Origin of the sequence: Streptococcus lactarius (genome assembly GCF_016642265.1) — a bacterium.
GTDB lineage: Bacteria > Bacillota > Bacilli > Lactobacillales > Streptococcaceae > Streptococcus > Streptococcus lactarius.
Genome location: NZ_MRXX01000008.1, coordinates 44,592 through 101,102 on the forward strand (window position 1 = coordinate 44,592; position 56,511 = coordinate 101,102).

The 56,511-nt window shown below is 42.3% G+C and carries 58 protein-coding genes and 1 tRNA gene (1 of these 59 cut by a window edge); 44 read left to right on the top strand and 15 right to left on the bottom strand.

Going from position 1 to position 56,511, the window contains the following annotated elements:
• Positions 1-241: 241 nt before the first annotated feature.
• Positions 242-523, top strand: coding sequence for a co-chaperone GroES (groES, locus tag BTU61_RS06695; RefSeq protein ID WP_200772876.1), 282 nt, complete (start codon positions 242-244; stop codon positions 521-523).
• 21 nt (positions 524-544) lie between these two features.
• Positions 545-2,170 (top strand): chaperonin GroEL, encoded by a 1,626-nt coding sequence (groL, locus tag BTU61_RS06700; RefSeq protein ID WP_200772877.1) that lies wholly within the window; start codon positions 545-547, stop codon positions 2,168-2,170.
• A 728-nt stretch (positions 2,171-2,898) separates the two neighbouring features.
• On the opposite strand, the gene BTU61_RS06705 is transcribed toward groL, so the two are convergent.
• Complete coding sequence (locus BTU61_RS06705) at positions 2,899-3,432, bottom strand: hypothetical protein (protein WP_200772878.1); 534 nt, start codon at positions 3,430-3,432, stop codon at positions 2,899-2,901.
• A gap of 488 nt (positions 3,433-3,920) precedes the next feature.
• On the opposite strand from BTU61_RS06705, the gene BTU61_RS06710 reads away from it, so the two are divergent.
• Positions 3,921-4,427 (top strand): hypothetical protein, encoded by a 507-nt coding sequence (locus tag BTU61_RS06710; RefSeq protein WP_234700105.1) that lies wholly within the window; start codon positions 3,921-3,923, stop codon positions 4,425-4,427.
• 284 nt (positions 4,428-4,711) lie between these two features.
• On the opposite strand, the gene BTU61_RS06715 is transcribed toward BTU61_RS06710, so the two are convergent.
• Positions 4,712-4,784, bottom strand: a tRNA-Lys gene (locus tag BTU61_RS06715).
• Positions 4,785-5,048: 264 nt separating this feature from the next.
• Positions 5,049-6,320 carry a replication-associated recombination protein A gene (locus tag BTU61_RS06720; RefSeq protein ID WP_200772879.1) on the bottom strand — a complete coding sequence of 424 codons (1,272 nt, stop codon included), beginning with the start codon at positions 6,318-6,320 and terminating at the stop codon, positions 5,049-5,051.
• A gap of 114 nt (positions 6,321-6,434) precedes the next feature.
• Here BTU61_RS06720 and BTU61_RS06725 point away from each other — a divergent pair, with 114 nt between their 5' ends.
• The 11 genes from BTU61_RS06725 to dtd all read left to right on the top strand — a co-directional run bounded on the left by BTU61_RS06725 (position 6,435) and on the right by dtd (position 15,254).
• On the top strand, positions 6,435-6,905 hold the full coding sequence (locus BTU61_RS06725) for a DUF3013 family protein (RefSeq protein WP_200772880.1): 471 nt from the start codon (positions 6,435-6,437) through the stop codon (positions 6,903-6,905).
• Between the two features lie 12 nt (positions 6,906-6,917).
• On the top strand, positions 6,918-7,358 hold the full coding sequence (locus BTU61_RS06730; protein WP_200772881.1) for an NUDIX hydrolase: 441 nt from the start codon (positions 6,918-6,920) through the stop codon (positions 7,356-7,358).
• On the top strand, positions 7,355-7,828 hold the full coding sequence (locus BTU61_RS06735; protein WP_200772882.1) for a GNAT family N-acetyltransferase: 474 nt from the start codon (positions 7,355-7,357) through the stop codon (positions 7,826-7,828). Before BTU61_RS06730 ends, BTU61_RS06735 begins: the two co-directional genes overlap by 4 nt.
• A 137-nt stretch (positions 7,829-7,965) precedes the next feature.
• Positions 7,966-8,916, top strand: coding sequence for a 50S ribosomal protein L11 methyltransferase (prmA, locus tag BTU61_RS06740; protein ID WP_200772883.1), 951 nt, complete (start codon positions 7,966-7,968; stop codon positions 8,914-8,916).
• Position 8,917: 1 nt separating this feature from the next.
• Positions 8,918-9,661: a 16S rRNA (uracil(1498)-N(3))-methyltransferase gene (locus tag BTU61_RS06745; RefSeq protein ID WP_200772884.1), complete on the top strand. Its 744-nt coding sequence runs from the start codon at positions 8,918-8,920 to the stop codon at positions 9,659-9,661.
• 142 nt (positions 9,662-9,803) lie between these two features.
• Complete coding sequence (locus BTU61_RS06750; protein WP_200772885.1) at positions 9,804-10,196, top strand: DUF1310 family protein; 393 nt, start codon at positions 9,804-9,806, stop codon at positions 10,194-10,196.
• Positions 10,197-10,201: 5 nt separating this feature from the next.
• Positions 10,202-11,521 carry an alpha/beta hydrolase family protein gene (locus BTU61_RS06755; protein ID WP_200772886.1) on the top strand — a complete coding sequence of 440 codons (1,320 nt, stop codon included), beginning with the start codon at positions 10,202-10,204 and terminating at the stop codon, positions 11,519-11,521.
• Between the two features lie 111 nt (positions 11,522-11,632).
• Positions 11,633-11,914 (top strand): hypothetical protein, encoded by a 282-nt coding sequence (locus tag BTU61_RS06760; RefSeq protein ID WP_234700106.1) that lies wholly within the window; start codon positions 11,633-11,635, stop codon positions 11,912-11,914.
• Positions 11,901-12,194, top strand: coding sequence for a hypothetical protein (locus BTU61_RS06765; RefSeq protein ID WP_200772888.1), 294 nt, complete (start codon positions 11,901-11,903; stop codon positions 12,192-12,194). The genes BTU61_RS06760 and BTU61_RS06765 overlap by 14 nt, the downstream gene beginning before the upstream one ends.
• 83 nt (positions 12,195-12,277) lie before the next feature.
• The gene (locus BTU61_RS06770) at positions 12,278-14,497 is read left to right on the top strand and encodes a RelA/SpoT family protein (RefSeq protein WP_187539751.1); all 2,220 of its coding nucleotides are present in this window, start codon (positions 12,278-12,280) and stop codon (positions 14,495-14,497) included.
• A gap of 313 nt (positions 14,498-14,810) precedes the next feature.
• A complete protein-coding gene (dtd, locus tag BTU61_RS06775) occupies positions 14,811-15,254 on the top strand; it encodes a D-aminoacyl-tRNA deacylase (protein WP_187539753.1) in 444 nt (147 codons plus the stop codon).
• 116 nt (positions 15,255-15,370) lie between these two features.
• On the opposite strand, the gene BTU61_RS06780 is transcribed toward dtd, so the two are convergent.
• Together BTU61_RS06780 and BTU61_RS06785 are read right to left on the bottom strand one after the other, a co-directional pair.
• Positions 15,371-16,072 carry a nicotinamide mononucleotide transporter gene (locus BTU61_RS06780; RefSeq protein ID WP_187539755.1) on the bottom strand — a complete coding sequence of 234 codons (702 nt, stop codon included), beginning with the start codon at positions 16,070-16,072 and terminating at the stop codon, positions 15,371-15,373.
• A gap of 123 nt (positions 16,073-16,195) precedes the next feature.
• Positions 16,196-16,846, bottom strand: a complete 651-nt coding sequence (locus tag BTU61_RS06785) for a metal-dependent transcriptional regulator (protein WP_200772889.1) — start codon at positions 16,844-16,846, stop codon at positions 16,196-16,198.
• A gap of 124 nt (positions 16,847-16,970) precedes the next feature.
• Between BTU61_RS06785 and BTU61_RS06790 the strand changes: the two genes are divergently transcribed.
• Complete coding sequence (locus tag BTU61_RS06790) at positions 16,971-17,996, top strand: DUF3114 domain-containing protein (RefSeq protein ID WP_200772890.1); 1,026 nt, start codon at positions 16,971-16,973, stop codon at positions 17,994-17,996.
• A gap of 298 nt (positions 17,997-18,294) precedes the next feature.
• On the opposite strand, the gene tpx is transcribed toward BTU61_RS06790, so the two are convergent.
• From tpx to BTU61_RS06810, 4 genes are all read right to left on the bottom strand, one after another.
• The gene (tpx, locus tag BTU61_RS06795; RefSeq protein ID WP_200772891.1) at positions 18,295-18,789 is read right to left on the bottom strand and encodes a thiol peroxidase; all 495 of its coding nucleotides are present in this window, start codon (positions 18,787-18,789) and stop codon (positions 18,295-18,297) included.
• Between the two features lie 80 nt (positions 18,790-18,869).
• Positions 18,870-19,799 (bottom strand): metal ABC transporter substrate-binding lipoprotein/fibrin-binding adhesin FimA, encoded by a 930-nt coding sequence (fimA, locus tag BTU61_RS06800; RefSeq protein WP_200772892.1) that lies wholly within the window; start codon positions 19,797-19,799, stop codon positions 18,870-18,872.
• Positions 19,796-20,653, bottom strand: coding sequence for a metal ABC transporter permease (locus BTU61_RS06805; protein ID WP_200772893.1), 858 nt, complete (start codon positions 20,651-20,653; stop codon positions 19,796-19,798). The genes fimA and BTU61_RS06805 overlap by 4 nt, the downstream gene beginning before the upstream one ends.
• The gene (locus BTU61_RS06810; protein WP_200772894.1) at positions 20,650-21,372 is read right to left on the bottom strand and encodes a metal ABC transporter ATP-binding protein; all 723 of its coding nucleotides are present in this window, start codon (positions 21,370-21,372) and stop codon (positions 20,650-20,652) included. Before BTU61_RS06810 ends, BTU61_RS06805 begins: the two co-directional genes overlap by 4 nt.
• Positions 21,373-21,520: 148 nt before the next feature.
• Here BTU61_RS06810 and BTU61_RS06815 point away from each other — a divergent pair, with 148 nt between their 5' ends.
• Positions 21,521-23,416 (top strand): M13 family metallopeptidase, encoded by a 1,896-nt coding sequence (locus BTU61_RS06815; RefSeq protein WP_200772895.1) that lies wholly within the window; start codon positions 21,521-21,523, stop codon positions 23,414-23,416.
• Between the two features lie 267 nt (positions 23,417-23,683).
• Here the strand turns inward: BTU61_RS06815 and BTU61_RS06820 are convergent, their stop codons facing one another.
• A complete protein-coding gene (locus BTU61_RS06820) occupies positions 23,684-24,460 on the bottom strand; it encodes a glycyl-radical enzyme activating protein (RefSeq protein WP_187539772.1) in 777 nt (258 codons plus the stop codon).
• Positions 24,461-24,588: 128 nt separating this feature from the next.
• On the opposite strand from BTU61_RS06820, the gene BTU61_RS06825 reads away from it, so the two are divergent.
• From BTU61_RS06825 to BTU61_RS06860, 8 genes are all read left to right on the top strand, one after another.
• On the top strand, positions 24,589-25,332 hold the full coding sequence (locus tag BTU61_RS06825) for a DeoR/GlpR family DNA-binding transcription regulator (RefSeq protein ID WP_200772896.1): 744 nt from the start codon (positions 24,589-24,591) through the stop codon (positions 25,330-25,332).
• 14 nt (positions 25,333-25,346) lie between these two features.
• Positions 25,347-26,315, top strand: coding sequence for a sugar-binding transcriptional regulator (locus BTU61_RS06830; RefSeq protein WP_200772897.1), 969 nt, complete (start codon positions 25,347-25,349; stop codon positions 26,313-26,315).
• 173 nt (positions 26,316-26,488) lie between these two features.
• A complete protein-coding gene (locus BTU61_RS06835) occupies positions 26,489-26,809 on the top strand; it encodes a PTS lactose/cellobiose transporter subunit IIA (protein ID WP_187539778.1) in 321 nt (106 codons plus the stop codon).
• 16 nt (positions 26,810-26,825) lie between these two features.
• Complete coding sequence (locus BTU61_RS06840) at positions 26,826-27,134, top strand: PTS sugar transporter subunit IIB (RefSeq protein WP_187539781.1); 309 nt, start codon at positions 26,826-26,828, stop codon at positions 27,132-27,134.
• Positions 27,135-27,143: 9 nt separating this feature from the next.
• Positions 27,144-28,445, top strand: a complete 1,302-nt coding sequence (locus tag BTU61_RS06845) for a PTS sugar transporter subunit IIC (protein WP_200772898.1) — start codon at positions 27,144-27,146, stop codon at positions 28,443-28,445.
• A 142-nt stretch (positions 28,446-28,587) separates the two neighbouring features.
• Positions 28,588-31,029 carry a glycyl radical protein gene (locus BTU61_RS06850; RefSeq protein ID WP_200772899.1) on the top strand — a complete coding sequence of 814 codons (2,442 nt, stop codon included), beginning with the start codon at positions 28,588-28,590 and terminating at the stop codon, positions 31,027-31,029.
• A 15-nt stretch (positions 31,030-31,044) separates the two neighbouring features.
• Entirely contained in the window at positions 31,045-31,713 is a 669-nt protein-coding gene (locus tag BTU61_RS06855; RefSeq protein ID WP_187539787.1) for a fructose-6-phosphate aldolase, read from the top strand.
• A 14-nt stretch (positions 31,714-31,727) separates the two neighbouring features.
• Positions 31,728-32,819, top strand: a complete 1,092-nt coding sequence (locus tag BTU61_RS06860) for a glycerol dehydrogenase (protein ID WP_200772900.1) — start codon at positions 31,728-31,730, stop codon at positions 32,817-32,819.
• 81 nt (positions 32,820-32,900) lie between these two features.
• Here BTU61_RS06860 and BTU61_RS06865 read toward each other — a convergent pair whose 3' ends face one another.
• The gene (locus tag BTU61_RS06865) at positions 32,901-34,214 is read right to left on the bottom strand and encodes a DUF1958 domain-containing protein (RefSeq protein ID WP_200772901.1); all 1,314 of its coding nucleotides are present in this window, start codon (positions 34,212-34,214) and stop codon (positions 32,901-32,903) included.
• Positions 34,215-34,416: 202 nt separating this feature from the next.
• Between BTU61_RS06865 and leuS the strand changes: the two genes are divergently transcribed.
• Together leuS and BTU61_RS06875 are read left to right on the top strand one after the other, a co-directional pair.
• A complete protein-coding gene (gene leuS, locus BTU61_RS06870) occupies positions 34,417-36,918 on the top strand; it encodes a leucine--tRNA ligase (protein ID WP_200772902.1) in 2,502 nt (833 codons plus the stop codon).
• 175 nt (positions 36,919-37,093) lie between these two features.
• Positions 37,094-37,507, top strand: a complete 414-nt coding sequence (locus BTU61_RS06875; RefSeq protein ID WP_200772903.1) for a YjdF family protein — start codon at positions 37,094-37,096, stop codon at positions 37,505-37,507.
• A 53-nt stretch (positions 37,508-37,560) separates the two neighbouring features.
• Here BTU61_RS06875 and BTU61_RS06880 read toward each other — a convergent pair whose 3' ends face one another.
• From BTU61_RS06880 to cbiM, 3 genes are read right to left on the bottom strand one after another with little or no spacing between them, the layout of a single operon-like run.
• Positions 37,561-38,286, bottom strand: a complete 726-nt coding sequence (locus BTU61_RS06880; protein WP_200772904.1) for an energy-coupling factor ABC transporter ATP-binding protein — start codon at positions 38,284-38,286, stop codon at positions 37,561-37,563.
• A 12-nt stretch (positions 38,287-38,298) separates the two neighbouring features.
• A complete protein-coding gene (locus BTU61_RS06885) occupies positions 38,299-39,087 on the bottom strand; it encodes an energy-coupling factor transporter transmembrane component T (RefSeq protein WP_200772905.1) in 789 nt (262 codons plus the stop codon).
• Positions 39,080-40,063, bottom strand: a complete 984-nt coding sequence (cbiM, locus tag BTU61_RS06890) for a cobalt transporter CbiM (protein WP_200772906.1) — start codon at positions 40,061-40,063, stop codon at positions 39,080-39,082. Before cbiM ends, BTU61_RS06885 begins: the two co-directional genes overlap by 8 nt.
• Before the next feature lie 289 nt (positions 40,064-40,352).
• Between cbiM and BTU61_RS06895 the strand changes: the two genes are divergently transcribed.
• The 6 genes from BTU61_RS06895 to glmS all read left to right on the top strand — a co-directional run bounded on the left by BTU61_RS06895 (position 40,353) and on the right by glmS (position 46,449).
• Positions 40,353-40,802, top strand: a complete 450-nt coding sequence (locus BTU61_RS06895) for a MarR family winged helix-turn-helix transcriptional regulator (protein ID WP_200772907.1) — start codon at positions 40,353-40,355, stop codon at positions 40,800-40,802.
• 17 nt (positions 40,803-40,819) lie between these two features.
• The gene (locus BTU61_RS06900; protein ID WP_200772908.1) at positions 40,820-41,149 is read left to right on the top strand and encodes a Rossmann-fold NAD(P)-binding domain-containing protein; all 330 of its coding nucleotides are present in this window, start codon (positions 40,820-40,822) and stop codon (positions 41,147-41,149) included.
• Positions 41,146-41,874, top strand: coding sequence for an ATP-binding cassette domain-containing protein (locus BTU61_RS06905; protein WP_200772909.1), 729 nt, complete (start codon positions 41,146-41,148; stop codon positions 41,872-41,874). Before BTU61_RS06900 ends, BTU61_RS06905 begins: the two co-directional genes overlap by 4 nt.
• Positions 41,867-43,387, top strand: coding sequence for an ABC transporter permease/substrate-binding protein (locus BTU61_RS06910; RefSeq protein ID WP_200772910.1), 1,521 nt, complete (start codon positions 41,867-41,869; stop codon positions 43,385-43,387). The genes BTU61_RS06905 and BTU61_RS06910 overlap by 8 nt, the downstream gene beginning before the upstream one ends.
• A gap of 274 nt (positions 43,388-43,661) precedes the next feature.
• Positions 43,662-44,357 carry a gamma-glutamyl-gamma-aminobutyrate hydrolase family protein gene (locus BTU61_RS06915; protein ID WP_200772911.1) on the top strand — a complete coding sequence of 232 codons (696 nt, stop codon included), beginning with the start codon at positions 43,662-43,664 and terminating at the stop codon, positions 44,355-44,357.
• Between the two features lie 283 nt (positions 44,358-44,640).
• A complete protein-coding gene (gene glmS / locus BTU61_RS06920) occupies positions 44,641-46,449 on the top strand; it encodes a glutamine--fructose-6-phosphate transaminase (isomerizing) (RefSeq protein ID WP_200772912.1) in 1,809 nt (602 codons plus the stop codon).
• Positions 46,450-46,506: 57 nt separating this feature from the next.
• Here the strand turns inward: glmS and BTU61_RS06925 are convergent, their stop codons facing one another.
• On the bottom strand, positions 46,507-47,364 hold the full coding sequence (locus BTU61_RS06925; RefSeq protein WP_200772913.1) for a 5'-nucleotidase, lipoprotein e(P4) family: 858 nt from the start codon (positions 47,362-47,364) through the stop codon (positions 46,507-46,509).
• A 442-nt stretch (positions 47,365-47,806) separates the two neighbouring features.
• Here BTU61_RS06925 and BTU61_RS06930 point away from each other — a divergent pair, with 442 nt between their 5' ends.
• The 12 genes from BTU61_RS06930 to BTU61_RS06985 all read left to right on the top strand — a co-directional run.
• Positions 47,807-48,808: a uroporphyrinogen decarboxylase family protein gene (locus BTU61_RS06930; protein WP_200772914.1), complete on the top strand. Its 1,002-nt coding sequence runs from the start codon at positions 47,807-47,809 to the stop codon at positions 48,806-48,808.
• 17 nt (positions 48,809-48,825) lie between these two features.
• Entirely contained in the window at positions 48,826-49,026 is a 201-nt protein-coding gene (locus BTU61_RS06935) for a hypothetical protein (protein ID WP_200772915.1), read from the top strand.
• A 98-nt stretch (positions 49,027-49,124) separates the two neighbouring features.
• Positions 49,125-50,126: a uroporphyrinogen decarboxylase family protein gene (locus BTU61_RS06940; protein WP_200772916.1), complete on the top strand. Its 1,002-nt coding sequence runs from the start codon at positions 49,125-49,127 to the stop codon at positions 50,124-50,126.
• 27 nt (positions 50,127-50,153) lie between these two features.
• Positions 50,154-51,032, top strand: coding sequence for a transporter substrate-binding domain-containing protein (locus tag BTU61_RS06945; RefSeq protein WP_200772917.1), 879 nt, complete (start codon positions 50,154-50,156; stop codon positions 51,030-51,032).
• 66 nt (positions 51,033-51,098) lie between these two features.
• Positions 51,099-51,791, top strand: coding sequence for an amino acid ABC transporter permease (locus BTU61_RS06950; RefSeq protein ID WP_200772918.1), 693 nt, complete (start codon positions 51,099-51,101; stop codon positions 51,789-51,791).
• Positions 51,792-51,794: 3 nt separating this feature from the next.
• Positions 51,795-52,481, top strand: a complete 687-nt coding sequence (locus BTU61_RS06955) for an amino acid ABC transporter permease (RefSeq protein ID WP_200772919.1) — start codon at positions 51,795-51,797, stop codon at positions 52,479-52,481.
• A 19-nt stretch (positions 52,482-52,500) separates the two neighbouring features.
• A complete protein-coding gene (locus BTU61_RS06960) occupies positions 52,501-53,265 on the top strand; it encodes an amino acid ABC transporter ATP-binding protein (RefSeq protein ID WP_200772920.1) in 765 nt (254 codons plus the stop codon).
• Positions 53,266-53,372: 107 nt separating this feature from the next.
• Positions 53,373-53,777 (top strand): DUF1310 family protein, encoded by a 405-nt coding sequence (locus BTU61_RS06965; RefSeq protein WP_200772921.1) that lies wholly within the window; start codon positions 53,373-53,375, stop codon positions 53,775-53,777.
• Entirely contained in the window at positions 53,770-54,156 is a 387-nt protein-coding gene (locus BTU61_RS06970; protein WP_200772922.1) for a DUF1310 family protein, read from the top strand. The genes BTU61_RS06965 and BTU61_RS06970 overlap by 8 nt, the downstream gene beginning before the upstream one ends.
• Positions 54,157-54,337: 181 nt before the next feature.
• Positions 54,338-54,733 carry a DUF1310 family protein gene (locus BTU61_RS06975; protein ID WP_200772923.1) on the top strand — a complete coding sequence of 132 codons (396 nt, stop codon included), beginning with the start codon at positions 54,338-54,340 and terminating at the stop codon, positions 54,731-54,733.
• On the top strand, positions 54,723-56,318 hold the full coding sequence (locus tag BTU61_RS06980) for an alpha/beta hydrolase family protein (RefSeq protein WP_200772924.1): 1,596 nt from the start codon (positions 54,723-54,725) through the stop codon (positions 56,316-56,318). The genes BTU61_RS06975 and BTU61_RS06980 overlap by 11 nt, the downstream gene beginning before the upstream one ends.
• Positions 56,297-56,511, top strand: the 5' portion of a protein-coding gene (locus BTU61_RS06985) for a type III secretion protein (protein ID WP_200772925.1). Its footprint extends 166 nt past the window's final position; the window shows 215 of its 381 coding nt (coding positions 1-215); the start codon lies at positions 56,297-56,299; its stop codon lies off the right edge, out of view. The genes BTU61_RS06980 and BTU61_RS06985 overlap by 22 nt, the downstream gene beginning before the upstream one ends.

A 56,511-nucleotide genomic window follows, 5' to 3' on the forward strand; every position in this document is an offset into this window, starting at 1 on the left:
AATCGAATTCTAACGAATGACCGATTTTTGTCTCCCTCTCTCTTTTTTAGTCTTAGAGAAAGCTTGGTAAATCTCCAAAGATAGGGGAAATGGAATCGTTTTTGCCCTTTTCGAACTTGAAGATTCTCTGCTTTATTTGAGGTGTTTTTTTCTTGACTATTTCTGACCAAGTGATACAATAGAAACATAGGTTAGCACTTGGGTGATTAGAGTGCTAAAATACAAGTATGGAGGAACGACAATGTTAAAACCATTAGGAGACCGCGTGGTCTTAAAAGTAGAAGAAAAAGAACAGACTGTTGGAGGTTTTGTTCTCGCTGGTGCGAGCAAGGCCGATACAAAAACAGCTGAAGTAGTAGCTGTTGGTGAAGGAGCTCGTACCTTTACGGGTGAGTTGATCGCACCAAGTGTAAAAGCAGGAGATCAGGTCTTGATCGAAAGCCATGCAGGCATTGAAGTCAAAGATGGGGATGAAACCTACACCATCGTTGGAACATCAAATATTCTTGCAATTGTAGAGTAAGAGAAGAAAGAGGTAAGAAAAATGGCAAAAGATATTCAATTTTCATCAGACGCACGTTCTGCCATGGTCCGTGGTGTCGATATTTTAGCAGATACAGTCAAAGTCACCTTAGGCCCTAAAGGGCGCAATGTAGTCCTTGAAAAATCCTTTGGTTCACCATTGATCACAAACGATGGGGTGACCATCGCAAAAGAAATCGAATTGGAAGACCATTTTGAAAATATGGGTGCCAAATTGGTGTCAGAAGTGGCTTCTAAGACAAATGATATCGCAGGTGACGGTACAACAACCGCAACGGTCTTGACCCAAGCCATCGTCCGTGAAGGGATCAAAAACGTCACAGCAGGGGCTAACCCAATTGGCATCCGCCGTGGGATTGAGACCGCTGTTGCAACAGCAGTAGAAGCTTTGAAAAATAATGCGATCCCAGTATCGAGCAAAGAAGCGATTGCTCAAGTAGCTGCCGTGTCTTCACGTTCTGAAAAAGTCGGTGAATATATCTCCGAAGCCATGGAAAAAGTTGGCAAAGATGGGGTCATCACCATTGAAGAATCCCGTGGGATGGAAACAGAACTAGAAGTCGTAGAAGGTATGCAGTTTGACCGTGGTTACCTTTCTCAATATATGGTCACTGACAATGAAAAAATGGTGGCTGATCTTGAAAATCCATACATTTTGATTACGGACAAGAAGATTTCAAATATCCAAGAAATCTTGCCATTGTTGGAAAGTATTCTTAAAAGTAGCCGTCCACTCTTAATTATCGCAGATGATGTAGATGGAGAAGCTCTCCCAACGCTTGTCTTGAACAAGATTCGCGGTACCTTTAATGTCGTCGCTGTCAAGGCACCAGGCTTTGGAGATCGTCGCAAGGCCATGCTAGAAGACATTGCGATCCTTACAGGTGGTACGGTGATCACAGAAGACCTCGGCTTGGAATTGAAGGATGCAACGATCGAAGCCCTTGGTCAAGCAGCGAAAGTCACTGTTGACAAGGACAGCACGGTGATTGTCGAAGGGTCTGGTAACCCAGAAGCGATTGCTAACCGTGTCGCTGTCATTAAGTCTCAAATCGAAACCACTACATCTGAATTTGACCGTGAAAAACTTCAAGAACGCCTAGCCAAATTATCTGGTGGCGTTGCTGTGATCAAGGTCGGTGCTGCGACAGAAACAGAATTAAAAGAAATGAAACTTCGTATCGAAGATGCATTGAACGCTACTCGCGCAGCCGTCGAAGAAGGGATCGTTGCCGGAGGTGGTACAGCCCTTGTCAATGTCATCTCTGCAGTTGCAGCTCTTGAATTGGAAGGGGATGAAGCAACAGGACGCAATATCGTCCTTCGTGCTTTGGAAGAACCTGTTCGTCAAATTGCTCACAATGCTGGCTATGAAGGTTCCATCATTATTGACCGTTTGAAAAATGCAGAAGCTGGAACTGGCTTCAATGCAGCAACCGGTGAATGGGTGAATATGATTGATGCTGGTATCATCGACCCAGTCAAAGTAAGCCGTTCAGCCCTTCAAAACGCAGCTTCCGTTGCCAGCCTCATTTTGACAACCGAAGCAGTCGTAGCCAACAAACCAGAACCAGCTGCCCCAGCAGGACCAGCAATGGATCCAAGCATGATGGGTGGGATGATGTAACACGTTACAAATGATTGAGGCTTTGCCTCTAATCATTTGACGCCAACCGCTATCAGGCGGTTTGGCTAATCGTCTTACTAGCTCAAAGGGAGGAAAGTAACGTTCCTCCCTTTTCACGTCGTAATCTATGTAAAACAAAGAAGGCATTATCGGCCCTCTTTATTTTCTGTCGTAACCTGCGTGTTTGATCGAGGCTATGCCTCTAATCATTTGATGCCAGCTCTATTAGGTGGCTAGCTGTATCTTCTGGCATTATAGGATAATATTTTTATTTTAAATTTGTAACAAAAATGATAAATACTAGTTAAAGAGGAGTTAGTGAAACCCTTTATTTTCTAGTGTTTTCGGCGTTTTTGAATCAGGATAAAAATGCTAACAAATTGCAATATAAATTAACTGAATTTGTAACATTGTTAGTGTAAACTAATAAGGGTAGATCTTAGATCTGCATTGTTGCAAGGGGAGAACTTCCCACATACATGTCTATTGACAATAAAACTTGATCGTACTATCGCTGTCAGTAAAATGAGAGTTTGAACGTGGCGTAGATTATATCGACCTTTTTCATATTAAAAATATTTTTCAAATTCCCCTTGCGCAAGCTCTTCCGGATTCCTCCGGGAGAGTTTTTTTCTTTGCAATAAAATGGTTCTTCTGTACTCGTCCTTCAAGTATTTGGATAGTTCTTGCTATTCTAAAGATCTAATGGAGGACTTTTTTATTACATGCTAATAGAAGAAATCAATGCCGTAGTTTTCTTTTAGATAGGTCGCTAACTCGGCTTTTTCTTCCTCTCTAAATCGACAGAGGCTAAGGGCGAGACGCAATTTCAAGGTGCTTGTATTGATGATGATGTTTGACTTAGAAATATCTGCTAGCTGGGTGACTTCTCTGAGGTTAAAATCTAAATAGCAAGCCTTGCTGTTTACATGATCAGGGTCGCTAACATCCACTTCAACATAAGATGCTCGCAACAATTCTTCTTTGGGGATGAAGATTCCTTTTGAGAAGAAAAGCCCAGGATAGACATATATACCTTCAAAGGTGAATTCAAAGGAGACTCTGTGGTTAGTCAGTCTTTTGATGCCTGCAATCGTTGCGTAGATAGCAGCGAAAAAGAGGACGGTTGGAATCACAGTGAGAAGATTTAGTTGAGAAAAGTCGATCAATCCATGTATGAGAAGAAAGAAAATTTGAATGAATATAGCCGATGCAAAGAGTAGATAACCGACACCAACAAATTTTGAATAATAGATTTTCATAGGAAGCTCCTTGTATATAATAGAACTCGCCAACGCTTTTTCAAGTAGAAGACGTTTAGGTCGTGCAGAGTTAAAATTTTAGGTATCCCCATCATATCCTATGGAGCGAAGTTCTGTCAACCTTTTAGCAAGCTGCGGCTCTTAGCTATTCTATGACGTAGCAAGTTGGTTTGTGTTGTACTTGGATAAAAGCATTCCAAACTTTGAGAACTTATTTTCACAAATAGAAAGAGGTCAATATGTTTTTTTTAGACGACGTCGCTTTTATATCGGACATCAAGATCGTTCATTGAGAACGATTTTTTTATCTAATCCCTTATTTATTTTGTGTTATAATGAGGGCTAAATGTATGGTGACGGATGCTGAAATTAGGAGAAGCAAATGAAAAATAAACACAAATTTATCTTTTGTTCACTCGTTTTTCTTGTTCACTTTGAAGCCGATCTACCAATATATTTCATTTTCTAAGATGGATGTGAATAGTAGTATGGTTCAATGGATTCAAGATAAAAATGATCAGGATTGGCAAGCTCTTGATAAGCATATTCATCTAGTGCCCTCAAAAGAAAATGGAAAGAACATCGGCCTTATCTATATGGTGGATGACTATAATCAAATTGAAAGTAAGATTTCTTCTGAGAATCAAGCGGTATCCATCAGTTACAATAATCGATTACAAGGAGACGAGAGTGTTGAAATTAGTTGGTTAAATGGGGAAAAGCGGTTGTATCATGCTGGGAGATATTTGAAATTAGCAGGTGAAAATCAAGCTGTGATTGAAAGTAGCACAGGTTCTTCAGTGACCGTTTGGGAACAACGTTCGGAGAAAGCTAAAAAGCGATTATATGCAGTTGTAGAACTAATGAAACAAACTGTTTTAGAGCATCTGTTCCAGCAAATAGTGCTTAGTTCGTTAGCTGTTATTTTCTTTCTTTTAGGGTGGAGAATTTACGGTGCTTTCAGAAAACGTGGAGATTCACCATCATTAATGTAGATGATAACACGGGCCACTTTGAAGCGCGAGTGGTGAATCGGTAAACTTGAGAGATCTGTAATTAGCCCAAAGAACTGGGGCGATGTGACCGTCAAGGATATTTGGAGAGATGATTTATCTAAAAACTAGAAAATAAGTTCTTTCTTTCATAACAGAAAAAGCGAGCTTTGTCATGAAGCGCGCTTATTTGTATTCATTAAAAATGTGGGGCAAATGATGGGGCAAATCAGTTATAGACAAGCAAAAAAGCCTTGGTTATCAAGACTTTTTCCTGTTGATTTAGATGCCCCCTACAGGGCTCGAACCTGTGACCCATAGATTAAGAGTCTACTGCTCTACCAACTGAGCTAAGGAGGCAAATATAAAAAGCTGTATTGGTGCCGAAACTTCACGATTTGTATTGAACCCGCGCAATTAAGCAGGTGGGCAACTCGCTCTAACTGAAGCTGCTTCCGCGTGAAACGGCCTGCATGCTGTTAGAAGTCTTTTGTTTCCCTAATAATACAAAAATAGTCGGTCAACACTTAAGTGTGAGTTCGTACACCACAGCGTTTCTATATGTATATGATACCACATTTTGAAAATATTTCAAGAAAAAATCTCATTTTTTTGAAACCGATGTCACTTTCTCTTGAGCTGATCGATCTTCTCCTTGGTGGCTCCGAGGGCACGCTCGTACTTGCCATTTTCATTGGGAGTGAAGTAAGAAGCGTGTTTGATCTTGTCTGGCAGATAGTCTTGCTTGACCCAGTTGCCAGGATAGTTGTGGGGATATTTGTAATTTTGCGCATTTCCCAGTTCCTTGCTTCCAGCATAATGGCCATCACGGAGGTGGCGGGGAATAGGGAGATTGCCAGATGTCCTCAGATCAGACAGGGCCTTGTCCATGGCAACATAGGCTGAGTTGGACTTAGGCGAAAGGGCTAGGTCGATGACGATGTTGGCGATGAGAATGCGGGCTTCAGGAAAGCCGATGCGCTCCGCTGCCTGAAGGGCTGTTACGGTATGGATCTGGGCATCTGGATTGGCCAGACCGATATCCTCATAGGCAATGACCGTCAAGCGACGAGCTAGACTGGGTAGATCTCCGGCTTCGATCAAGCGGGCTGCATAGTGGAGACTAGCATCGACATCCGAACCGCGGATAGATTTTTGTAGTGCAGAAAGGACATCGTAGTGTCCGTCTCCGTCCTTGTCCATGGTGATGTAGCTCCGCTGGAGGCTATTTTCCATGATCTCTAGCGTAATATGGCGGACGCCTTCTGCATTTTCAGAGGTCGATAGCACCGCCAGATCGAGAGAATTAAAGGCGGAGCGAAGATCTCCATTTGTTGAGGTCGCGATGAAATCCAAAGCGTCCTCGTCGAGTACGACTGGAAAATCAAAGCCACGCTCGGGATCATCTAGCGCTGCCTTCAGTGCCTGCTTGACCTCTTCCGTCGTCAAAGGTTCCAGCTCAAAGATCTGTACGCGGCTACGAATAGCGGGTGTGACAGAGAAAAAGGGATTTTCAGTCGTTGCACCGATCATGATGACCAGACCGCTTTCGAGCAAAGGCAAGAGAAAATCTTGCTTTGTTTTATCAAGACGATGGATCTCGTCTAAAAGCAGGACCAAGCCACCAGAAAATTTGGCTTCCTCTGCGATTTCTTGGAGGCGTTTTTTACTGTCAACCGTTGCATTGAAGGTCCGAAAAGCATACTTGGTCGTTCCTGCGATGGCAGAAGCAATACTGGTCTTTCCGATCCCCGGAGGTCCATAGAGAATCATAGAGGACAGACGATTGGCTTCGACCATGCGACGAATGATTTTGCCTTCTCCGACCAGGTGCTGTTGGCCGATGACCTGATCAATCGTCCGTGGGCGCATACGGAGTGCGAGATTGTCGGGCATTTCCTTCTCCTTTCTAGCTTTGTCTCCTTTCAAAGAGGCGTTTTTTATGGTAAGATTGTAGTAACTATTGTATCATATTCCGCTCTAAGAGTGGGAAATTAGAAAGAGGACATGATGTCTAAATATGGATTTTTGGATGTTTTAGAAGAGGAAATGGACAAGGTTTTTCCCTTTGATTATGAGATCAATTGGGATAAGAAAAATCATGCGGTAGAAGTGGCTTTTCTCTTGGAAGCACAAAATACAGGAGGGGTTGCACTGGTTGATGAAGCTGGCGAAGAATCTGACGAGGATATCTTCTTTGAAGAAGCCGTTCTCTTCTACAATCCAGCCAAGTCTCATGTGGACGAAGACGCCTATTTAACAGCGATTCCTTATGAGCCTAAGAAAGGCTTGTCTCGTGAGTTTCTAGCTTATTTTGCGACCTTCCTCAAAGACACAGCCGAGCTGGCCTTGGATGAGCTCATGGATTTCTTAGCAGACGAAGAGGCAGAGAGCTTTGAGATCGTCTGGAACCAAGAAGTTTTTGAAGAAGGCAAGGTTGGCCTAGAAGAAAGCACTTTTTACCCTTATCCGAGATATTAGAAGGGAAAGCTCATGCTTGAGGATTGCTTAGAAGAACGGTTTGACTTTACGGGTTGTAAAATTGCCTTATTTTGTGGGGATAAGATTCTAACCATCTTACGGGATGATAAAGAGACGATTCCCTGGCCCAATATGTGGGAACTACCAGGAGGTGGACGGGAAGGAAATGAGACCCCTTTTGAGTGTGTGGCGCGTGAGGTTTATGAGGAATTGAGCATCCAACTGTCGAAAGATGACATCATCTGGTCTTGGATCTACCCTAGTATGCTAGATGAGAACAAAAACTCCGTTTTTTTAGTTGGGCAGTTGACACAGGAACAGTTTGACAGTATCGTCTTTGGGGATGAAGGACAGGCCTATAAACTGATGTCTATTGAGGAATTTCTCAATTCTAAACAGGCAGTGCCTCAGCTCCAGGGGAGATTGAGGGATTATTTGGAGGAAAGTTTATGATAAGACTTGAGAGAGCAGGGGCGGAAGATTTAGAAACCATTATTGCGATTCAAAGAGCCAGTTTTAGGGTAGTTTATGAAAAATACCAGGATGAATATGATCCTTATCTGGAGGACCGTGAACGAATTAAGTGGAAACTAGTCGAGCGTCCCAATAGCTATTACTACTTTGTGAAAGAAGATGAAGAGAAGATTGGTTTTTTACGAATTCAGACCAATGACGAGTTAACGAAAGCTTGGTTGGGAACGGCAGCGATTTTGCCCCAATATCAAGGAAAAGGGTATGGATCTAAAGGTTTGAGCTTGCTAGAAGAGGAATTTTCAACCGTTAGACAATGGGATTTGTGTACGGTGTTACAGGATGTAGGCATGGTTGCGTTCTACGAGAAGAATGGCTACCATCAAACCCATATCGAGCCTGAAAAAGAAGGCATGGATATGGTCTACATGAAAAAATTGATAGAGAAATAGAAAGGACGGTTCAGTTAAATTTTTAAACTGAACCCGCCCTAAACACGGTGCCAAAAAGATAAACTTCTCAGAGACACAAGCGTCTTCAGAGAGTTTCCTATTTTGGCTTTGTGTTTTACGGGCTTGGTATCTTAATAATGGAAACATGGCAAGAGTTAAAAGTTACAGTCAAGCGTGAGGGAGAGGAGCTGGTTTCTAATCTCTTGATCGAGTTAGGTGCCCAGGGTGTTGCAATCGAAGACAGCATGGACTATGTGGGCAACGTCGATCGCTTTGGTGAGATTTTCCCAGAGGTCGAACAGCAAGAAGAAATCGTGGTGACGGCCTACTATCCGGAAACGGTCGATGTAGCTGCGGTTGAAGCGGACTTGCAGGCTCGCTTAGCAGAATTGATAGACTTTATGGATCTGGGTGAGGTCAAGATGGGGACGACTGCTCTGGCTGAGGAAGATTGGGCCGACAACTGGAAGAAATACTACGAACCAGCTCGTATCACCCATGACTTGACCATCGTGCCGTCTTGGACAGACTATGAGGCAACAGCGGGAGAAAAGATGATCAAGCTAGATCCAGGCATGGCCTTTGGAACTGGGACTCACCCAACAACCAAGATGAGCCTCTTTGCCTTGGAGCAGGTTCTCCGTGGTGGCGAAACAGTGCTAGATGTAGGGACTGGTTCAGGTGTCCTTTCTATTGCTAGCTCGCTTCTGGGTGCCAAGAAGATTTTCGCCTATGATTTGGATGATGTAGCGGTTCGAGTCGCTCAGGAAAATATTGAGCTCAATCCTGGTATGGAAAACATCCATGTAGCCCCAGGCGATTTGCTTAAAGGAGTGGAAATTGAGGCAGATGTCATCGTGGCCAACATTTTGGCGGATATCCTCATTCATCTGACAGACGATGCTTATCGTTTGGTCAAGGATGAAGGTTACCTCATCATGAGTGGCATTATCAAGGACAAGTGGGACATGGTCCGTGAATCAGCAGAAGCAGCTGGATTTTTCCTTGAAACCCATATGATTCAAGGGGAATGGAATGCCTGCGTCTTCAAGAAGACCAAGGATGTCTCCGGTGTGATTGGAGGCTAGCATGCAGCAGTATTTTGTAAAAGGTCTTGCCACATCTCCTATCACTATCGAGGACAAGGAGACCAGCAAGCACATGTTTCAGGTCATGCGCTTGAAAGAAGATGATAAGGTGACCCTAGTTTTTGATGATGGGATCAAGCGTTTGGCGCGCGTGGTCAATGTAGAAGCCTGTCAGTTTGAGTTGGTTGAAGAATTAGCTGACAATGTAGAACTACCAGTCCAAGTGACCATCGCATCAGGCTTTCCCAAGGGGGACAAGCTGGAGTTCATCACTCAAAAGGTGACAGAGCTAGGTGCAAGTCAGATCTGGGCCTTCCCGGCAGATTGGTCCGTTGCCAAATGGGACGGCAAGAAATTGGGTAAAAAGGTTGAGAAGTTAGAAAAAATTGCCCTTGGTGCAGCCGAGCAAAGCAAGCGGAATCTTGTCCCAAGCATTACCCTTTTTGAGAAAAAGGTAGACTTTTTGGCTCAGTTCGACCAGTTTGACCGCATCGTGGTGGCCTATGAAGAGTCGGCTAAAGAAGGAGAGGCAGCAGCACTGATTCAGTCGCTGACAGGATTGGAAGCTGGAGGTCAACTGCTCTTTATCTTTGGACCAGAGGGTGGCCTCTCTCCTACAGAAATTGAAAGTTTTGCAGCTAAAGGAGCAGTCCTTGCAGGACTTGGGCCTCGCATCCTAAGAGCAGAAACAGCCCCACTCTTTGCCCTCAGCGCAGTGAGTGTTGTCACAGAATTAATGAACTAACGAAGTGAAAGAATCGCTTCGTTATTTTTTTTACAAAAATCTTCTATTTTCAAAAATTTTTACGAATTATTAAAGTGAGAGTAATAAATTTGAAAACTAAATAGTGTAAAGTGATACTAATACCACTTTATGGAGGATGAAGATGAAAGCAAAAAGAAAAATTGGCCGTTATATATTGGGAGTGTTGGTTTTGGGAGTCTTGATATGGGGAGGACTACTTGTAAAGAATCATCTTGATTTTCAACATGAAATGCTTCAGATTGCCCATAGCAAGGAAGTGGAAAGGTTGATTGTACATGATCTGAAATTGAAAGATCCTAATGCATTTACAACAAAGGGAAAGATTCAATCGTATGAAATTGATGACAAAACGATTGAACACAACCCAATGGGGGGGATTATGTTTGATGTGATCATAAATGGTGATAAAGAGATAACTGGTAGCATAGGCTTGTGGAAGACTAGTAAAGATGGTCCGATTGAGTCTGTGGGAATGGATGCCTCTGAAGGTCTTCAAAAACTGACGAAGGAGTAAGAGAGATGTATACCGATCAAGAAAAAAATAGGATTGCGTGGAAAGAGTACTCAAAATTTAATGTTGGGAAAGAGGTTGATATTGAGAGTAGTGATGGGAAAAGAGAAAAAACAATAGGCTATGTTTCTGAAATCTTTGGTCAACCACCAGAAGAAGATATGGTCACCTCACTTGAGGATTTTGTAGCACGGTTTGAAGGTGATATGTCTGGTTTGAATGGCTATATTGTAACTGATAAAAAAATCACTCATGAAACCAGACCTGAGGATGTGCATGAGGTGACAATTTTGTTTGAGGGATCGGAAGCACATTTTGATAAAAAATTTATGGAGGCTATGGATGATTGGGTGCTCACTGATGCTCCAACTGCTTTACAAATATCAATGGCTAAAAGACTTGGAATCAAAACAGGGAAAACCTCCCAGCTTGATGCAGCTTCGAAAGAAGTAAAAGCAGCAATGAAGAGATATCCGAATGCGCGTTTTAAATTCTATGCCCATTCTTTAGGTGGCTTAAATATCCAAGCTTCACTTGCTTCTTTGGAAGATAAATATTTAGATAGAGTTGATGCGGCTTATATTTATGAAGCGCCCAACCTTTATCCACTTTTAAGTGATGAAGAAAAGAAGCAGGTCGATAAGATAAAATATAAAATTTATAATTTTGTAGATAAGCGAGACTTGGTCACATGGGAACATTATGATGAAGGAAACGAAGGAGTTGTTGGAACACTTGTTCGAATTGACAGTAAGGATGCTGGCAATTTAGGAAAACAACATATGTGGGGAGGTTACGACTACAAGGCTGGTTACTTGAACGTCAAAGAAGAGAGTTTAGATGATTATCGGTTAGCTCGAGTAAAGCAGGCAAAAGAACAACTACAGTTAAAGAAAAAAACACTGGAGTCTTGGAAGAAAAGAGGTCTCTCTGAAAGTGACCTTATTTTCATGGATACTACTCAGGCAACGGGGATAGTGGAATCGCTAAAGGAATTTGCTCTCATTGCCTCAGATTATATTTTAGCTGTCTGTGATTTCGGTATTGCTGATGTGAGAGGATCGTGGGATTCACTATTAGCTTCTTGCTATTCATCTGTATCTGGAACTCGTTGTACAATGAGTGATATTGTCAATGCACTTTCTCAAATTGGTGTAACAATGGAAACAATTGAAGGGAATCGCATCACAGAATTAGAAAAAATTAAAAAAGATACTCTAAAAATAAAAGAAAGTATTTTTAGTCTATCAACAGATATAGCGAAAGGGATTGCAACTGTTGCAGGTACAGATATTGCTCTAGCAAGCCAACTTCAATTGCAATGGTAAAGAATGGAAAACAAAGAGTTTGAATGTATTAATGCAATCAGAAAAGTAGAAGAAAAATGGAATAGGGCTGAAGAGGAGTTAAAAATGGAGATAAAAAAACTGGAGAACAGAATGCATCAGATCCATAACCAGTACTATTTTACAAAACAGAGCATCGAAATGATGGAAGAGGAAGTTGGCTATTTCTCAAAGTCGATGGGGAATATGGAATTTTTATCAGATTATTATCGGGAGTTATCGGATGTTTATGAAGAATTACATTTTGACTACCACCAAGAAATAGCCAGTATTGAAGAAGTTCATCAGCTAAAACAAAAAGAATTACAGGCAGTCTCTGAACAATGTGCCAATGAGATTGCAAAATTACGAAAGGACATGTATGTCGAAAATTGATGTTTTAAATGATCTTACTTATGAAGATAAGCGTTACATGGCGGCTATCATTAGCGTTAAATTTATGGGGAAAATTGCATTAACCAAGGCAGCAATTGATCAAAAAGGTATAAAAAATAGAATTTCATCGAGTTTAACTGAACTTGAAAGTTCTCTAGATCAGGTCATTGGAAGTATTGATAAGGATTTGGCTGGAAAATTTTCAAACTCTGTTAAAGAAGGCGTTGGAAGAAAGAAATTGGAGTTAAACGCTTTGCAAGAGTTTTGTAAGACAAAGTAGTATCCGTATATGAAAGTAGCTTCATTGGTTTTCATCTGCTTCTAAAAGTGTTAAAATAGTATCCAAGAAACTGGAGAAAATACATGCCGAAAGAAGAGAATTTAACTGGGGACCAAGTTGTTGCCCTTACAAAAAAATATTTATCACCTGAGGATGTTGCCTTTGTGCAAAAGGCCATGTTTTATGCGGTTGATTGTCACAATGGCCAATTCCGTCAGTCTGGTGAGCCTTATATCATTCACCCGATTCAAGTGGCCGGAATCCTTGCTAAGCTAAAGCTAGATGCTGTGACGGTTGCCTGTGGTTTTTTGCATGATGTCGTGGAAGATACGGACGCAACATTGGATGATCTTGAGCGTGAATTTGGTCATGATGTGCGCGTGATCGTCGACGGGGTGACCAAGCTCGGGAAGGTCAAATACAAGTCCCACGAAGAGCAGTTGGCGGAAAACCATCGCAAAATGCTTATGGCTATGTCCCAAGATATCCGTGTCATTTTGGTCAAATTGGCTGACCGCTTGCATAATATGCGCACCCTCAAGCATTTGCGCAAGGATAAGCAAGAACGCATTTCGCGTGAGACCATGGAGATCTATGCGCCACTCGCCCACCGTCTCGGGATTTCTAGCGTCAAGTGGGAGCTTGAAGATTTGTCTTTCCGTTATTTGAATGAGACAGAATTCTACAAGATTTCTCACATGATGAAGGAAAAACGTCGTGAGCGAGAAGAGTTGGTGGAAGAGGTTGTCCACAAGATTGAGACCTATGCGGCAGAACGCCACTTACATGGGAAAATCTACGGTCGACCAAAGCATATCTATTCGATCTATCGCAAGATGCAGGATAAAAAGAAACGCTTTGATGAAATCTATGATTTGATTGCCATCCGCTGTATCCTGGATACTCCAAGCGATGTCTATGCTATGCTGGGCTACATCCACGAACTCTGGAAACCAATGCCGGGGCGTTTTAAGGACTATATTGCCAACCGGAAGGCCAATGGCTACCAGTCCATCCATACGACTGTCTATGGCCCGAAAGGACCGATTGAATTCCAGATCCGAACCAAGGAAATGCATGAAGTCGCTGAGTACGGGGTTGCGGCGCACTGGGCCTACAAAAAAGGTATCAAAGGTCAGGTCAACAGCAAGGAATCGGCTATTGGGATGAACTGGATCAAGGAGATGATGGAACTCCAAGACCAGTCAGGGGATGCCAAAGAATTCGTAGAAAATGTAAAAGAAGATATCTTAGCAGAAGAGATTTACGTCTTTACTCCAGATGGAACTGTACGCTCTCTTCCAAAGGATTCCGGACCGATCGATTTTGCCTATGAAATCCACACCAAGGTTGGGGAAAAAGCGATTGGGGCCAAGGTCAACGGCCGGATGGTGCCCCTCAATACCAAACTTCGGACGGGAGATCAGGTGGAAATTATCACCAATGCTAACTCCTTTGGTCCGAGTCGTGACTGGTTGACCCTTGTTAAAACTAGCAAGGCGCGCAATAAGATCCGTCAATTCTTTAAAAATCAAGACAAGGAATTGTCAATTAACCGGGGCCGTGACCTCTTGATGGCCCAATTCCATGAGCATGACTTGGTAGCTAATAAGTTCATGGATAAAAAGCACATGGACAAGGTGTTACAAAAATCCAGTTACAAGACGGAAGAAGCCTTATTCGCGGCGATTGGGTTTGGAGAGATCGGGGCGATCACTATCTTTAACCGCTTGACGGAGGATGAACGCCGTGAAGAAGAGCGGGCCAAGGCACGCGCAGAGGCAGAAGAGCTGGTCAAAGGTGGCGAAGTCAAGGTTGAAAATAAAAAGGACACTTTGAAGGTCCGCCACGAAGGTGGCGTAGTCATCCAAGGCGCCTCTGGGCTCTTGATTCGGATCGCCAAATGCTGTAACCCAGTTCCAGGTGATGAAATTGTCGGCTACATTACCAAAGGTCGTGGTGTTGCCATTCATCGCCAAGACTGTATGAACCTCCGGGCTCAAGACAACTACGAGCAACGGTTGATTGACGTCGAATGGGAAGAAAATAATACAACCAAAGACTACATTGCCCACATTGATATCTACGGTCTCAACCGTACAGGCCTTCTCAATGATGTGCTGCAAGTCTTGTCCAATACGGCAAAAATGGTTTCAACCGTCAATGCCCAGCCAACTAAAGACATGAAATTTGCCAATATCCACATTTCCTTTGGGATTCCGAACCTATCGATGTTGACAACGGTTGTGGATAAGATTAAGAGTGTGCCGGAGGTTTATTCTGTTAAGCGTACCAACGGCTAGCCGGCTACTAAGTTATCTTTTATAGCTTCGTTAGCTCGCCTTGCCGTACTGAAGTACTGTCTGCGTCTCGCTGCCTTGTCTGATGTCGATTTTCATTGAAGCATGTAGGACGTGGTCAGAACTCTTTTATAGCTTCGTTAGTTCACCTTGCCGTACCGAAGTACTGTCTGCGTCTCGCTGTCTTGCTCTAAAAGCAACTGAGCAGCCGTCGCTTTTCAGCTAGTGTGACTGCGTCTCACTGCCTTGTCTGAAGTCGATTTTCATTGAAGGCTAGCAGTGAATGTCCAATAGATTTATAAAATAGGATAATAAAATGAAATTAGTGATTCAACGGGTCAAAAGTGCCTCGGTTTCCATTGATGGTCGGGTCTACAATGCAATCCAGCAAGGTTTATTGCTCTTAGTGGGAGTTGGGCCTGAAGATCAGCAGGAAGATTTGGATTATGCTGTGAGAAAGATTGTCAATATGCGTATCTTTTCAGATGACGAGGGCAAGATGAATCTCTCTGTCAAGGATATCCAAGGAGAGATTCTGTCAGTATCTCAGTTTACACTTTTTGCTGATACTAAAAAAGGCAATCGTCCAGCCTTTACAGGTGCAGCCAAACCAGATATGGCGGAAGCTTTCTATCAAGAATTTAACCAAGAACTAGCCAAGGAAGTTTCTGTTGAGGCAGGAGTCTTTGGAGCAGATATGCAGGTGGAACTGGTCAATGATGGGCCAGTAACCATCATCCTTGATACAAAAAATAAATAAAAAGAGGCTCTATCTTATCTGCATATAGCGGATAAGATAGAGCCTTTGTTTGTCAAATCTAGTTCTAACCGTTAAATATGATAGTTGAGTAAGATACAGGTTAACGATTCATTATTTTATTCTTTATCATTCCATACGAATAGAGCACCTACAGCATTGATGATGTAAAAGATGTATTTTCCAACATTGGCAAAATTTCCTTGGATACTAGCTTTTGTTAATTGAACGAAATTGTAAACCAACCAAAATTCCCATTGAGTTGTTAATTTAAGAGCATTCAAAGCATTTGCAATCAATGAAAGGCCAAATGCAATCGTTGTAACGTAAGCAAGGAGGTTCATCTTGCCCCCGTAGCCAATATAGTTTGTTGCAAAGGCAAATAGGAAGGCTAGAACTGAAATGATGATGGCTGCCCATTTCAATTGTTTTTGGCTCATCTTGTTTGGTCTTCCTTCTTGTGAAGCTTCCCATTTCTTAATGGCAAAGGTATAAATGAGAAAGGTGACGGGATAGGTGATAATCGCAGCCTTATTTCCGAGGATATAATCAATGGTACCAGATAGGATTGTATTGACAATTCCGTAATAATTCCCCCATTTACTCAATTTACCAGTAAAACGAGTGGACAACATTGAAATCCCAACGTTAGTAACTGAAATGAGTCCAAATGGAACCAATGCGGTCCATGCTCCCCAATCAACAAACTTGTCTAATCGTGAATTAAGGTAGCCTGATGCAATCGCTATACCGACAACTAAAGCCACACCAAACAGGTCAAACCATTTTGATGTAGCGAAAACTTTGAGTGATTTTTTCATAAGATGGTCTCCCTCCTCTTTGTTGCGTCCATTTTATACCTAAAAAAAAGCAAAGTCAAGTCATATAGCAATATAAAACCCTGAAAATAGAGCTTTCAGGGTTTGGTTTTTAATGTTAATGACTCAGTTGATTTTTTCTACATAGAGTTGTTGGGCGATCACTTGGTTGATCGAAATTTCTTGTTCATGGATAACCAAGTGATAGAGACCTGTGTAGTCATCGTACCGTTGAAACGCGATGGTATCACCAATTTGGAGATGGATCTGGTCTAAGAATTTTAACAATTCATAGGTGTCATAGACCCTTTGCAGAATATACAGACCAGGTTGGGTCGTTTCACTGAGACGGTCTTGGTAGGCTTCGACCAGCCGTTCACCTTTTCTTGGAATTGTCCCACCGTGAGGGCAGGTCTTAGGAGTTCCAAGCATGTGATCCAGCCGGTCGATGAAATGTTCAGAAACGGTATGCTCGAGAACTTCTGCCTCTTCGTGGACTTCTTCAGTTGTGTAGCCAAGATTTTCCAGCAGAAATACTTCAATCAAGCGGTGCTTGCGGTAGAGATCAGAGACCAATTGCGAGCCTAGATCTGTTAGCAAATACCCACTAGCCTTGTCCTTCAACAAGAGGCCCTCAGAAACCATGCGCTTAATCATCTCGGTCACAGCGGGCGGAGAGACCTGCATGCGACTGGCGATTTCCTTATTACTGATTTTTTCTACTTCTGTGCCAATTTCATAAATGCACTTGAGGTAATCTTCTTTGTTTGGTGTCATGCTTTCCTCTTTTCTTCGCTTACTTCTAGTATATCAAAAAAATCCTCAAAAACGCTAATGGAGTTCTGAGAATTGTCTCAAACTTCAAAAGATGGTAGTATAGAAGCATAGAAAGGACGGCACTATGAACAGAAGGGAATTAGCGAGACTAGGTTGGAGAGAGCATAGTTTAGCCTATCTAGAGAAGCACTTGCAGGGATACAAAGATTCACAAGCCTACCAAGAACAATACCAGTCTGTCTTTTTCTTTGCCAGTCCTCTATTTCAAAAAATGTGGGAGAAAGAACTTCAAAATTTGGATGAAGTGGCTGCCCAAGACTTGCTGAGGGGAGTCATGAAACTGCTTCTCATGCCAAGTGACCTGTCCGGAACTTGTGAAGAAACAGCCTTTCTTCTGAGTAGGATAGCTCCAGATTGTCCGCCAGGCTCTGACTTTTGGAAGGCTTTCTCACGCGTCGTGCAAATCGCCTTTGAAAAGGATCCCTTAGCAGATCAGTCGGGAGATCAGCTCTTGAAACGCCAGGTTCACCAGTTGCGCTACCTACTTTCCAGTTACCAAGCCCAATGGATTCGGACGCATGAGGCCAGAGCTGTACAGACTGACGAGGAGGCCTTACAAGCTTACCTACAGGAGGCTAGAGCGATTACGGTGGATGCTTATGCAGCAGCTCGTCTCCACAATAAGGTCTCCGTGACATCAGATGGTCACCTTCATTATCCTTCAGGGGCCTCTCAACAAGTCAATTTCAAGATTCTACTGAATTTCCACACGGAGTATATCCTGGACCAGGATGGCCAATTTCTCAACGAAGTAGACCCATATCAGATTTCTGAAAATGGCATTGTCAATGGGGCTAGTTTTAACTACGGGTTGGCTAGGGGCCGGACCCATAAGGACTTGGATATTGATCCCGTTAAAGCTTGGGATCCACCTTTTCGAAAGCAGGTCCTCTATCAGCAGGGTATTCGCTATCTAGCCCCTAAAAATGATCGCAGTGTCGAAGGCTACTGGAGTCGAAAAGGAGTCTTTGCACAAGGAGGCAAGAGCTACAAGCAACAAGTGGCACAGCGCGTGCGGCGTTTCCTCAGAGGCATCCCTCGCTTGCGCTGGCGGGTTCTCCTCCAGAATGGACTCCATCGGATTTTATAGTAGTCCTCTTTCGGATTGAAGAAAAAGGACTCTTAGAAACTTTCCTTAGGTGAGTACGGACGTCAGCGAACTTCTTCGAAGTTCCAAGACTAATTATTGAGCTTAAGGTCTCAATAATTCCGAGTGCCTGAAACAATTATGTTCCAGGCACTTTTCTCACGGCGGAAAGTTTCAGTGTATGTTGAATGAACCTAATAGTGTCCACCTCATTTTAATTTTTTTCAGCATCATTTAGGTTCTTTTATGTAAAAGTAGTTTGTCTACGTTCTAAAAAGAGGTCGCAGACCTCTTTTTTCATTTATCCCAGTGCTTTGACAGCTTCGATTGCAGCGTCGTAATTTGGTTCGCTGTTGATATTGTCTAGGTATTCAACGTAAGTAACCTTGTTATCCGCATCTAAGACCAAGACAGCGCGTGCGAGCAAGTGCCATTCATTGATCAAGAGGCCATAGGCTGTTCCGAAGGAATGGTCGAAGTAGTCTGAGAGCATGATGGCATTGTCGAGCCCTTCAGCAGCACACCATTTTTTTTGAGCAAAAGGAAGGTCAACAGAGACCGTCAAGACGACAGTGTCTTCCAAGTCAGATAAGGTTTGATTGAAGTGACGCGTTTGAGTGGAACAGATCCCTGTGTCAATAGAAGGGATCACGCTGAGGACTTTTTTCTTGCCAGCAAAATCAGCTAACGATTTCTTCTCCAGAGCTGGAGTGATCAATGAAAAATCATGGGCGATTTCTCCTACTTGAAGTTGAGACCCAGTAAAGGTAACAGGATTTCCTAAAAATGTTGTCATAGAAAAGACTCCTTTTTTATTTTTATTGTACCCTAATGGAGATGAAGGAGCCACTGATTTGTTTAGAAAATCTGAAGGTCCTACTGACTCAATCCTTCTGCGATCTTGTCTAAGTTCCACTTCATCATGCTGTAGTAGCTATCACCCTTTTCTCCTTTTTTGGCAATGGAATCCGTGAAGATCTTTGCATGGATTGGGATATGGGTATCCTTAGCCACAGTTTTCATAGGACGTTCATCGACACTGGATTCGACAAAGAGGGCTGGGACCTTGGTTTGCCGGAGCTTTTCTACCAGCGATTTAATTTGGTCAGGTGTGCCTTCTTCTTCCGTATTGATTTCCCAGATATAGGCAGATGGGACGCCGTAGGCTTTGGAGAAGTACTTGAAGCAGCCTTCACTGGTTACAATCATCTTCTTCTCTTCTGGGATATTGTTGAATTTTTGTTTGGCTTCTTGGTCGAGCTTGCTGAGTTTTTCAGTATAGGCTGCTAGATTTTTTTCGTAGAAGTCCTTGTTTTTCGGATCTTTGGCGATCAATTGCTTGGCAATGTTTTTAGCGTAGAGGATCCCGTTTTCGAGATTGAGCCAAGCGTGAGGGTCTTCTTTTCCAGCTTGGTTTTGGCCTTCCAAGTAGATGACGTCAACTCCGTCGCTAGCAGCGAAATAGTCCTTATTTTCTACTTTATTGGCATTTTTGACCAATTTAGTGAACCAGGCATTGCCACCGGTTTCTAGGTTGATCCCATTGTAGAAGATGAGGTCTGCTTGCGAAGTCTTTTTGACATCTTCTGGTAGCGGTTCGTATTCGTGAGGGTCTTTGCCGACGGGAACGATACTGTGCAGATCGATCTTATCCCTAGCTATATTTTTGGTGATATCTGCAAGGATGGAGTTGGTGGTGACCACTTTCAACTTACCAGAAGCTCCAGAAGAAGATCCTTTGCTACAGGCCAACAGACCAAATAAGAGCGCCACAAAGAGGGCGAGGATAGAAGCGATTTTTTTCATGTGTTTCTCCTTTTATGAGTTGAAAGAGCGTGCCTGTTCTTTCTTTGCTTAGGAGCGATAAAGAAGCTGATGAGAAAGAAGACGGCAGAAGTGAGGACAATACAAGACCCAACGGCGATGTTGAAACTATAGCCAATAAAGAGTCCCAGGATGGAGGCTAGGGCACCTAATCCGGATGAAAGGAGCATCATGGACCAGAGGCTATTGGTGTAGAGATAGGCTGTCGCAGCGGGTGTGATGAGCATGGCGACGATGAGAATGGTCCCGACACTTTGCATAGCAGTGACAGAAACCAAGGTCAAGAGCACCATGAGGAGGTAGTGATAGGCCTTGACCCGAACACCCATGGATTGGGCCAGAACGGGATCAAAAGAAGTGAGCAGCAAGGGACGAAAGAGCAGGACAATCACCAGTAAGACTGCCACACCAATACCAATGGTCATCCACATATCCTGGTCTTGCACGGCCAAGATATTTCCAAAGAGGATGTGGAAAAGGTCGGTGGAACTTTTAGCGACTCCAATCAAGATGACCCCTAAGGCGAGGAAAGAAGAAAAGGTAATTCCAATCGCAGTGTCGCTCTTGATGATGGAGTTGCTCTTGATATAGGTGATGAGGACAGAAGCTAAAAGGCCAAAGACAATGGCGCCAATAAAGAAATTGATGCCCAGGATAAAGGAGAGAGCCACCCCTGGAAGGACCGCATGTGAGATGGCATCTCCCATGAGAGACATGCCTCGTAAAATAATGAAACATCCGACCGCACCAGCGACAATTCCGATGGCGATAGCAGTAATAAGGGCGTTTTGTAGGAAATGAAATTGCTGTAATCCATCGATAAATTCTGTAATCATCCGACTCCACCTCCTATAAAGAGTTCATGTCCGTAAGCGGCATGCAGATTCTCCTTGGTAAAGGTATCCTCTGTTTTTCCAAAAGCAATTAGCTTGCGATGAAGGAGGAGGACTTGGTCAAAGTAAGCTGGAACCTTGCTGAGGTCGTGATGGACGATCAGGATGGTCTTGCCTTCTTTTTTCAAGGTTTTTAGTGTCTGCATAATGATGTCTTCGCTGACAGAGTCAATCCCTGCAAAGGGCTCATCCAAAAAGATGACATCTGCTTCTTGGACCAAGCAGCGGGCGATCAGGACCCGTTGAAATTGCCCTCCTGAAAGTTGGCCAATCTGGCGATCTGCTAGATCAAGAAGATTGACAAGCTTCATCGCATTTTCCACCTTTTGGAAATCTTCTTTGCTTTTTCTCCTGAAGATCGAAAGGTGGGGATAGAGACCCAGTGAGACACATTCTCGTACTGTGATGGGGAAGTGGAAATCAATAGCTGTTTTTTGCTCGACGTAGGCTACTCGTTGAAGAGCTTGGCTGAGATCTTTTTGATCTAGCTGGACCTTTCCCGCATGAGGAAGAAGTCCCAGCATGGCCTTGATTAGGGTTGATTTTCCAGCCCCATTGGGGCCAAGAATGCCTAGGATAGTCGGGCCCTGGATGGTGAGGGAAAGGTCCTCTAGGGCCAGCGTTTGCTGATAAGTAACACGAAGGTTTTCAATTTGAATCATGAGTTTCCTCCTTTGATATTAATATACATGAATAAAAAAATTAAGTCAAGTTAATTTATAAAATAATTTAACTTAAATCACTTGAAATCATTGAAAAAAGTTCCTATTTTTGATAAGGTTATTACAAAAGAATGAAAGTGAGAAGATCATGGTACGTTTACAAGATGATTTTTATGATTACGTCAATGGGAAATGGGCTGAAACAGCAGTCATTCCTGATGACAAACCGTCAACCGGTGGTTTTATGGACTTAGATCGAGACATCGAAAACTTGATGTTGGATATTACTGGAAAATGGCAAAGAGGAGAAGAATTGCCTGAAGACAGCATTCTGCAAAACTTTGTCAAATACCACAAGATGGTGGCAGATTTTGATGCACGGGAAGTGGCTGGTGTTGCCCCAGTCATGCCCTTGATCAATGAAATCAAGGCTCTGTCTTCCTTTGAAGACTATACCAGTAAGCTGGGAGCCTATGAACTAGCTGGCAAACCAAATCTCATGCCATTTAGCGTGTCACCAGACTTTATGAATGCCCAAATGAATGTCTTGTGGGGAGAATCTCTTGCTCTTATCTTGCCGGATACGACCTACTATGAAGAAGGCAACGAAAAAGGTCCGGAATTGCTGGTTATCTGGCGTCAGATGATGGAAAAACTCTTGCCAAAATTTGAATTCTCAGAAGTAGAAATCAAGGATATCCTAGATAAGGTTATTGCGGCAGATGCAGAATTGGCTAAGTATGTCTTGTCAAATGAAGAAAAATCTGAATACAACAAACTCTACCATCCCTATGAGTGGGAAGAATTCAAGTCCTTAGTTCCAGAACTGCCACTCGACACCTTCTTTGCAGAAGTAATCGGACAAACTCCAGATAAAATTATCGTGCCAGAAGAGCGATTCTGGAAGGAATTTGCGCCAAAATACTACTCAGCAGCCAACTGGGAAACCATTCATGCCAAATTGAAACTCGGAGCAGCCTTAGATTGGACGTCTTTCTTAACCGAAGAAATTCGTGTCTTGTCTGGTGAGTATGGACGGACCATTACAGGGATTCCAGAACCTCGTCCAAAAGAAAAAGCAGCTTTGGCCTTGGCAGAAGGCCCTTATAGCCAAGCGCTTGGACTCTGGTATGCGGGTGAAAAGTTCTCACCAGAAGCAAAAGCAGACGTAGAGCATAAAGTAGCGACTATGATTGAGGTCTACAAGGATCGTTTGGAAAAAGCAGACTGGCTCGCTCCAGAAACTCGCGAAAAAGCCATTGTCAAACTCAATGTCATCACACCGCATATCGGCTACCCTGAAAAATTACCAGAAACATATGCCAAGAAGATCATCGATGAGAGCAAAAACTTGGTAGAAAATGCCCAAAAATTGGCTCAAATTTCAATTGCCCATAGCTGGAGCAAGTGGAACCAACCAGTCGATCGGAGTGAGTGGCATATGCCAGCTAATATGGTCAATGCCTACTATGATCCGCAACAAAACCAAATCGTCTTCCCGGCAGCGATTCTGCAAGCACCTTTCTATGACCTTCACCAACCATCATCAGCCAACTACGGCGGAATCGGTGCGGTTATTGCCCATGAAATTTCGCACGCCTTTGATACCAATGGTGCTTCCTTTGATGAAAATGGTAGCTTGAAAGACTGGTGGAAGCCAGAAGATTACGAAGCCTTTACCGCTCGGACCCAAAAGGTTGTTGATCAATTTGAAGGCCAAGACTCATACGGTGCTAAGATTAACGGGAAATTGACCGTTTCGGAAAACGTGGCAGACCTCGGAGGGATCGCTGCAGCCCTTGAAGCCGCTAAGAAAGAAGCAGACTTCTCCGCAGAAGAATTCTTCACCAACTTTGCTCGCATCTGGCGGATGAAAGCTCGGACAGAGTACATGCAACTCCTCGCAAGTGTTGATGTGCACGCACCAGGAAAACTCCGTACCAATGTTCAATTACCCAACTTTGATGAATTCTTTGAAGCCTTTGATGTCAAAGAAGGAGATGGCATGTGGAGAAAACCAGAGGATCGTGTAATTATTTGGTAAATTAAGATAGGAGAGACGATTCGGTTTACCGAAACTTCCTGCAGAAAAATAGGAAATCAATGCCGCATTCCATGAATGTCAATTGATTTATCTTTTTTCAAAAGGAAGTAGTCTCGACTTCAATTAGGCAATTGATTGACTTTCTTGACCATGCGGGCCATGCCCACCAGTCAATCTCTCTTTTTCTCGATGCTCGTGAAAAAACTAAAAAATTCCCAAAGCCAAGTTTTAACCTACTGAAACTAGCTTTGGGAATTTTTGAATGGATTAGAAATAACAATGGATATTATGATCTAGAAAAACTTGCTGGTAGTCATATAAATCTTCGGGATGCAAAGCTTTGACATTTTCCATTTGATAACGTCTTCCAAGTAGTTTGTATTTATTCTCGCCAAATTGGTGAAATGGTAGTAATTGTACTTGATCAATATCTAAGGAGTTGAAAAGAGTGGAAAATTCTTCCGCATCGGCAAGAGAGTCGTTGAATTGAGGTATCACAGGTATACGTAAAACAATTGTTTTTTTCTCTTTAAAGGCGTAATGGATATTTTTAATAATTAAACTATTTTGAACTCCAACTTTCTTTTTATGTTTGAGGCTATCGTAGTGTTTCAAATCGGTATAAATGAAATCAACATATTGGATCAGGTCAATAAATTTTTCGTGTTCAACAAAAGCAGTTGTCTCAATGGCAGTGTGAAGACCTTTTTCTTTAGCAGCTTTCAGTAGTGCTTTTGCAAATTCAAATTGGGCAAATATTTCACCACCAGACAAGGTCATACCGCCTCCAGATTCCTCATAGAAATCAATATCTTTCATAACTTCATTAATAATTTCATCTACTGTTTTTTCTTGTCCAGTTGTCCCGGGGGCTTTAGTAACCGCATCCAGCATCGGTTCTGGGTTCATTCTCTGTGACTCAGGATTAGAACACCACGGGCAACGTAGTGGGCATCCTTTTAGAAAAACAGTTGTTCTAATTCCTGGACCATCATGAATACTGAAATGTTGAATGTTGAAGATAATACCACGTGTCGTTTCCATATCTACTTCTCCTTCTGACTTATAATTGTATTATATATTTTTTTAGAAACAAAATCAATTACGAATGAAAGTTTTTATTCTTGTGTTTTTTTGAAAATTTTTGATAAAATAGAGGGGAGGTAAGAAATATGAAGCGTTTAGAAGAAATTTTAAAATTAGTTTCTCAGTATGAAAAAATTGATGTCAATACGTTATCCGAAGCCTTAGAAGTTTCAAAAGTAACAATTCGAAAGGATTTGGATAAATTAGAATCTAAGGGACTTCTTCATAGAGAACATGGTTATGCTGTATTGAATAGTGGAGATGATATAAATGTCCGTTTATCTTTTCATCATGATACAAAAAGAAAAATTGCCCAAGCAGCAGCAAAATTGGTGCAAGATAACGAAACTATTCTTATCGAATCGGGCTCCACATGCGCTCTACTAGCGGAAGAAATTTGTCAAACAAAGAAGAATGTGAAGATCGTGACAAATTCTTATTTTATTGCAGACTTTATTCGAAATTATGATTCTTGCAAAATCATACTATTAGGGGGAGAATTTCAAAAAGACTCCCAAGTGACAGTAGGTCCGTTGTTGAAGGAGTTAATCCAATCTTTTCGTGTAAAAAATGCTTTTATTGGTGCAGATGGGTATGATGATGAATTGGGCTTTACTGGTAAAGATATGATGCGAAGCGAAGTTGTTCAATATATGTCTCAGGTTTCTGAAAATATAGTGATCCTAACAGACTCAAGTAAATTTCAAAAGAAAGGTAATGTTAGAAATTTTGCGTTATCTCAAGTTCAACGAGTGATTACGGATAAGGGAATAGCACCGGAGGCGATGAAAAAACTAGAACAAGCAAGTATATCCCTTACCATGGTATAGTTAGGAGAATAATTGTGAAATATGAACGTAAAAAATTATTGGCTAAGCTTGCTTACCTATATTATATTGAAGAAAAGAGTCAGTCAGAGATTGCTGCTGAAACTGGCATTTATAGGACAACAGTCAGTAGAATGTTAACTGAAGCTAAAAGGGAAAGAATTGTCAAAATTGAAATTGAGAGTTTCGATAGCAAACTATTTCGTTTGGAGAATTATGTCAAAGAGAAATATCATATTAGCGAATTAGAAATTGTACCAAATATTGAGGATGAACCTTTGTGGGATTTGGAACAACGTCTAGCTCGATCGGTTGCTGGTATGGTTCGTTCTCTTTTACAGGATGGAATGAATATTGGTTTTTCCTGGGGGAAAAGTCTCAGCCTTCTTGTTGATCAAATTGGTAGTAAGCGCTTAGAAAATGTACATTTTTATCCACTAGCAGGAGGACCCAGTCATATCCATGCCCGTTACCATGTAAACACCTTGATTTATAATATGACTAGTAAATTTCATGGGGAGTGTCGTTTTATCAATGCGACAATTATTCAGGAAAATAAGGAATTGGCAGAAGGAATCCTAACATCGAAATATTTTGATGATTTAAGAGAGAGCTGGGAAAATTTAGATATTGCAGTGGTAGGTATTGGTGGTCCTGCAGATACACATAATCCACAATGGTTTGATATGCTTACGGACCAAGATTTTTCAAAATTACAGTCTGAAGAAGCAATTGGAGAGGTTTGCTGTCGTTTTTTCGATAGGAAAGGAAAACCGGTGTATCAAGATTTACAAGAAAGAACCGTTGCTATAACACTGGAAAAACTGAAGCAAATTCCTAAAACAGTTTCTTTGGCATATGGAGAAAGAAAAGCAGGGGCGATACTTTCGGTTATAAAAGCAGGCTATATTAATCATCTCGTAACCGATGAAGCGACGATTTTGAGAATGTTAGAGTTAGATGACGATTTTACTTTCAAAAAATAATTATAAAGCTACTCAAAAATTGAGTGGTTTTTTTCAATAGCCTCGAAAGCACAAATGTGCGTTATATAAAAATAAACAAACATATGTCTAAAAAAATATTGACAGTCGATATCAAGGATGATATATTACTGTTAAGAAATAAAAGCGCTTTCAAAATAAAAGGAGGTTTTACTATGGAAGTCATTGTAGCAGATCAAATTATTATGGGATTAATTTTAAATGCTGGTGATGCCAAACAGCACATTTATCAAGCTTTATCATTCGCTAAAGAGGGGAACTTTGATTCCGCAGATAACGAAATCGAAAAGGCAAATGCAGCTCTTTTAGAAGCACATAACTTGCAGACACAATTTTTGGCCCAAGAAGCAGGTGGAACAAAGACAGAGATCACTGCTTTGTTTGTACACTCACAAGATCACTTAATGACATCAATTACAGAAATAAATTTGATTAAAGAAATGATTGACTTACGTAAAGAACTTTTAGTGAAATAACGAGGAGGAAAGTAATATGAAAATTGGTTTGTTTTGTGCAGCAGGTTTCTCAACAGGAATGTTAGTAAATAATATGAAAGTTGCAGCTCAAGAGTTAGGTATAGATGCAGAAATTGAAGCATATTCTCAGGCTAAATTAGCTGATTTTGCACCAGATCTTGATGTTGCATTATTAGGTCCACAAGTTGCCTATACTTTAGATAAATCGAAGTCTATTTGTGACAAAAATCATGTTCCAATTGCAGTTATTCCTATGGCAGATTATGGAATGCTTGATGGAAAGAAAGTTTTAAATTTGGCTTTAGAGCTCATTGATGCAGTTTAGGAGGTTATCATGGCTAAAATAGATTCTCAAAAAATCATTGGCCCAATCATGCGTTTTGTGAACATGCGTGGGATTATCGCACTTAAAGATGGGATGTTAGCAATTTTACCGCTGACAGTAGTTGGTAGCTTATTTTTGATTATAGGTCAACTACCATTTGAAGGATTAAATCAAGCTATTGCAAGTGTTTTTGGTGAAACTTGGACAGAGCCCTTCATGCAGGTCTATTCTGGGACATTTGCCATCATGGGGTTAATTTCTTGTTTCTCAATTGGCTATTCATATGCAAAAAATAGTGGGGTTGAACCTCTCCCAGCAGGTGTTCTTTCCTTGTCTTCTTTCTTTATCTTGCTAAAATCTTCTTATGTGCCAGCTAAAGGAGAACCTATAGGGGATGCTATAGCAAAAGTTTGGTTTGGTGGTCAAGGTATTATCGGAGCAATTATTATTGGTCTGGTGATAGGGGCCATTTATACACTTTTCATTCAAAAACATATTGTAATTAAAATGCCTGAGCAAGTCCCTCAAGCTATTGCAAAACAATTTGAAGCAATGATTCCAGCTTTTGTGGTGTTCCTACTTTCCATGATTGTTTACATTATTTCAAAAGTTGTCACAGGTGGTGGTACTTTTATCGAAATGATCTATGATGTAATTCAAGTTCCATTGCAAGGTTTAACAGGTTCATTATATGGTGCAATCGGTATTGCATTCTTTATCTCCTTCTTATGGTGGTTCGGGGTACATGGTCAATCAGTTGTTAATGGTGTTGTGACAGCTTTACTACTTTCAAACCTAGATGCTAATAAATCTATGTTAGCGACTGGGAAGCTATCTGTTGAAAATGGTGCCCACATTGTAACACAACAATTTTTAGATAGCTTCTTAATTCTATCTGGATCGGGTATTACCTTTGGGTTGGTTATTGCAATGCTATTTGCAGCAAAGTCAAAACAATATAAAGCTTTAGGTAAAGTAGCTGCTTTTCCAGCAATATTTAATGTCAATGAACCAGTTGTATTTGGATTTCCAATTGTTATGAATCCAGTTATGTTTCTACCATTTATTTTGGTGCCTATATTAGCAGCTATTGTTGTGTATGGTTCGATTGCTATCGGATTTATGCAACCATTTTCAGGAGTTACTCTACCTTGGAGTACGCCGGCTATTATTTCAGGATTTATGGTTGGTGGATGGCAAGGTGCCATTGTACAGATAATTGTTTTAGGAATCTCCACACTTGTATACTTCCCGTTCTTTAAATTTCAAGATAAATTAGCTTATGCGAATGAACTAGAAGCTGAAAAATAGTGTTCGAAATGGCAACGACACATTTGTGCTATTTTAGTTAAAACTAGCTATTCTACAGAGTATTTATTGAAATTTAAACGATTAAATGCTACTATAGTTACGAAAGAAAACAAAATAATTTCAAAAGAAAGGTTTATCAGATATGACAAACACAGTAGAAGTAGCAAGAACCTCCATCAAAACAGACTATTTTGGTAGTCTGACTGATCGGATGAATAAATATCGTGAAGATGTCTTAAACAAGAAGCCTTATATCGACGCTGAACGTGCCGTTCTTGCAACTAAGGCATATGATCGTTATAAGGAACAACCAAATGTTCTTAAACGTGCCTATATGTTGAAAGAGATTCTTGAAAATATGACAATCTATATTGAGGATGAATCCATGATTGCTGGAAACCAAGCATCCTCTAATAAAGATGCTCCGATTTTCCCAGAATATACTTTGGAGTTTGTTCTTAAGGAATTGGATCTTTTTGAAAAGCGGGATGGCGATGTCTTCTATATTACGGAAGAAACAAAAGAGCAACTCCGTAGTATTGCACCATTCTGGGAAAATAATAATTTACGTGCAAGAGCTGGTGCTCTTCTACCTGAAGAAGTTTCTGTCTATATGGAAACGGGATTCTTCGGTATGGAAGGGAAGATGAATTCAGGAGATGCCCACTTAGCAGTAAATTATCAAAAATTATTGCAATATGGTTTGAAAGGTTTTGAAGAAAGAGCTCGTCAAGCTAAGGCAGCTCTTGACCTTACGGATCCAGCTAGTATTGACAAGTACCATTTTTACGATTCTATCTTTATTGTAGTTGATGCTGTTAAGGCTTATGCTCAACGATTTGTGGAACTTGCTAAACAACTTGCTGAGACAGCAACTCCTGAACGTAAGAAAGAATTGCTCGAAATTGCAGAGATTTGCTCAAAAGTTCCATACGAGCCTGCAAGTACATTTGCAGAGGCTGTTCAGTCTGTTTGGTTTATCCAATGTATACTTCAGATTGAATCAAATGGACACTCACTTTCATATGGACGTTTTGATCAATATATGTATCCATACGTTAAAGCTGATTTGGAAAGTGGACGGGAAACTGAAGAGAGTATTGTTGAACGCTTGACTAACCTTTGGATCAAGACTATTACAATTAACAAAGTACGTAGTCAAGCACATACCTTCTCATCTGCAGGTAGTCCGCTTTATCAAAACGTTACGATTGGTGGTCAAACACGTGATAAGAAAGATGCCGTCAACCCATTGTCTTATTTGGTGTTGAAGTCAGTTGCTCAAACTCACCTTCCTCAACCAAACTTAACTGTTCGTTATCATGCTGGTCTGGATGCCCGCTTCATGAACGAATGTATCGAGGTTATGAAACTCGGATTCGGTATGCCTGCTTTCAATAATGATGAGATCATTATTCCATCCTTTATTTCAAAAGGTGTTCTTGAAGAAGATGCTTATGATTACAGTGCAATTGGTTGTGTAGAAACAGCTGTTCCAGGTAAATGGGGATATCGCTGTACAGGTATGAGTTATATGAACTTCCCTAAAGTTTTGCTCATTACGATGAATGATGGAATCGATCCTGCTTCTGGCAAGCGCTTTGCACCAAGCTTTGGTCACTTTAAAGATATGAAGAGCTTCGATGAATTGCAAACGGCTTGGGACAAGACCTTACGCCACTTAACACGTATGAGTGTGATCGTAGAAAACTCTATCGACTTATCTCTTGAAAGAGAAGTGCCAGATATCCTCTGTTCAGCTTTGACAGATGACTGTATTGGACGTGGAAAACACCTAAAAGAAGGTGGAGCTGTCTACGATTATATTTCTGGTTTACAAGTGGGTATTGCAAACTTATCCGATTCACTTGCAGCAATCAAGAAATTGGTATTTGAAGAAGGGCGCTTAACGCCACAAGAGCTATGGCATGCTCTGGAAACCGATTACGAGGGCGACCGTGGAAAAGAAATCCAAGAGATGCTTATCCATGATGCACCGAAGTATGGAAACGATGATGACTATGCGGACAGCTTAGTTCGAGAAGCATACGATATTTATGTGGATGAAATTGCTAAATATCCAAATACTCGATATGGACGTGGGCCAATCGGAGGAATTCGTTACTCAGGTACATCTTCTATTTCAGCCAATGTAGGACAAGGTCGTGGCACATTAGCTACTCCTGATGGTCGTAATGCTGGAACTCCGCTAGCAGAAGGATGTTCTCCATCCCACAATATGGACCAACATGGCCCAACATCTGTTCTAAAATCTGTTTCCAAATTACCAACAGATGAAATTGTTGGTGGTGTTCTACTGAACCAAAAAGTAAACCCACAAACTTTAGCAAAAGAAGAAGATAAATTAAAACTTATTGCTTTACTCCGTACGTTCTTTAATCGTCTACATGGATACCATATTCAATACAATGTGGTTTCTAGAGAGACATTATTAGATGCTCAAAAACATCCGGAAAAACACCGTGACTTAATTGTACGTGTCGCAGGCTACTCGGCTTTCTTCAATGTACTATCAAGAGCTACACAAGATGATATTATTGGACGGACAGAGCATACTCTATAGTAAAGAGGTATGTATATGGAATTTATGCTTGATACTTTAAATTTAGATGAGATAAAAAAATGGGCACGAGTGTTACCCCTTGCTGGGGTAACTTCGAACCCAACAATTGCCAAAAAAGAAGGGGATATTGATTTTTTTGATCGTATTCATAAGGTGCGGGAAATCATCGGAGGTTCTCCTTCCATTCATGTTCAAGTTGTCGCAAAAGATTATGAAGGAATTTTAAAAGATGCGGCTAAAATTCGCGAACAATGCGATGAAAATACCTATATTAAAGTCCCAGTTACACCTGAAGGACTTGCTGCAATTAAAGTGTTAAAAGCAGAGGGTTACAAAATTACTGCAACAGCAATCTATACTGTTTTTCAAGGACTGTTAGCGATTGAAGCAGGAGCCGACTATTTAGCACCTTATTACAATCGTATGGAAAACTTAAACATTGATTCAGCTCAGGTCATTTCTCAGTTAGCGAGTGCCATAGAGCGTAATCATTCATCAAGCAAAATTCTAGCAGCTTCCTTTAAAAATGTGGCTCAAATTAACAGAGCATTTAAAGAAGGAACACAAGCAATTACGGCAGGAGCAGATGTCTTTGAAGCAGCTTTTGGAATGCCTTCTATTGCAAAAGCAGTAGATGACTTCGAGGCGGATTGGTCAGCTGTTCATCAAAAGAATACAATCTGATAAAGGAGGAATGTATGAGAAATTTTGCAAGTCCATCCCGTTACATACAAGGTGAGAATGCTTTATTTCAAAATGCAAAACCTATTTTGGAACTAGGAAGTCATCCTGTCTTACTATGTGATTCAGTAGTCTATGATATCGTAGGAGAACGTTTTGAAAAGTATCTCCTCCGGTATGGCTTTACAGTCTTACCAGTGTTCTTCAATGGTGAAGCTTCTGATAATGAAATCAATCGTGTGGTCAGTCTGGCAGAAGAAAATGGCTGTGATTTGGTTATTGGACTTGGTGGAGGAAAGACCATCGACAGTGCAAAAGCGATTGCCGATCTTTTACAATCACCAGTTGTCATTGCTCCGACCATTGCCTCGACAGATGCTCCGGTTTCGGCCTTGTCAGTTATTTACACGGATGAGGGAGCCTTTGCTCGCTATATCTTCTATTCTAAAAATCCAGAATTGGTCTTGGTAGATAGTAAAGTGATCTCTCAAGCACCAAAACGTTTGCTCGCTTCTGGTATCGCAGATGGATTAGCGACTTGGGTCGAAGCGCGTGCGGTAATGCAAGCCAACGGAAAAAACATGTTAGGCAAACACCAAACTCTAGCGGGTGTCGCCATTGCGCAACGTTGTGAAGAAATCTTATTTGCTGATGGCCTCCAAGCTATGGCTGCTTGTGAAGCTAAGGTCGTAACTCCTGCTTTAGAAAACATCATTGAAGCCAATACCCTTCTCAGTGGGATCGGGTTTGAAAGTGGTGGCTTGGCAGCGGCCCACGCCATCCATAATGGCTTTACGGCCCTTGCTGGGGATATCCACCATTTGACACACGGTGAAAAAGTAGCTTATGGAACCTTGGTTCAATTGTTCTTGGAAAACCGTCCAAAAGAAGTTTTGGATAAATACATTCGCTTCTATCAACAAATTGGCATGCCAACGACTCTGAAAGAAATGCATCTTGAAAATGCAAGCTACGAAGATCTTCTCAAGGTTGGTCAACAGGCGACAATTGAAGGAGAAACTATCCATCAAATGCCATTTGAAGTGAAAGCATCTGATATTGCCCAAGCAATCGTAGCAGTAGATGCTTACGTTCTAAGTTTAGACTAAATTAAAATCTGTCATTCATTAAGAACGTGATTTCTTTCAAATACAAGAACTCCCATACCTTACGGTAATGGGAGCTTTTTTCTATTTCCTTCTATTTGGATCTGTTTGTTTAAAGATCAGGTATAAAATTCCAGCGGGTAGGAAGCAGAAGATCCACATGATATCGAATCCTTTTTTCTTGTTGCTGGAGTTGGATTGTTGGGAATTACTGATCGCGATTCCAGGCTTGATACTTGGGGAGACCTGCTTCAAGCCGTTTTGAACCACCAGTCGCTTGTTTTCTAGTTTGATAGCTGGATTGGTCCCTTTTTTGACGGTTGCATAAAAGTCTTTTTCTAAGTGAACAGTTTGGCCATCAATCTCGTGGTCACCTGCAGAGAGGACCTTTTTATATTGATAATCCGCAAACATTTTCTCAGCTAAGGCATTTCCGATTTGATTGCGGTAGCTTTCTGCGATTTCAACATCATAGTTCCCAACCCCTAGGATCACTTCGATGATCCGTTGCTTGCCTCGTTTGGTGGTTGCCGTGTAGTTGTAGTCCGCAGTTGGGCTCGATCCAGTCTTGAGACCATCTGTTCCCTTGAGTTCAAACTTCCCGCCTTCTAGCGAGGTATTGTAGTTGTCATAGCTTTGCTCATATGGAGTGCCTGGCATGATGGTCGTGTGGGCCTGTTTGGTGTATTCCAGCATTTCCGGTAAGTCATTGACAATGTGATAGGCAAGGATCGACATGTCTCGCGCTGTAATCTCATTATTGGCGTTCAAGTCGTGGTGTTGTGGATTGTAGTAGCCCTGTAAGACGGAAATCATCGCCCCGTTTGGGTTATTCCATTTGGTATGGACCATGCCCATTTCTTGCGAGTACTGATTCATCAACTCTAAGAATTTGTCTGGATCATTGTCTGTGACAAGATTAGCCAGCATAATCACAGCAGCACTTGAAGATGGGACAAAGAGCATCTTGAGTAATTCGGATACCTTATACTGTACACCAGCAACGATCGGAGAATTGCTCAGAAGGTTATTTTCTGAGATGGCTTGGTCCGCTTCGGTCGCAGTGACAACAGTATCGTAAGTGATTTTTCCTTCTTTGATTGCCCGAAAAACCACGTAAGCACTCATGAGCTTGGCCATGCTTCCGGAATCGCGAACAGTATCAATATTGTCCCCGTAGAGGATGGCTCCAGTATTGGCGTCAATGACAATGTCTGCTTTGGGCTTGTAAAAGTTATCAAAGTTTAATCCGGCATCGGATGCAATTTTCATCACATCCTCTTGCTGGTAGATGTCGTCCGCAAAGGCAGTGGAAATGGATCCAACTGTCATTGTTCCCACAAGTAGGCCTAAGAGGGTATGGTTTCGTAATTTTTTAAAGAATCTCCAATCAATCATAGCCTCTATTATACCATACAGTGAGGGGATGTGAAAGAGTTTCAAGTCTAAAAAAAGGATTGGTGGAAAGGCAATTCTGTTTCAAAATAGAGACGAGGGGGCCATCACTTCCCTATCTGTTTCCGCCTTTTTCTTTGGTGGATCCTTTAAAAATCGCTTAAAAATGGTATAATAGGAGCATCACGAAAATTGGAGAGACGCTATGAGTTTTTACGATCATAAAGAAATCGAGCCTAAGTGGCAAAAATACTGGGCTGACCATCACACTTTTAAGACAGGAACAGACGCCTCAAAACCTAAGTTTTATGCATTGGATATGTTCCCTTACCCATCTGGAGCGGGTCTGCACGTAGGACACCCAGAAGGTTATACAGCGACGGATATTCTCAGCCGTTTCAAACGTGCACAAGGCTACAACGTCCTTCACCCAATGGGTTGGGATGCCTTTGGTTTGCCTGCAGAGCAATATGCGATGGATACTGGTAATGACCCAGCGGAATTCACAGCGGAAAACATTGCTAACTTCAAACGCCAAATCAATGCGCTTGGTTTCTCTTACGACTGGGATCGCGAAGTCAATACAACAGATCCGAACTACTACAAGTGGACGCAATGGATCTTCACCAAACTTTACGAAAAAGGCTTGGCCTATGAAGCTAAAGTGCCAGTCAATTGGGTTGAGGAACTAGGAACAGCTATCGCCAACGAAGAAGTTCTTCCTGACGGAACCTCTGAGCGTGGGGGCTATCCAGTTGTCCGTAAACCAATGCGCCAATGGATGCTTAAAATCACGGCCTATGCGGAGCGCTTGCTGACTGACTTGGATGACCTTGACTGGCCAGAGTCTATCAAGGACATGCAACGCAACTGGATTGGAAAATCAACTGGTGCCAATGTCACTTTCAAGGTGAAAGGAACTGACAAGGAATTTACCGTCTTTACGACTCGTCCAGATACCCTTTTTGGTGCAACTTTCACTGTCTTAGCGCCTGAGCATGACTTGGTAGATGCCATCACAAGCCCAGAACAAGCTGAGGCAGTAGCGGACTACAAACACCAAGCCAGCCTGAAATCAGACTTGGCTCGTACCGACCTTGCTAAGGAAAAAACAGGGGTTTGGACGGGTGCTTATGCCGTCAATCCTGTCAATGGTAAAGAAATTCCAATCTGGATTGCCGACTATGTTCTTGCTAGCTACGGAACAGGTGCCGTCATGGCCGTTCCTGCCCACGATGAGCGTGACTGGGAATTTGCTAAACAGTTTGGACTTCCAATCGTAGAGGTACTGGAAGGTGGAAACGTTGAAGAAGCTGCTTATACAGAAGATGGCCTTCACGTCAACTCAGACTTCTTGAACGGTCTTAACAAAGAAGAAGCGATTGCCAAAATTGTGGCTTGGTTGGAAGAAAAAGGCTTTGGTCAAGAAAAAATCACTTACCGTCTTCGTGACTGGCTCTTTAGCCGTCAACGTTACTGGGGTGAACCAATTCCAATCGTTCATTGGGAAGATGGGACTTCAACAGCTGTTCCAGAAAGTGAATTGCCACTTGTCTTGCCAGTCACCAAGGACATCCGCCCTTCAGGTACTGGTGAAAGCCCACTAGCTAATTTGACAGACTGGCTGGAAGTGACTCGTGAAGATGGCGTCAAAGGTCGTCGTGAGACCAATACCATGCCACAGTGGGCAGGTTCAAGCTGGTACTACCTCCGCTATATCGATCCACATAACACAGAAAAATTGGCTGATGAGGACCTCCTCAAACAATGGTTGCCAGTCGATATCTACGTGGGTGGTGCAGAACACGCCGTTCTTCACTTACTTTACGCTCGTTTCTGGCATAAATTCCTCTATGACCTCGGTGTCGTTCCAACTAAGGAACCATTCCAAAAACTCTTTAACCAAGGCATGATTTTGGGAACCAGCTACCGTGACCACCGTGGGGCTCTTGTGGCGACTGACAAGGTTGAAAAACGTGACGGTTCCTTCTTCCATGTGGAAACAGGAGAAGAATTGGAGCAAGCACCAGCTAAGATGTCTAAATCCCTCAAGAACGTGGTGAACCCAGACGATGTGGTGGAACAATATGGTGCCGATACCCTTCGTGTCTATGAAATGTTTATGGGACCACTTGACGCTTCTATCGCTTGGTCTGAAGAAGGTTTGGAAGGAAGTCGTAAGTTCCTCGACCGTGTGTACCGCTTGATTACAAGCAAAGAAATCGTTGCGGAAAACAATGGTGCTCTTGACAAGGTTTACAACGAAACCGTTAAATCTGTCACTGAGCAAATCGAGTCCATGAAATTCAACACAGCCATTGCCCAACTCATGGTCTTTGTCAATGCAGCTAACAAGGAAGACAAACTCTACGTGGATTACGCCAAAGGCTTTATCCAATTGATTGCCCCATTTGCGCCTCACTTGGCAGAAGAACTTTGGCAAACAGTGGCAGCAACAGGTGAGTCTATCTCTTACGTAGCTTGGCCAACATGGGATGAAAGCAAATTGGTCGAAGACGAAATCGAAATCGTCGTCCAAATCAAAGGAAAAGTCCGTGCCAAACTCATGGTCGCAAAAGACCTTTCACGCGAAGAATTGCAAGAAGTAGCTCTGGCTGATGAAAAAGTCAAAGCAGAGATTGACGGTAAAGAAATCGTGAAAGTGATTAGTGTACCGAACAAGCTTGTAAATATCGTAACGAAATAAATTTAAAAGTCCTCCAGAGGTAGACTCTGGAGGATTTTTGTATTGCTATATGCTATAATAGTTCCAACTAAGATAAAAACACAGTTCTGGTTGGTAGTCCAGACGTAGGCAAGCCTATCAGTAACCTTCCTCCTTGGTTGTCCATTCTTAGGGATAGATTTAAGGAGGTGCTGTCGTGGAAACAATTTCAATTGGATTGACAGTTTATTTTGAAGATGGATTTTGGCATGGTTTGTTCGAACAAGTGTATCGAGAAACTTATCAAGTTTGTCGTGTGACATTTGGTCAGGAGCCAAAAGATGATGAAATTCTAGAGATCTTACAGACTCAGTTTACTCAATTATCTTTTAGTCCAGAAGCTATAGTTAAGCAACATGTAAAAATCAAGAATCCTAAACGATTACAGCGAATGGTAAGGAAACAAGTAAATCAGAAAGTTTCTTCCAAGTCGAAAGAACTATTGCAGTTACAGTATGAGGAAAGGAAAAAGATTTCAAAACATCAATCTAGTGTCCAAAAGCAATTGCTAAAACAAGAGAAATTTGAACGCAAACAGCAAAAACGAAGAGAGAAGCATAAAGGACGTTAACCCTTGTCTCTCTCATAAAAAAAGCTTCGGTAGGACGTACCTACCGAGGCTTTTTAACATGTAGTGAAGGATTGTTGAATAGCTGGGTCATTTTCCCAATCAGCTCGATCGTAGCTGCCTGTGATGGTGTGTTCTTCAGAAAAGAGGAGGACCCGTTCGACAATCGGTGCGATTTGCTCGAAATGGTGGGAGGAAATCACAATTGTTTTTCCGGCTGTTTTGAGTTCTTGCAGCAAGGCGACAATCAGCTTCTGGTATTTTGGCGAGAGGCCGTTAAAGGGCTCGTCAAATAGCAAGAGACTAGGATTCATGGTGAGGACACTGGCGATAGCGACTAGTTTCTTTTCGCCACCAGAAAGATGGTAGGGAATACGATCTCTCAGGTGTTCAATCTCTAGAAGACCGAGCGTATCCTTGACGCGTTGGTCGACTTCGGACTCGGCTAAGCCTAATTGACGTGGTCCAAAAGCCAGTTCATCATAGACGCTTGTATTGAACAATTGCGTATCGCTGTTTTGAAAAATGAGTCCAACTTGCTGGAAGAGTTGTCCAGCACGATGGGGATCTTTCAAGAAGTCTTGGTCAATGGTCCAGTCCTTGAAGTGGTACTGACCAGACGAGAGGGGCAAGAGCCCAACTAGAATTTTAAAGAGGGTCGATTTTCCAGCTCCGTTTGGGCCCATCAAGCCCACGGTTTCCCCTTTTTGAATCTGGAGTTGAATATCGTGGATACCAGTTTCTTCGGTATAGTGGTAATTTCCATCCTGAATGGTAATCATAGGGCTTCCTTTCTAGCCAAGTAAGGTCGTGAAGGTCGTGAGAGCCACCAATTCCAATAGGAAAAAGACGTCTTCCTTCTTCCAGTGGAAGGCTTCTTTGCGCTTTGTATCCATGCCGTAGCCGCGAAGAATCATCGCTTCGTACACTTCTTTTGTATGGTGTTTGGTGGATAGGTACAAGAGACCAAGTAGGGAGCCAAAGAGATTGAGATTCACTTTTTGTCCAACCGTTCTCAACTGGACGCATTCGATTTGTTGTTGCAAGTGTTTCCCTAAAATATAGCCATACTTGAGGGTGATATCAATGGTTTGCACAAAGGTTTTTGGAACACGCAACTGACGCAGGGCCTCAACCAGTTGCACACTTGTCGTCGTGGCTAGAAAGAGGGAAATATTGAGGACAATCATCCCTGCACGTAGCAAAAAGAGCCCTCCATTTTGAAATCCTTGAAATAAGATGCTAGGCAATATCACAATTGTGGAAATCAACAGCACCTTGAACAGGACCTTAAAGAGGTGGAGTAGGACCTCTCCAGGAAGCATGGCAATGTGCATTAACAAAAGGATACCGATCAACCACAGTTGGATGGGATGGTGGGCGGTCGTGATGAGGATCGCTAAAATTAAAAAGGAAACGAGCCGCATCCAAGACGAGGTTTTGGCCTTGAATGCGGGAGTCGTTTGTTTCATTTTGCCAAGAAAGTGGCGCAATGTTTGAAGATTCATTTGTAAATAGTGATGGCTTTTGGATGCTTCAAGAGTTACTTGCTCTTGATTGAGCCAGTCAGGGAGTTTACGCATGAGAAGTTTTTTCTCCGTTCATTGATCGAATGATTTTACTAATGATATAGAAGATAAGGACGGCTGTCACGGCTGAGAGGATATAGCCGATCGCAATTTTCGTTCCAGGAATGGTGTAATCACTAAACAAGGCTTCAAATGAGAATCCATTTTTGATTCCTGTTGGGACTTTACCATGAAGCAGGCTACCTAATTCTTCGGCAGACCATTCACCAAAGGCTGTTCCGTTTGCGAGGAGTCCAAGTGGGCTGAGTACGATCAAAGCAAGGAGGACCCAGCGAATTTTTTTAACAAATGAAGTTGTATTGACGGTACTTGGTGTGTACAACTCTGCAGGAGCAACTTGTTTTACAAAACGGTAAATGACAACGGTGAAGAAGGCTTCGACCCAACCTGCGACAAGGAGGTGAGCTCCCAACATGGCAGGAACCGTGATACTCAATCCATAAGGATTATAGAGTGGCTGACCAGCTTCTGACGCGATGAGGGGTTGTAATCCCAATTCAACACCAGCTAAGAAGGCGGCAGCATTGATCGAAAGATAAGAGCCGACAATGACGCCAAGCGTTTCCTGATGGTGCTTGCGGAACAAGCTATAAATAGCATAACCAACAAAAGGCATCACAATGGCCATGTTGAAAATATTGGCCCCAAGAGCGAGAATGCCTCCATCTCCAAATAAGAAGGCCTGTAGGAGTAAGGCGACCGTCAGCGCTAGAGATGCCGCATAGGGGCCTATGAGAATGGCAAGAAGGGTTCCTCCAACAGCGTGAGCGGTCGTTCCACCAGGGACAGGAACATTAAACATCATTAATAAGAAGGACAAAGAAGCAGCGATCCCAAGCATCGGAGCTAGCTCTTTGTTTTCTTTTAATTGGACCTTGACTTTTTTGACAGACAAGACAATAACAGGTGCAGCAGCAACCGCTAAAACAGCACAACTTGCAGGACTAAGGTAATTATCTGGTATATGCATAACAAATTCTCCATTAGTATGATTTATTCTCGTTAACAGATTACCACACTCCAAAAACAGGTGTCGATGCAAAACGAGGACAACATTTGTTACTTTTACTAGAAACAAGGCTATTTTACTAAAAGAAAGTGGTAGAAAAGAAGGGATGAACACTACTTTGAAGGCTATAAGGGCTTTTTAAGGTGAATTTAGATAAAATTATTGGTTCCATATCGAAATAGTTGACAGGTGTAATGAACAGTGATACAATGGCTGTGATATTTCGATATAGAAATAAAAAGGAGACAAAATGGACAAGAAGCAAGGGGGCTACCAAGCTTTACAGATACGCTTGTTGAACGGGCGACTGTTTCAAAAACTCTTGAGCAAGGAACCAGATGCCCAATACCGAAGTGAACAGGGGAAAATTTTAACGATTCTGTGGAAGCAAGAATTGGGGTGCGCTACCGCAACTGATATTGCTCTTGCGACAGGTCTAGCCAATAATACATTGACCAGCATGGTTAAAAAATTGGAAGAACAAGGCTTGGTCACGATTCAACCTTGTACGCAGGATAAAAGAAAAAAATATATCTCTTTGACAGACCTAGGGTGGGCGCAAAAAGAAATTGGAGATCGTGTCAGCAAGGAACTGGGTGAGATTTTCTACCAAGGTTTTTCTGACCAAGAAATCCGAGAATTTGAGGCCTATCAAGAGCGGATTATCTCAAATCTAAAAGCTAAAGAGAATGAACTGTAGTAGAGGGGAAAACGCTTATGATTGGAATAACAGGTGTAACAGGGGAATTAGGCTCTTTTGTGGCTGATCTTGTCGATAAGAGAGGAATGGCTTCTATCCATCTGGCAAGAAGCCCAGAGCGTGCAACAGTCTACACGACTGCGGAAATTCGTAAGATGGTGTATGCCAATACTCCAGAGGTGGATGAGGCCTTAAAGGGGATCGATGCCTGGGTCAGCACCTATACATCTATCAAAGTTGGAGAACAAGCTGGGGTTTCAACAGATGTTGAAAACGTTCTAGGGCGTCCAGCAACTAGCCTATTGGATATTCTTAGAGACAGACAACTTATTGAGGAAGAACAATGATTGAATACAAACATGTAGCCTTGCGCTACACAGAAAAAGATATTTTAAAAGATGTCAATCTCCGTATTGAAGATGGAGAATTTATGGTCCTCGTAGGCCCGTCAGGATCTGGAAAGACCACCATGATCAAGATGATCAATCGGCTTCTTGAGCCGACTGATGGCAATATCTACATGGATGAAAAACGCATCAAGGACTATGATGAACGGGAGCTACGTTTGTCTACTGGCTATGTGCTTCAAGCCATTGCCCTATTTCCTAACTTGACAGTTGCGGAAAATATCGCTCTTATTCCTGAGATGAAGGGCTGGGGCAAGGAGCGAGTGGCTTCCAAAACAGTCGAACTTTTAGAAAAAGTAGGTCTTCCAGCTTCTGATTATGCCGATCGAAAACCCCATGAGCTCTCTGGCGGGGAGCAACAGCGTGTCGGAATTGTCAGGGCTATGATCGGGGAACCAAAAATCTTACTGATGGACGAGCCTTTCTCTGCTCTGGATGCCATTTCTCGCAAACAGTTGCAGGCTCTGACCAAAGACTTGCACAAGGAGTTTGGCATGACCACTATCTTTGTGACCCATGATACGGATGAAGCCTTAAAATTAGGTGACCGGATTGCGGTGCTAGAAGAAGGAGAGATTGTGCAGGTGGCCGATTCCAAGACCATTTTAGCCCAACCAGCCAATGATTTTGTCGCAGATTTGTTTGGAGGTGCTCACCATGTCTAAACTACTTACAACCTTTCAAGAGCGTTTTGGGGACTGGCTCACAGCCCTTGGCCAACACCTGCAATTGTCTCTCTTGACCCTTATGATCGCTATTTTCATCGCAGTACCTTTAGCGATTTATCTTAGCACACGTCACCGAGCAAGTAACTGGGTCTTACAGATCGCAGGAATCTTTCAGACCATTCCTTCCTTGGCGCTTCTAGGACTGTTCATTCCCATCATGGGAATTGGAACGCTGCCTGCTTTAACCGCTCTGGTCATCTATGCATTATTCCCGATTTTACAAAATACCATTACCGGTTTACGTGGGATTGATCCCAGTTTAGAAGAAGCGGGGGTCGCCTTTGGGATGACCAAGTGGGAGCGCCTCAAGAAGTTTGAGATTCCTTTAGCCATGCCTGTGATGATGTCAGGCGTGCGAACTTCGGCAGTCATGATTATTGGAACAGCGACTCTAGCGGCCTTGATCGGAGCTGGAGGGCTTGGTTCCTTCATCCTCCTCGGTATTGACCGAAGAAATTATAGCTTAATTTTGATTGGGGCCCTTTCTTCCGCTCTTCTAGCTATTTTGTTCAATAGTATCTTGAAATGGATGGAAAAGGCCAAGTTGCGGACCATTTTTGCGGCTTTTGCTGTCATGGTCCTTGGTTTGGGAGTTAGTTATGCCCCAAGCATACTTCCTCACAAAGAGAAAGAAAAGCTGGTGATCGCAGGTAAATTGGGTCCAGAACCTGAAATTCTCATGAACATGTACAAACTTCTCATCGAGGAAAATACAGACATGACGGTGACGGTGAAACCCAACTTTGGGAAGACCGACTTTCTTTACCAAGCACTGAAAAAAGGGGATATCGATATCTATCCAGAATTTACTGGTACGGTGACGGAAAGTCTCTTGAAGGATAAACCAAAGGTGAGCCACGATCCGAAAGCGGTTTACAAGGTGGCGCGTGATGGGATTCAGCAGCAAGATCATCTGAGCCTCTTGCGACCGATGGCCTATCAAAATACCTATGCAGTGGCTGTGCCAAAGAAAATTGCCCAAACGTATGGCCTCAAGACCATCTCAGATCTCAAAAAAGTAGAAGGTCAGCTGAAAGCAGGATTCTCATTAGAATTTAATGACCGCGAAGATGGAAATAAGGGCCTTCAATCCCTTTATGGTCTGAATCTCAATGTGGCAACCATGGAGCCGGCGCTGCGCTATGAGGCAATTCAGAAAGGAAATATCCAAATTACCGATGCCTATTCAACAGACCCTGAAATTGCTCAATATGATCTAGTGGTTCTGGAAGATGACAAGCAACTCTTCCCTCCTTATCAAGGGGCGCCACTGATGAAAGCTGAATTACTGAAAAAACATCCAGAATTGGAAGGCATTCTTAACAAGTTAGCTGGCAAAATTACGGAAAAGCAGATGAGTCAAATGAACTACCAAGTTGGCGTAGAAGGGAAATTCGCCGCTAAAGTAGCCCGTGACTTTTTGGTTAAAGAAGGGTTTATCAAGAAATAACCAGACGAGGATGGGACAAAAGTCCTAGCCTCTCAATTGTCTTTGAATTTTCGAGCAAGAGAGTGGGCTCTACTAGGCTTATTTCATCAGCTTTTACAGCCNNGAAATCAAATTCTAACGAATGACCGATTTCTGCCCCACTCTCTTTTTGTCTAGTGAGCGGGTGTTGAAGATGGAGAAGCTGGACTTTCTTTTCAAAAACTCTCCGTTGAGTCTCTTTTGAAATTGTGTTACAATATGGCATGAAAATAAATGAAAGTATATGGAAACAAGTATGAAAAAAAGACCAGTGATTGGAATTACAGGAAATGAAAGGCCCTTTCCAGATGATCCAGACGCGAACATGAGTTATGCGGCAACTGGCTTTGTCGAAGCGGTCAAAGAAGCAGGAGGGATTCCCTTGATCCTGCCAATTGGAGATGCCGACTTGGCCAAGCATTATGTCGCAATGATCGACAAGCTCATCATCACTGGTGGACAAAATGTCCTACCAAAGTTTTACGGAGAAGAAATCACCATCGATAGTGATGACTATCTCTTGAAGCGTGATCTATTTGAGCTGGCCTTGATTGAGGAGATACGGATAGCGAAGAAAGCCATTTTTACAGTTTGCCGTGGAACCCAGCTATACAATGTCGCCCTTGGTGGAACCTTGTACCAGGAGATTGAGCACCATTGGCAGGACACCCCCGGTCAATACACCAGCCAAGAGTTGGTGACTGAGGATCAAACGATCCTACATGAAATCTATGGGAAGACCAGTCGCATCAATTCTTTTCATCATCAAAGTATTAAAGACTTGGCAGCCGGCTTAGAAGTGATCGCGCGAGATCCAAAAGATAAGATCATCGAGGCGGTTCAAGCTACTGATGAAAGCCGTTTTCTAGGAGTTCAGTGGCATCCGGAACTGCTGTTTGACAAGAGCCCAGCAGACCGCAAGCTTTTTGAATACGTGGTGAATGAGTTATAAAGAAAAAACTTAGTAGAGTAGAAGATCTGCTAAGTTTTTTAGTGACTGACTTCAAAATCTTCGTGCCGTTCACGCCCTTTGTATCTTAAGGTTTTCTTAACTAGACCAATTTTCTTGAATTTCCTAGTTGACAAACCGAAAGAAGCATTGTATACTGACTCCGCTGGTTATTTTTTAGGTAAATTAGACTAGACCAATTTTTTAAAAAGTAACTGAGAAATCGACCATGAGTCGTTTGACTAAGTAAAGGGGAAAGTATAGCAAGGGCTATATCGTAAAGACTATGTGCGGAATCGTTGGTGTTGTAGGAAATACAAATGCTACGGATATTTTGATTCAAGGACTTGAAAAGCTCGAATACCGAGGCTATGACTCTGCAGGTGTTTTTCTGGCCAGTGAAGGCAAGAGCCAATTGGTAAAGGCAGTTGGACGAATTGCAGAATTATCAGCTAAGGCAGCAGGTGTTGAAGGGACAGCCGGGATCGGACATACCCGCTGGGCAACTCACGGAAAACCAACTGAGGACAATGCTCATCCACACCGTTCAGAGACCGGTCGCTTTGTGTTGGTCCACAATGGGGTTATTGAAAACTACCTTGAAATCAAGGAAGAATACCTAGCAGGTCACCATTTCAAGGGGCAAACCGATACAGAAATCGCGGCCCACTTGATCGGAAAATTTGCGGAAGAAGAGGGCTTATCGACGCTTGAAGCCTTCAAAAAAGCCCTCCACATCATCCGTGGAGCTTATGCTTTTGCTTTGATGGATGCCGAAGATCCAAGCACCATCTACGTGGCAAAAAATAAATCACCACTTTTGATTGGTCTTGGCGATGGTTACAATATGGTCTGCTCGGATGCCATGGCCATGATCCGTGAAACTAACCAATATATGGAAATCCATGACCAAGAATTGGTCATTGTCAAGGCTGATAGCGTTGAAGTCCAAGACTATGATGGACATGTCCAAGAACGGGATAGCTACACGGCTGAACTTGACCTTTCGGATATTGGAAAAGGGACTTACCCATACTACATGCTCAAGGAAATTGATGAGCAACCAACTGTGATGCGTAAACTCATCCAAGCCTACACCAATGAATCTGGTCAAGTAGTGGTAGACCCAGCTATTATCAAAGCGGTTCAAGAAGCAGACCGCATCTATATCCTTGCGGCGGGTACTTCTTACCATGCTGGATTTGCGTCTAAGAAAATGCTGGAAGAATTGACCGATACCCCAGTAGAGCTCGGTATTTCCTCTGAGTGGGGCTACGGTATGCCACTTCTTAGCAAGAAACCACTCTTCATCTTTATCAGTCAATCTGGTGAAACAGCGGATAGCCGCCAAGTATTGGTCAAAGCAAATGAAATGGGCATTCCAAGCTTGACAGTGACCAATGTTCCAGGTTCCACTCTTTCACGGGAAGCGGACATGACGATGTTGCTCCATGCGGGTCCTGAAATTGCGGTCGCTTCCACCAAGGCTTATACGGCTCAAATCGCAGCCCTTGCCTTTCTTGCAAAAGCTGTTGGGGAAGCCAATGGCAATGAAAAAGCCAAAGCCTTTGATTTGGTGCACGAATTGTCGATCGTTGCCCAATCGATCGAATCAACCCTTTCAGAAAAAGAAGTGATCGATGAAAAAGTCCGTGGTTTGTTGGAAACAACCCGCAATGCGTTCTATATCGGGCGTGGCCAAGATTACTATGTTGCCATGGAAGCCAGTCTGAAACTAAAAGAAATTTCTTACATCCAATGTGAAGGCTTCGCAGCGGGTGAGTTGAAACACGGTACTATCGCTCTGATCGAAGATGGTACACCGGTCATCGCCCTCTTGTCTGATCCAGTCCTAGCCAGCCACACACGTGGGAACATCCAAGAAGTGGCAGCACGTGGGGCTCATGTCTTAACCATTGCAGAAGAAAATGTTGCTAAAGAGACAGATGATTTGGTCTTGACAGCGGTTCACCCTTACCTCTCTCCAATCTCAATGGTGGTACCAACTCAATTGATTGCTTACTTTGCAACCCTTCATCGTGGGCTCGATGTTGATAAACCACGGAACCTTGCTAAGTCCGTAACGGTTGAATAAACTTGTCTATATAGAAAAAACATCCTCGTTAGGTTTTTCCTAGCGAGGATGTTTGCTTTATTTGTCAAAACCTTGCAAGGCTTTGAGGCGTTCTTCTGTTTGTCCCTTGGCATCTAGTTTTTTACCTTGGTAAACAGCAGATTCCCATGATCCATACATTGGATTTGGGAAGATGATGAATTTTTCACCAAATTCTTTTTGCAATTCTTCTAATTTCTTATCGCGATCAGCTTCAGAGGTCTTAGAGAAGTCTGCAAAGTCGACCAGATTGTCCCCAAAGAGCAAGACAAGATTGGTTTTTTCTTGTACGGCTTGGCGACGGCCTTCTTTTGATTTGACCCCTTCTTCTAAGAACATGAGGTGGTCACGTCCTTGGACAGGAATGCCTTCTTTTTCAAGATTCTTGATGGTATCATCTACTTGAGAGGTGGTACGGTCAGAAATGTAGTAGATTTGAACTCCGTTTTGATTCGCAAATTGAAGGAAATCTTTGGCACCTGGCACTGCTTTTGCGGCTGCCTTTTTCACCCAAACATCCCAATCTTTAGGATTGAAGGCCGTACCGTCTTTGACGTTTTGAACTTGGTAAGGGCTATTGTCTAAGACAGTTTCGTCCAAGTCTAAAACGATTGAGTAAGGCTTATCAGAAGGCGTTTTTAAGATTTCTTTCAAACGGTCCGTAGCGACATTGTATCCTTGTAAATACAAGGCCTTTGTTTCAGCAGCCTTTTGGTACCAGAGCACCGACATGGTATTTTCTTGCGAGCGCTGTTGGTCATAGGTCAATGTGACCTGATTTTTAGAGCTAGTTGAGTTCGCTTCTTTTGTTTTAGTTGTGTTGCTTCCACAACTGGTCAATAAAATGACAGAAGCAAGAGCAGAAACGATGGTAAAGGTGGTTTTTGTTGTTTTCATAAACCGTAGACTCCTTAAAATTATTCTAAGGAAATTATACTCCTTTCGATTTTGACTGACAAGAAAGAGACAGAGACAGTTCCCGCGATAATGAGGAGACTTGAGACCACAAAATGTTGATCGAATAGGATTCATGGTACCAAAATACCTATTTTTTTATTCTAAAAAGAGGGGTATAGTTTTATGTTATAACCGGATCAAGAAAACAGCAAAGCTGTCTTTTTTTTCTATCATCAAAAAATGGATAAGAATGCGCGCAAGTCTTTATTCGCAAGGACTTGTGCGCTTTTGCTACTCGCTTCAATAAAGAAATTTTAAGGACTTGATAGGGAAAATATATTAGTCAGTGATCTTTCCAGGTGATATCATGGTTACAAATTTCAGAAGTGGTGAGGTAGAACAAAGGCGCTACTCGCCAAGAGTTGAAGGAGGTTGACACATCATGAGTAAAAAAGAGTTGGTTCTTTCTGCCATTCGGGGTGAAGCAGTTGAGCGAATCCCTGTAGGATTTTGGCTCCATTATGTGACCCAAGAAGAAAAAGAGTTGGGTCTAGACAATCCGGCCGTAGTTGAAAAGAGTATTAAAGGACACCAAGAGTATGTTGAAAAAATATCCCCTGATTTTGTCAAGATTATGAGCGATGGCTTTTTCCGCTATCCGAGTGCTCTTTATTCGAGAGAGATCCAATCGATCCAAGAATTGAAGGACATTCAACCGATTGGAGAGCACCATCCTTGGATTGAACAGCAGATTGAAGTCGTCAAGGAGATTCGTTCCCATTTTCATGAGGAGATTGCTTCTTTCTACAATATCTTCTCGCCCATTTCTTATTTGAAACGCTGGTTCCGTACGGATCAATCCCGTGGAGACCAAGTGATTGCAGACTTTCTCAAGGAAGATCCTGAAACCTTGGCCCATGTCCTTGATGTGATCGCAGGAGATATTGCCATTCTTAGTCGTCGCTTGATCCAAGAAGCAGGTGTGGAAGGGATTTACTTCTCCACCCAGCAGGTCCAAGATGAGCGTGTGACGGAGGAAGAATACCGTAAGTTCATTGAACCGAGCAACATCGCTGTCCTAGAGGCGGCTAATGAGGCAGGTGGCATCAATATCCTTCATATCTGTGGCTTTGAAGGAGCCAGCAATGAAGTGGACCTCTTCAAGGATTATCCAGCCCAAGTCATCAACTGGGCAACCCATCATGAAGGCCTGAGCCTAGCAGCAGGTCGCAAGCTCTTTGGGGATCGTGCCGTTTTGGGTGGCTTTGTCAATGGCAAGAACGGCCTGCTCTATCAAGGTGAAAAAGAAGCGATCGAGCAAGAAACGCGTCGCTTGGTGGCAGAAGCGGGAAGCCGTGGCTTAATCCTTGGAGCAGACTGCACGGTACCAGACGATTTCCAATTGGAACGCTTAGATTGGGTACGCCAGGCAGCCGTCTTGTAAGAAGAAAGGAGAGGGAGATGAAAAAAATTCATGTGTGGTGTATCGTGATGACAGTCTTGTTTTTAGTCTTAGGGCTCGCAAAAGCTACTGCAGCAAGTACTCAGGACAAGGCGAAAAAAGATCCAGATATGGCAAGGCTGGAGAAAATCCCAGCCCATAGCCTCTCCCTCATTCGCCCGTCTGATGTGGCAGGCATTCTCCTACTAGATGGCCAGTGATAAAAAAAGATGAAGGCCTTGATAAAAAATATATATTAGTCAAAGCAGGATTGCCGTGTTAAGATAACAAGCAAGAAAAAAGAGAATGAGGTAAGAAGATGTCTACAAAAAGAGAATTAGTGTTAAAAGCATTCAAAGGAGAAGCAGTTGATCGTGTGCCAGTTGGATTTTGGCATCATTTCACGACAGAAGAAGAATGGTTGAAAGGCTTCTCCAATCCTGAAATTATTGAAAAAAATCTGAAGGGTCATAAAAATTTCCTTCACAAGGTCAAACCAGACTTTGTCAAACTCATGAGCGATGGCTACTTTGCTTATCCCAATCCAGCCATTCACAAAGGTCTTGAAAACATCTCAGACTTAGCAGGGATTGAACCCCTCGGGGCCGATCATCCATGGATCACAGAACAGGTCGAATTGGTCAAAAAAATCCGTGCCGGTTTTGAAGAGGACATTGTAGCCATCTACAATATCTTTGCTCCGGTGACCTACTTCAAATGGTTGGTCGGAGAAGTTTCAGGAGGAGATGACTTGATCGCAAACTTCATCGATCAAGATGCTGCAACTCTTAAAAAAGTATTGGATACGATTGGTCAAGATATTGCAAGTTTGAGCCAACGAATCATTAAAGAAGCAGGAGCAGACGGGATCTACCTCAGTGTTCAAAGTATCCAAGATGCGCGCGTGAGCCAAGAAGTGTACAAACAAGTCATTGCGCCAAGTGAACGCCATGTCTTAGAAGCAGCCAATGAAGCCGGTGGGGTCAATATCCTTCATATCTGTGGCTACGAAGGAGCTCGCAATGATATCCACCTCTTCACAGACTACCCAGCCCAAGTCTTTAACTGGGCAGTCGGACCAGAAGGCATCAGCTTGGCAGAAGGACGTGAAATCTTCGGTGGTCGTACCGTCCTAGGTGGTTTTGAAAATGGCAAAAATGGCCTTCTCTACACAGGAGACAAGGCTGCGATTCAAGCAGAAACCAAACGCATCATCGCAGAAACTGGGACCACGGGCTTGGTGATCGGTGCCGATTGTACCATTCCAAGTGACATTGATGAAGAACGAATCGAATGGGTTCGTGAAGCTGCAGCAGAATAAGGAAAATAGAAAGAGGGAGAACAACATATGAGTAAAAAAACATGGATTATCGGTGGAGTGGCAGTTCTTGCCATTGCAGGTGCAACGATTCTTGGACGGAGCTTGAACCATGCAAACGACAGCAAAGGCTCAACAGGATCGAACAAGGTAACCACCTTGAAAGTAGCCCACACGCAAAACTATGTGCCTTACGATTTTGTCGATGAAAAAGGACAATCAGATGGTTATGAAGTAGCTGTTTTGAAAGCCATTGATGAAAAACTGCCAGACTACAAGTTTGAGTACACTGGAACGAGTGATGACGATCTCTTGATCGGCCTAGAGTCTGGTAAATACGATATCGGAACCAAGGGAGCTTGGTATACCGAAGAACGTGCCAAGAAATTTATCATTCCAAAAGAGGCAATCGGAGCCAGTATCATCGGATTTACTGTGAGAAAAGAAGATGCCAAGAAATACAAGAGCATCGATGACTTTGCCAAAGAAAAAGGGAAATTGGTTCCGATCTCCCCACAAAATGCGCAATGGAATGTCATCAAAGAATACAATGAAAAGCATAAGGACCAACAAATCGAATTAACAGCTGCTGAATCGTTCAAAGTGGCAGATGCCTATGCTTGGGTTCTAGAAGGTCGTTATGATGGCTTCTTTGACATCAAGCTTTCCTTTGAAAAAGCTGTCACAGATAAAGAAGGTTCCTACCACCAATATGCCGACAAACTCAGCTGGTTTGCCTATAAAGGAATTCCAACTTACCCATTGATTCATAAGGATAAGAAAAACGAAAAATTTGCGGAAGAATACAGCAAGGCTATCAAAGAATTAGAAAAAGATGGGACACTTGCTAAATTGTCCAAAAAATATTTCGGTGAAGATGTCTTCAGTTATGTAGATAAAGAGAAATAAGATGGAACTGGGTGCGCATAGCCCCAGCTTCCTTATTTCTATCCGGATACAGAAAGGAAAAGAAAGATGGTCTCATACGACATTTCCAAGGTCTGGTCATTTCTTCCAACCTTGGTCCAAGCCTTGCCAGCGACCCTAGCTTTAATGCTGTTAACGACGGTTCTTGGTTCTGCTTTTGGCTTGGTTTTGACCTGGGCACAGGTATCAGAAGATAAGGTAGGAGCAGGTCTTGCAAAAGGCTATGTCTTTACCTTGCGCTGTACCCCTCCGATTGTCTTGCTCTTTTTGGTCTTTTATGGACTCCCCCAATTTTTGAACTGGTGGTTAGGCATTGACATTGATCACTGGTCCAAGTTTGTCTTTGTCCTTGTAGCCATGTTTCTTCTCTTTGCTGCTATGATCTCTGAGGTCTTCAAGGCCGCTTATTTGGCCATTCCAAAAGGACAGATGGAAGCAGGATTGAGTATTGGCTTGACGCCAGCTCAAACCATTTGGCGCATTGTCCTTCCCCAAGCCTTTCGTGTAGCTCTTCCCAATATGACGACTGCCATCTTGAACCTTATGCGCGATGCCGCTTTGGCTTATACCATTGGCTTTATCGATATCATGGGAGCAGGAAATAACTTGATCAGCCGCAATCTTGGGAACTATTCCCTCGAGACCTATACAGCTGTAGCAGTGATCTACTGGGCGATTGCCCTTGTAATCTCCTTCTCCGCTCAACTCCTTGAGAAACGACTCAGTGTAACAGAAAGGTAGCTTATGGATTTTAATTTTATTAGTAAAACATTTCTAGCCACCTTGGGTGGTGTTCCAGTGACCCTTCTGATCATGGTTGTGTCGATCCTCTTGAGTTTTTTTCCAGCCCTCTTTTTGGCGCTCGGTCAGATCTATAAGGTCAAAGGGGTCCGCAGTTTCTCAGTGATTTACTTAGCCTTTATTCGCGCGACACCTCCGATTCTCTTGATTCTCTTCTTTTATAGTCTCTTTCCTAGTCTCTTAAATAGCTTTTTTAAGAGCATTGGTAGCCACTTTAATGTCTTTGAGATCAATCCCATTTACTATGCCTTTATCATTTTTAGCCTGATGACAACAGGAAGTCTGGCTGAAATTCTCCGGTCAGCCATTCTGACGGTGGATAAGGGCCAGCTAGAAGCAGCGCAAGCCATCGGTTTGACCAACCGCCAAGCCTATATCCGCATTGTTTTTCCACAAGCCTTGCGTGCAGCCCTGCCCAATCTGTGTAACCTGGTCATCAACTTGGTCAAAGGAACCTCTCTTGTCTTTGTCATGACCATCAAGGATATCACCGCCATTGCCAAGGTTGAAGCCTCTTATGGCTATCAATATTTTGAATCCTATCTCGTGATTTTTATTCTTTATATTGTCATTTGTGGCCTGATTCAGTGGGGATTTAATCTCTTGGAAAAACGCCTGACACTCGCATAGAAGAAGGAGAAATGAAAAGATGTTAGAAGTAGAACACGTATCGAAAAAATTTAAGGACCACCAAGTCCTGGTAGATGTCAATCTCAAGGTTAATCAAGGGGACGTTGTCGTCATTTTGGGCCCATCTGGATCAGGAAAAACAACCTTCCTTCGCTGCCTCAACCACTTGGAAAAGGCGGATACCGGTCACTTAACCCTAGGTGGAAAAGCATATGACCTCTCCAGACTCAGTAAAAAGGAAATTTTAGAAATCCGCCAAAAGACAGCCTTTGTCTTCCAGCATTACAATCTCTTTGCCAACAAAACAGCACTTGAAAATATCTTGGAAGGATTGATTGTAGCTCGTAAGATTCCAAAAGAAGAAGCCATCCAACGGGCGGAATCCGCCCTTGAAAAAGTTGGTCTCCTCGCTTACAAGGATTACTATCCTTCTCAATTATCAGGTGGTCAGCAGCAACGGATCGGAATCGCACGTGCCATCGCAGTCAAGCCAGATGTGATCTTGCTGGATGAGCCGACTTCAGCGCTAGACCCAGAATTGGTTGGGGATGTCTTAGATGTCATGAAACAATTGGCTCAAGAAGGAGTGACCATGGTTGTCGTGACGCATGAGATGAGCTTTGCGCGTGATGTGGCCAACCATGTCATCTTTATGGATGGCGGGCACATCATCGAAGAAAATGAACCGCATGAATTTTTCAACAGTCCAAAAGAAGAACGAACCAAACAATTCCTATCACGGATTCTATCCGACGCCACTTATAGTGTCGAATACATGATTTAACAAGCGACACACCTATGTAGGGTGTGTTTTTTAGGTTCTGGAAAAAATTTTTAAAAATTAGGTCATTTTTTAAAAATTATTACGAATAATATAAGTGAGAGGGAAATATGACTGATAAAAAACAACGATTTGTACTACTATTCTTACTGACTTTGTTTCTAGGAGGATGTAGCCTTTTTATAAATCAATCCGCTCAGAGGCGAGAAATGCTAGATATTGCAGAGAGTAAGCAATCAAAAATAGTTCTCGAAAATATATTGAGACAAGAAGATCCCCATGCATTAACAGCAAAGGGAATTGTAAAGTCATATAAAATCAACAAAGACCGACTGAGGTACAACTCTATGGGAGGATTGACGATAGAAATGGTGATTAACAATGATGAGAATTTAACTATTACGACAACCTTAACACAAGAGGATGATGGCCATCTAGAACAAAATGGAGTGGTCATTTCAGGGGAATTATCCAAGAAATTAGTAAATAATAAGGGCTTGCTTGAGAATGAATAAAAGATACAGCATAGTTGTAATCATGGTCCTATTGAGCCTACTTCCAAGTGGCTGTAGGCTCATTACCGGACACTCCACCAATAATCAAGAAATGATTGAGATCGCTGAGAGTCAGAAGATGAAAGTGGCAGTCGAAAATCTGTTAAACAAATTAGATCCAAAAGCCCTTACACCAGAGGGAAAAATTAAAACTTATAAAATTTCGAAATCTGACTTGGATTACAATCCAATGGGAGGGCTAATGATCAAAATTATTATAAATGATAACGAAGATTTATTATTAAATACAACTATCCAAGAGGACTCGACAACTGGTGAGTATGAAGAAACGTATCTTAGTAAAACAAAAGAGTTAAATGACCTTCTAACTATCCAATAATTTAAACAAATTTTTCTAAAATGTAAAACTGTAGATTTTATCTAGACTGAACCTGTATATTACATCAATAAGTAGTGCTTGTAACCTTTTAGCAATGTTTTTTAACAAAAGTAACATTTCAGACGTTGATGGAATTTTGTATAATAAATTTTAAGAAAACTAGAGAAAGAAATGGGAAGAAATGAAAAAAAGTAAATTAATTGTATTGGTATTGGTAGTATTTGGTCTGAGTATAGGAGGCTGTAGTCTCATTACCGGACACTCCACCAGAAAGCAAGAAATGATTGAGATCGCAGAGAGTCAGAAGATGAAAGTGGCGATTGAAGAATATTTAAAAAACCTGGATTCAGAGGCATTAACTCCAAATGGTAAAATAAAGTCTTATAGAATTTTAAAAGATAAATTAAAATATAATCCAATGGAAGGGATTAATATTGCGATTGTTATAAATAATGATGATAAGTTAATTGTTGATATGGTAGTGATAGGAAGGGAATCAGGATCATATCATGTTGCAGCATCCAGCACACCTACAGAGTTGGACGAACTTTTAGAAGGAAAATATTATGGACAATAATTCTATAGATTCAGATTATCTACATAAGGAAATAGCATTATTAGAATATGCGTCATTAGAAATTGGTAAAAAATTAACTATTGAAAAAGGAAAATATTATATTGGCCATACTGCTCACATCTATGATAATGTCAACGGACATGAAGAGCAGGTCTTTGTTCTTACAAATAATGGTCAAGGTGAAAAACAAAAAGCAGTTCCTTATGATGCCTCCGATGAAGCACGTGCTCAAGTTCAAGATGTTACGGTTTTGATGAAGGGATCTGAAACCGGAATGGATCCAGGAAAATTACGCCATGATACCATTACCGATTGGCTAGGGACAGATTTACCAACAGCTATTCAGATACTGACTCCTGGTGGTGCTAGCAATCATGTAACGGAGTATGCGAAGAAACTTGCGCGAGAAAAGGGTAAGGATTATTTTAATAATACTGTTGAAGCTTTTGAAGATGCGATTCTTCCGAACTCTTTGGCTCTTCCACCAGATGCTACGCCCTTAGGTAGGTTTTGGAAAAAAGTGCTGGATAATCCTGTCAGTAATTTCGTACAGGAAAAAGCATCAGATGCGGTCGGCTATTTTGCGGAAAGAACGGTTGAAGAACAGCTTCGATTTTCTTCTTTAGTAGGAGCTGCTCTTTTTAAAAAATACAATGACAAAAATGGTACATTTCCACCTCCGCAATTCAAAGATGCTGCAACTCATTTGAAAGAGGTGATTCAAAAATACCCAAATGCCAAGATTGATCTATACGGTCACTCTCTGGGATCCATGGATATTCAGTATGCTCTCGCCTGCTTGACGGAAGAGGAAGCTGCTCACGTTGGAACTGTCCATGTATACAATGGCCCGAATATTTACAATATATTAACGTCTGAGCAGAAAAAACGGTTAGATGCTCTCAAATACAAGATTTATAATCATATTGACCATAAAGATTTAGTTAGCCTTGGATATCTGGATTCTGGAAGTCAGGGATCTAGTGGGATCGTCAAGCACCTCAAAACAAAAAATCTAAAAAATACGGGCCTTCAGCACATGATGCATGGCTATATCTATGATCAGAATGGAAATCTGGTCCTTGAAAAGGGAACAGAAGCCATCACTCGGAAGGAAATCATTGAAGAGCGGATGAAGGTTTATTACCGCCTGAAGGATAAATTAGAAAAAACAGGTGGTGGTCTCAGTTCGAATGAGAAAATTTATCTGGACGCTTTGCAGACACGATTGGCCGCAGATGAGCTGATTCGCGTAGTAGATGAAGGGTTGGATCAAGCTCAGAAGCTAAAAACACACCTGGCTTCAGATTTAGAAAATGTGGAGAAGGCCTTACATACCGTTCCAAGTGGCCTTATCCTCAGTCCAACCGAAATCGAGGAAGCCTATGCAACAGCTGGTGCGACAAGACAAACACTCGTCACAGAAGTGAAGGAAAAGTTCGACAGACGTTTGTCTACCTATCAGTCCTTATCTCAGGAATTTCATACCTTTAAAGAACAAGTGAATTCAGGTATTGAGCTCTTGAAGGCAAAAGATCAAGAAATAGCAGGAGAAATGAATCAGTGGGATCAACTAGCCTATTAATCCAGTCATCTCATTCAAAAAAGGAAAGTACACTAGATCGTTTAGAAAGAGATTACCATCAAGCACGCTTGGAGCTAGATGCAAAACGCAATCTACTCGAAAAAAAGCAACAACAGTTCACTCAGATGCTGGAAGAGGAATATGCCATGGCAGCCTCCTTTTTACAAAAGCAAGAATTGGATGTGGAATGTGA

Excerpts from the sequence above, each read along its gene's own strand:
- BTU61_RS06725 (WP_200772880.1), top strand. The coding sequence starts at position 6,435 with ATGTCTAAATATGGATTTTTGGATGTTTTAGAAGAGGAAATGGACAAG.
- groES (WP_200772876.1), top strand. The coding sequence starts at position 242 with ATGTTAAAACCATTAGGAGACCGCGTGGTCTTAAAAGTAGAAGAAAAA.
- BTU61_RS06975 (WP_200772923.1), top strand. The coding sequence starts at position 54,338 with ATGAAAAAAAGTAAATTAATTGTATTGGTATTGGTAGTATTTGGTCTG.
- BTU61_RS06910 (WP_200772910.1), top strand. The coding sequence starts at position 41,867 with ATGTCTAAACTACTTACAACCTTTCAAGAGCGTTTTGGGGACTGGCTC.
- BTU61_RS06705 (WP_200772878.1), bottom strand. The coding sequence starts at position 3,432 with ATGAAAATCTATTATTCAAAATTTGTTGGTGTCGGTTATCTACTCTTT.
- BTU61_RS06935 (WP_200772915.1), top strand. The coding sequence starts at position 48,826 with ATGAAAAAAATTCATGTGTGGTGTATCGTGATGACAGTCTTGTTTTTA.
- fimA (WP_200772892.1), bottom strand. The coding sequence starts at position 19,799 with ATGAAAAAAATCGCTTCTATCCTCGCCCTCTTTGTGGCGCTCTTATTT.
- BTU61_RS06905 (WP_200772909.1), top strand. The coding sequence starts at position 41,146 with ATGATTGAATACAAACATGTAGCCTTGCGCTACACAGAAAAAGATATT.
- prmA (WP_200772883.1), top strand. The coding sequence starts at position 7,966 with ATGGAAACATGGCAAGAGTTAAAAGTTACAGTCAAGCGTGAGGGAGAG.
- BTU61_RS06760 (WP_234700106.1), top strand. The coding sequence starts at position 11,633 with ATGCATCAGATCCATAACCAGTACTATTTTACAAAACAGAGCATCGAA.
- BTU61_RS06965 (WP_200772921.1), top strand. The coding sequence starts at position 53,373 with ATGACTGATAAAAAACAACGATTTGTACTACTATTCTTACTGACTTTG.
- BTU61_RS06755 (WP_200772886.1), top strand. The coding sequence starts at position 10,202 with ATGTATACCGATCAAGAAAAAAATAGGATTGCGTGGAAAGAGTACTCA.
- BTU61_RS06730 (WP_200772881.1), top strand. The coding sequence starts at position 6,918 with ATGCTTGAGGATTGCTTAGAAGAACGGTTTGACTTTACGGGTTGTAAA.
- BTU61_RS06845 (WP_200772898.1), top strand. The coding sequence starts at position 27,144 with ATGGCTAAAATAGATTCTCAAAAAATCATTGGCCCAATCATGCGTTTT.
- leuS (WP_200772902.1), top strand. The coding sequence starts at position 34,417 with ATGAGTTTTTACGATCATAAAGAAATCGAGCCTAAGTGGCAAAAATAC.
- BTU61_RS06815 (WP_200772895.1), top strand. The coding sequence starts at position 21,521 with ATGGTACGTTTACAAGATGATTTTTATGATTACGTCAATGGGAAATGG.
- BTU61_RS06950 (WP_200772918.1), top strand. The coding sequence starts at position 51,099 with ATGGTCTCATACGACATTTCCAAGGTCTGGTCATTTCTTCCAACCTTG.
- BTU61_RS06865 (WP_200772901.1), bottom strand. The coding sequence starts at position 34,214 with ATGATTGATTGGAGATTCTTTAAAAAATTACGAAACCATACCCTCTTA.
- BTU61_RS06855 (WP_187539787.1), top strand. The coding sequence starts at position 31,045 with ATGGAATTTATGCTTGATACTTTAAATTTAGATGAGATAAAAAAATGG.
- groL (WP_200772877.1), top strand. The coding sequence starts at position 545 with ATGGCAAAAGATATTCAATTTTCATCAGACGCACGTTCTGCCATGGTC.
- BTU61_RS06810 (WP_200772894.1), bottom strand. The coding sequence starts at position 21,372 with ATGATTCAAATTGAAAACCTTCGTGTTACTTATCAGCAAACGCTGGCC.
- BTU61_RS06750 (WP_200772885.1), top strand. The coding sequence starts at position 9,804 with ATGAAAGCAAAAAGAAAAATTGGCCGTTATATATTGGGAGTGTTGGTT.
- BTU61_RS06820 (WP_187539772.1), bottom strand. The coding sequence starts at position 24,460 with ATGGAAACGACACGTGGTATTATCTTCAACATTCAACATTTCAGTATT.
- BTU61_RS06980 (WP_200772924.1), top strand. The coding sequence starts at position 54,723 with ATGGACAATAATTCTATAGATTCAGATTATCTACATAAGGAAATAGCA.
- BTU61_RS06900 (WP_200772908.1), top strand. The coding sequence starts at position 40,820 with ATGATTGGAATAACAGGTGTAACAGGGGAATTAGGCTCTTTTGTGGCT.
- BTU61_RS06710 (WP_234700105.1), top strand. The coding sequence starts at position 3,921 with ATGGTTCAATGGATTCAAGATAAAAATGATCAGGATTGGCAAGCTCTT.
- BTU61_RS06915 (WP_200772911.1), top strand. The coding sequence starts at position 43,662 with ATGAAAAAAAGACCAGTGATTGGAATTACAGGAAATGAAAGGCCCTTT.
- BTU61_RS06925 (WP_200772913.1), bottom strand. The coding sequence starts at position 47,364 with ATGAAAACAACAAAAACCACCTTTACCATCGTTTCTGCTCTTGCTTCT.
- BTU61_RS06945 (WP_200772917.1), top strand. The coding sequence starts at position 50,154 with ATGAGTAAAAAAACATGGATTATCGGTGGAGTGGCAGTTCTTGCCATT.
- glmS (WP_200772912.1), top strand. The coding sequence starts at position 44,641 with ATGTGCGGAATCGTTGGTGTTGTAGGAAATACAAATGCTACGGATATT.
- BTU61_RS06850 (WP_200772899.1), top strand. The coding sequence starts at position 28,588 with ATGACAAACACAGTAGAAGTAGCAAGAACCTCCATCAAAACAGACTAT.
- BTU61_RS06895 (WP_200772907.1), top strand. The coding sequence starts at position 40,353 with ATGGACAAGAAGCAAGGGGGCTACCAAGCTTTACAGATACGCTTGTTG.
- BTU61_RS06745 (WP_200772884.1), top strand. The coding sequence starts at position 8,918 with ATGCAGCAGTATTTTGTAAAAGGTCTTGCCACATCTCCTATCACTATC.
- BTU61_RS06735 (WP_200772882.1), top strand. The coding sequence starts at position 7,355 with ATGATAAGACTTGAGAGAGCAGGGGCGGAAGATTTAGAAACCATTATT.
- BTU61_RS06880 (WP_200772904.1), bottom strand. The coding sequence starts at position 38,286 with ATGATTACCATTCAGGATGGAAATTACCACTATACCGAAGAAACTGGT.
- BTU61_RS06885 (WP_200772905.1), bottom strand. The coding sequence starts at position 39,087 with ATGCGTAAACTCCCTGACTGGCTCAATCAAGAGCAAGTAACTCTTGAA.
- BTU61_RS06860 (WP_200772900.1), top strand. The coding sequence starts at position 31,728 with ATGAGAAATTTTGCAAGTCCATCCCGTTACATACAAGGTGAGAATGCT.
- BTU61_RS06765 (WP_200772888.1), top strand. The coding sequence starts at position 11,901 with ATGTCGAAAATTGATGTTTTAAATGATCTTACTTATGAAGATAAGCGT.
- BTU61_RS06970 (WP_200772922.1), top strand. The coding sequence starts at position 53,770 with ATGAATAAAAGATACAGCATAGTTGTAATCATGGTCCTATTGAGCCTA.
- BTU61_RS06805 (WP_200772893.1), bottom strand. The coding sequence starts at position 20,653 with ATGATTACAGAATTTATCGATGGATTACAGCAATTTCATTTCCTACAA.
- BTU61_RS06835 (WP_187539778.1), top strand. The coding sequence starts at position 26,489 with ATGGAAGTCATTGTAGCAGATCAAATTATTATGGGATTAATTTTAAAT.
- BTU61_RS06770 (WP_187539751.1), top strand. The coding sequence starts at position 12,278 with ATGCCGAAAGAAGAGAATTTAACTGGGGACCAAGTTGTTGCCCTTACA.
- BTU61_RS06940 (WP_200772916.1), top strand. The coding sequence starts at position 49,125 with ATGTCTACAAAAAGAGAATTAGTGTTAAAAGCATTCAAAGGAGAAGCA.
- BTU61_RS06955 (WP_200772919.1), top strand. The coding sequence starts at position 51,795 with ATGGATTTTAATTTTATTAGTAAAACATTTCTAGCCACCTTGGGTGGT.
- BTU61_RS06930 (WP_200772914.1), top strand. The coding sequence starts at position 47,807 with ATGAGTAAAAAAGAGTTGGTTCTTTCTGCCATTCGGGGTGAAGCAGTT.
- BTU61_RS06720 (WP_200772879.1), bottom strand. The coding sequence starts at position 6,320 with ATGCCCGACAATCTCGCACTCCGTATGCGCCCACGGACGATTGATCAG.
- BTU61_RS06780 (WP_187539755.1), bottom strand. The coding sequence starts at position 16,072 with ATGAAAAAATCACTCAAAGTTTTCGCTACATCAAAATGGTTTGACCTG.
- BTU61_RS06790 (WP_200772890.1), top strand. The coding sequence starts at position 16,971 with ATGAACAGAAGGGAATTAGCGAGACTAGGTTGGAGAGAGCATAGTTTA.
- tpx (WP_200772891.1), bottom strand. The coding sequence starts at position 18,789 with ATGACAACATTTTTAGGAAATCCTGTTACCTTTACTGGGTCTCAACTT.
- BTU61_RS06825 (WP_200772896.1), top strand. The coding sequence starts at position 24,589 with ATGAAGCGTTTAGAAGAAATTTTAAAATTAGTTTCTCAGTATGAAAAA.
- BTU61_RS06840 (WP_187539781.1), top strand. The coding sequence starts at position 26,826 with ATGAAAATTGGTTTGTTTTGTGCAGCAGGTTTCTCAACAGGAATGTTA.
- BTU61_RS06960 (WP_200772920.1), top strand. The coding sequence starts at position 52,501 with ATGTTAGAAGTAGAACACGTATCGAAAAAATTTAAGGACCACCAAGTC.
- dtd (WP_187539753.1), top strand. The coding sequence starts at position 14,811 with ATGAAATTAGTGATTCAACGGGTCAAAAGTGCCTCGGTTTCCATTGAT.
- BTU61_RS06785 (WP_200772889.1), bottom strand. The coding sequence starts at position 16,846 with ATGACACCAAACAAAGAAGATTACCTCAAGTGCATTTATGAAATTGGC.
- cbiM (WP_200772906.1), bottom strand. The coding sequence starts at position 40,063 with ATGCATATACCAGATAATTACCTTAGTCCTGCAAGTTGTGCTGTTTTA.